The 55095-nt window shown below is 65.1% G+C and carries 60 protein-coding genes and 3 pseudogenes (1 of these 63 only partly in view); 59 read left to right on the top strand and 4 right to left on the bottom strand.

The features are described 5' to 3' along the window. From ACIPR8_RS19645 to ACIPR8_RS19375, 55 genes and pseudogenes are all read left to right on the top strand, one after another. Window positions 1-627, top strand: partial view of a ParA family protein gene (locus tag ACIPR8_RS19645; RefSeq protein WP_446542124.1) — the 3' portion only. It extends 249 nt beyond the left edge of the window; 627 of the gene's 876 nt are visible here — the last part of the coding sequence; the start codon falls outside the window, past its left edge; its stop codon occupies window positions 625-627. Next, window positions 611-871, top strand: a complete 261-nt coding sequence (locus ACIPR8_RS19640) for a hypothetical protein (RefSeq protein ID WP_446542123.1) — start codon at window positions 611-613, stop codon at window positions 869-871. Before ACIPR8_RS19645 ends, ACIPR8_RS19640 begins: the two co-directional genes overlap by 17 nt. Next, a complete protein-coding gene (locus ACIPR8_RS19635) occupies window positions 864-2528 on the top strand; it encodes a ParB family protein (protein ID WP_446542122.1) in 1665 nt (554 codons plus the stop codon). Before ACIPR8_RS19640 ends, ACIPR8_RS19635 begins: the two co-directional genes overlap by 8 nt. 15 nt (window positions 2529-2543) lie before the next feature. Beyond that, complete coding sequence (locus tag ACIPR8_RS19630) at window positions 2544-3104, top strand: DUF2857 domain-containing protein (RefSeq protein ID WP_073664028.1); 561 nt, start codon at window positions 2544-2546, stop codon at window positions 3102-3104. A 3-nt stretch (window positions 3105-3107) separates the two neighbouring features. Then, complete coding sequence (locus tag ACIPR8_RS19625) at window positions 3108-4370, top strand: STY4528 family pathogenicity island replication protein (protein ID WP_446542121.1); 1263 nt, start codon at window positions 3108-3110, stop codon at window positions 4368-4370. A gap of 330 nt (window positions 4371-4700) precedes the next feature. Further along, window positions 4701-5489: a PFL_4669 family integrating conjugative element protein gene (locus ACIPR8_RS19620; RefSeq protein ID WP_446542120.1), complete on the top strand. Its 789-nt coding sequence runs from the start codon at window positions 4701-4703 to the stop codon at window positions 5487-5489. Beyond that, window positions 5486-6013 (top strand): DUF3158 family protein, encoded by a 528-nt coding sequence (locus tag ACIPR8_RS19615; RefSeq protein WP_446542119.1) that lies wholly within the window; start codon window positions 5486-5488, stop codon window positions 6011-6013. The genes ACIPR8_RS19620 and ACIPR8_RS19615 overlap by 4 nt, the downstream gene beginning before the upstream one ends. Window positions 6014-6086: 73 nt before the next feature. Beyond that, window positions 6087-6527 (top strand): single-stranded DNA-binding protein, encoded by a 441-nt coding sequence (locus ACIPR8_RS19610; protein WP_446542118.1) that lies wholly within the window; start codon window positions 6087-6089, stop codon window positions 6525-6527. Window positions 6528-6806: 279 nt separating this feature from the next. Continuing rightward, window positions 6807-8831 carry a DNA topoisomerase III gene (locus ACIPR8_RS19605; RefSeq protein ID WP_446542117.1) on the top strand — a complete coding sequence of 675 codons (2025 nt, stop codon included), beginning with the start codon at window positions 6807-6809 and terminating at the stop codon, window positions 8829-8831. Between the two features lie 520 nt (window positions 8832-9351). Next, entirely contained in the window at window positions 9352-10950 is a 1599-nt protein-coding gene (locus ACIPR8_RS19600) for a DNA cytosine methyltransferase (RefSeq protein WP_446542116.1), read from the top strand. Further along, window positions 10914-11750 carry a hypothetical protein gene (locus tag ACIPR8_RS19595; RefSeq protein ID WP_446542115.1) on the top strand — a complete coding sequence of 279 codons (837 nt, stop codon included), beginning with the start codon at window positions 10914-10916 and terminating at the stop codon, window positions 11748-11750. Before ACIPR8_RS19600 ends, ACIPR8_RS19595 begins: the two co-directional genes overlap by 37 nt. A gap of 333 nt (window positions 11751-12083) precedes the next feature. Continuing rightward, window positions 12084-12296 carry a hypothetical protein gene (locus ACIPR8_RS19590; protein WP_446542114.1) on the top strand — a complete coding sequence of 71 codons (213 nt, stop codon included), beginning with the start codon at window positions 12084-12086 and terminating at the stop codon, window positions 12294-12296. A gap of 21 nt (window positions 12297-12317) precedes the next feature. Further along, window positions 12318-12710: a hypothetical protein gene (locus ACIPR8_RS19585; RefSeq protein WP_446542113.1), complete on the top strand. Its 393-nt coding sequence runs from the start codon at window positions 12318-12320 to the stop codon at window positions 12708-12710. A gap of 175 nt (window positions 12711-12885) precedes the next feature. After that, a complete protein-coding gene (locus ACIPR8_RS19580) occupies window positions 12886-13572 on the top strand; it encodes a hypothetical protein (RefSeq protein ID WP_446542112.1) in 687 nt (228 codons plus the stop codon). A 79-nt stretch (window positions 13573-13651) separates the two neighbouring features. Further along, window positions 13652-14389: a DUF5983 family protein gene (locus ACIPR8_RS19575; protein ID WP_446542111.1), complete on the top strand. Its 738-nt coding sequence runs from the start codon at window positions 13652-13654 to the stop codon at window positions 14387-14389. 94 nt (window positions 14390-14483) lie between these two features. Further along, window positions 14484-14762 (top strand): uridylate kinase, encoded by a 279-nt coding sequence (locus ACIPR8_RS19570; RefSeq protein WP_446542110.1) that lies wholly within the window; start codon window positions 14484-14486, stop codon window positions 14760-14762. A 283-nt stretch (window positions 14763-15045) separates the two neighbouring features. After that, window positions 15046-15776 (top strand): annotated as a pseudogene (locus tag ACIPR8_RS19565) (GTPase). An 11-nt stretch (window positions 15777-15787) separates the two neighbouring features. Further along, window positions 15788-16006 carry a hypothetical protein gene (locus tag ACIPR8_RS19560; protein ID WP_446542109.1) on the top strand — a complete coding sequence of 73 codons (219 nt, stop codon included), beginning with the start codon at window positions 15788-15790 and terminating at the stop codon, window positions 16004-16006. A gap of 92 nt (window positions 16007-16098) precedes the next feature. Continuing rightward, the gene (locus tag ACIPR8_RS19555) at window positions 16099-16452 is read left to right on the top strand and encodes a DUF3085 domain-containing protein (RefSeq protein WP_446542108.1); all 354 of its coding nucleotides are present in this window, start codon (window positions 16099-16101) and stop codon (window positions 16450-16452) included. A 148-nt stretch (window positions 16453-16600) separates the two neighbouring features. Beyond that, window positions 16601-17443, top strand: a complete 843-nt coding sequence (locus ACIPR8_RS19550) for a phosphoadenosine phosphosulfate reductase domain-containing protein (RefSeq protein ID WP_446542107.1) — start codon at window positions 16601-16603, stop codon at window positions 17441-17443. Between the two features lie 4 nt (window positions 17444-17447). Next, the gene (locus tag ACIPR8_RS19545) at window positions 17448-17957 is read left to right on the top strand and encodes an XF1762 family protein (RefSeq protein WP_446542106.1); all 510 of its coding nucleotides are present in this window, start codon (window positions 17448-17450) and stop codon (window positions 17955-17957) included. A gap of 264 nt (window positions 17958-18221) precedes the next feature. Continuing rightward, window positions 18222-19139, top strand: a complete 918-nt coding sequence (locus ACIPR8_RS19540; RefSeq protein ID WP_446542105.1) for a DUF3577 domain-containing protein — start codon at window positions 18222-18224, stop codon at window positions 19137-19139. Between the two features lie 57 nt (window positions 19140-19196). Next, complete coding sequence (locus tag ACIPR8_RS19535) at window positions 19197-19886, top strand: DUF3275 family protein (RefSeq protein ID WP_446542104.1); 690 nt, start codon at window positions 19197-19199, stop codon at window positions 19884-19886. A 95-nt stretch (window positions 19887-19981) separates the two neighbouring features. Further along, complete coding sequence (locus tag ACIPR8_RS19530; RefSeq protein ID WP_446542103.1) at window positions 19982-20305, top strand: hypothetical protein; 324 nt, start codon at window positions 19982-19984, stop codon at window positions 20303-20305. A gap of 79 nt (window positions 20306-20384) precedes the next feature. After that, window positions 20385-20684, top strand: coding sequence for a hypothetical protein (locus ACIPR8_RS19525; RefSeq protein ID WP_446542102.1), 300 nt, complete (start codon window positions 20385-20387; stop codon window positions 20682-20684). 602 nt (window positions 20685-21286) lie between these two features. After that, on the top strand, window positions 21287-23005 hold the full coding sequence (gene ltrA, locus ACIPR8_RS19520; RefSeq protein ID WP_446542101.1) for a group II intron reverse transcriptase/maturase: 1719 nt from the start codon (window positions 21287-21289) through the stop codon (window positions 23003-23005). A 218-nt stretch (window positions 23006-23223) separates the two neighbouring features. After that, a complete protein-coding gene (locus ACIPR8_RS19515) occupies window positions 23224-23484 on the top strand; it encodes a hypothetical protein (RefSeq protein WP_018715755.1) in 261 nt (86 codons plus the stop codon). A 76-nt stretch (window positions 23485-23560) separates the two neighbouring features. Continuing rightward, window positions 23561-24211 (top strand): hypothetical protein, encoded by a 651-nt coding sequence (locus ACIPR8_RS19510; protein WP_446542100.1) that lies wholly within the window; start codon window positions 23561-23563, stop codon window positions 24209-24211. 25 nt (window positions 24212-24236) lie between these two features. Further along, window positions 24237-25385, top strand: coding sequence for a DUF6094 domain-containing protein (locus tag ACIPR8_RS19505; RefSeq protein ID WP_446542099.1), 1149 nt, complete (start codon window positions 24237-24239; stop codon window positions 25383-25385). Between the two features lie 51 nt (window positions 25386-25436). Beyond that, window positions 25437-25757, top strand: a complete 321-nt coding sequence (locus ACIPR8_RS19500; protein WP_446542098.1) for a methyltransferase — start codon at window positions 25437-25439, stop codon at window positions 25755-25757. 89 nt (window positions 25758-25846) lie between these two features. Beyond that, window positions 25847-26152, top strand: coding sequence for a hypothetical protein (locus ACIPR8_RS19495; RefSeq protein WP_446542097.1), 306 nt, complete (start codon window positions 25847-25849; stop codon window positions 26150-26152). 134 nt (window positions 26153-26286) lie between these two features. Further along, window positions 26287-28566: a helicase-related protein gene (locus ACIPR8_RS19490; RefSeq protein WP_446542096.1), complete on the top strand. Its 2280-nt coding sequence runs from the start codon at window positions 26287-26289 to the stop codon at window positions 28564-28566. A gap of 137 nt (window positions 28567-28703) precedes the next feature. Continuing rightward, a complete protein-coding gene (gene pilL2, locus ACIPR8_RS19485) occupies window positions 28704-29303 on the top strand; it encodes a PFGI-1 class ICE element type IV pilus protein PilL2 (protein ID WP_013520773.1) in 600 nt (199 codons plus the stop codon). After that, a complete protein-coding gene (locus ACIPR8_RS19480; RefSeq protein WP_446542095.1) occupies window positions 29300-29944 on the top strand; it encodes a hypothetical protein in 645 nt (214 codons plus the stop codon). Before pilL2 ends, ACIPR8_RS19480 begins: the two co-directional genes overlap by 4 nt. Window positions 29945-29958: 14 nt before the next feature. Further along, window positions 29959-30696, top strand: a complete 738-nt coding sequence (locus tag ACIPR8_RS19475; RefSeq protein ID WP_446542094.1) for a TIGR03759 family integrating conjugative element protein — start codon at window positions 29959-29961, stop codon at window positions 30694-30696. After that, on the top strand, window positions 30678-31280 hold the full coding sequence (locus ACIPR8_RS19470) for a transglycosylase SLT domain-containing protein (protein WP_446542093.1): 603 nt from the start codon (window positions 30678-30680) through the stop codon (window positions 31278-31280). Before ACIPR8_RS19475 ends, ACIPR8_RS19470 begins: the two co-directional genes overlap by 19 nt. Continuing rightward, window positions 31277-31825, top strand: coding sequence for an integrating conjugative element protein (locus ACIPR8_RS19465; RefSeq protein WP_343928788.1), 549 nt, complete (start codon window positions 31277-31279; stop codon window positions 31823-31825). The genes ACIPR8_RS19470 and ACIPR8_RS19465 overlap by 4 nt, the downstream gene beginning before the upstream one ends. 4 nt (window positions 31826-31829) lie before the next feature. Then, window positions 31830-34019, top strand: coding sequence for a type IV conjugative transfer system coupling protein TraD (gene traD, locus ACIPR8_RS19460; protein ID WP_446542092.1), 2190 nt, complete (start codon window positions 31830-31832; stop codon window positions 34017-34019). Further along, window positions 34016-34777 carry a TIGR03747 family integrating conjugative element membrane protein gene (locus ACIPR8_RS19455; protein ID WP_446542091.1) on the top strand — a complete coding sequence of 254 codons (762 nt, stop codon included), beginning with the start codon at window positions 34016-34018 and terminating at the stop codon, window positions 34775-34777. The genes traD and ACIPR8_RS19455 overlap by 4 nt, the downstream gene beginning before the upstream one ends. Before the next feature lie 98 nt (window positions 34778-34875). Further along, complete coding sequence (locus ACIPR8_RS19450; protein ID WP_446542090.1) at window positions 34876-35259, top strand: integrative conjugative element protein, RAQPRD family; 384 nt, start codon at window positions 34876-34878, stop codon at window positions 35257-35259. Continuing rightward, window positions 35256-35489 carry a TIGR03758 family integrating conjugative element protein gene (locus tag ACIPR8_RS19445; protein ID WP_446542089.1) on the top strand — a complete coding sequence of 78 codons (234 nt, stop codon included), beginning with the start codon at window positions 35256-35258 and terminating at the stop codon, window positions 35487-35489. The genes ACIPR8_RS19450 and ACIPR8_RS19445 overlap by 4 nt, the downstream gene beginning before the upstream one ends. Before the next feature lie 16 nt (window positions 35490-35505). Continuing rightward, window positions 35506-35865 carry a TIGR03745 family integrating conjugative element membrane protein gene (locus ACIPR8_RS19440; protein WP_446542088.1) on the top strand — a complete coding sequence of 120 codons (360 nt, stop codon included), beginning with the start codon at window positions 35506-35508 and terminating at the stop codon, window positions 35863-35865. A 12-nt stretch (window positions 35866-35877) separates the two neighbouring features. Then, window positions 35878-36288 (top strand): TIGR03750 family conjugal transfer protein, encoded by a 411-nt coding sequence (locus tag ACIPR8_RS19435; RefSeq protein ID WP_446542087.1) that lies wholly within the window; start codon window positions 35878-35880, stop codon window positions 36286-36288. Further along, window positions 36285-36977: a PFL_4703 family integrating conjugative element protein gene (locus ACIPR8_RS19430; protein ID WP_446542086.1), complete on the top strand. Its 693-nt coding sequence runs from the start codon at window positions 36285-36287 to the stop codon at window positions 36975-36977. Before ACIPR8_RS19435 ends, ACIPR8_RS19430 begins: the two co-directional genes overlap by 4 nt. Beyond that, the gene (locus tag ACIPR8_RS19425) at window positions 36974-37906 is read left to right on the top strand and encodes a TIGR03749 family integrating conjugative element protein (RefSeq protein ID WP_446542085.1); all 933 of its coding nucleotides are present in this window, start codon (window positions 36974-36976) and stop codon (window positions 37904-37906) included. The genes ACIPR8_RS19430 and ACIPR8_RS19425 overlap by 4 nt, the downstream gene beginning before the upstream one ends. Next, window positions 37896-39314 carry a TIGR03752 family integrating conjugative element protein gene (locus ACIPR8_RS19420; RefSeq protein WP_446542084.1) on the top strand — a complete coding sequence of 473 codons (1419 nt, stop codon included), beginning with the start codon at window positions 37896-37898 and terminating at the stop codon, window positions 39312-39314. Before ACIPR8_RS19425 ends, ACIPR8_RS19420 begins: the two co-directional genes overlap by 11 nt. Next, window positions 39295-39735 carry a TIGR03751 family conjugal transfer lipoprotein gene (locus ACIPR8_RS19415; RefSeq protein ID WP_446542083.1) on the top strand — a complete coding sequence of 147 codons (441 nt, stop codon included), beginning with the start codon at window positions 39295-39297 and terminating at the stop codon, window positions 39733-39735. Before ACIPR8_RS19420 ends, ACIPR8_RS19415 begins: the two co-directional genes overlap by 20 nt. Beyond that, complete coding sequence (locus ACIPR8_RS19410) at window positions 39735-42602, top strand: conjugative transfer ATPase (RefSeq protein WP_446542082.1); 2868 nt, start codon at window positions 39735-39737, stop codon at window positions 42600-42602. The genes ACIPR8_RS19415 and ACIPR8_RS19410 overlap by 1 nt, the downstream gene beginning before the upstream one ends. Before the next feature lie 13 nt (window positions 42603-42615). Further along, on the top strand, window positions 42616-43377 hold the full coding sequence (locus ACIPR8_RS19405) for a DsbA family protein (protein ID WP_446542081.1): 762 nt from the start codon (window positions 42616-42618) through the stop codon (window positions 43375-43377). A 184-nt stretch (window positions 43378-43561) separates the two neighbouring features. Next, a complete protein-coding gene (radC, locus tag ACIPR8_RS19400; RefSeq protein WP_446542080.1) occupies window positions 43562-44056 on the top strand; it encodes a RadC family protein in 495 nt (164 codons plus the stop codon). A 159-nt stretch (window positions 44057-44215) separates the two neighbouring features. After that, window positions 44216-44662 carry a TIGR03757 family integrating conjugative element protein gene (locus ACIPR8_RS19395; protein ID WP_446542079.1) on the top strand — a complete coding sequence of 149 codons (447 nt, stop codon included), beginning with the start codon at window positions 44216-44218 and terminating at the stop codon, window positions 44660-44662. 17 nt (window positions 44663-44679) lie between these two features. After that, complete coding sequence (locus ACIPR8_RS19390; protein WP_446542170.1) at window positions 44680-45606, top strand: TIGR03756 family integrating conjugative element protein; 927 nt, start codon at window positions 44680-44682, stop codon at window positions 45604-45606. Window positions 45607-45615: 9 nt separating this feature from the next. Further along, window positions 45616-47010, top strand: coding sequence for an integrating conjugative element protein (locus tag ACIPR8_RS19385; protein ID WP_066126832.1), 1395 nt, complete (start codon window positions 45616-45618; stop codon window positions 47008-47010). Beyond that, window positions 47007-47366: a hypothetical protein gene (locus ACIPR8_RS19380; RefSeq protein ID WP_446542078.1), complete on the top strand. Its 360-nt coding sequence runs from the start codon at window positions 47007-47009 to the stop codon at window positions 47364-47366. Before ACIPR8_RS19385 ends, ACIPR8_RS19380 begins: the two co-directional genes overlap by 4 nt. Window positions 47367-47381: 15 nt before the next feature. Beyond that, window positions 47382-48887 (top strand): conjugal transfer protein TraG N-terminal domain-containing protein, encoded by a 1506-nt coding sequence (locus ACIPR8_RS19375; protein ID WP_446542077.1) that lies wholly within the window; start codon window positions 47382-47384, stop codon window positions 48885-48887. On the opposite strand, the gene ACIPR8_RS19370 is transcribed toward ACIPR8_RS19375, so the two are convergent. From ACIPR8_RS19370 to ACIPR8_RS19360, 3 genes are read right to left on the bottom strand one after another with little or no spacing between them, the layout of a single operon-like run. After that, window positions 48884-49240 carry a DUF3742 family protein gene (locus tag ACIPR8_RS19370; RefSeq protein WP_066126822.1) on the bottom strand — a complete coding sequence of 119 codons (357 nt, stop codon included), beginning with the start codon at window positions 49238-49240 and terminating at the stop codon, window positions 48884-48886. The two genes, ACIPR8_RS19375 and ACIPR8_RS19370, sit on opposite strands and share 4 nt — an antisense overlap. 27 nt (window positions 49241-49267) lie before the next feature. Continuing rightward, entirely contained in the window at window positions 49268-49726 is a 459-nt protein-coding gene (locus ACIPR8_RS19365; RefSeq protein ID WP_446542076.1) for a type II toxin-antitoxin system YhaV family toxin, read from the bottom strand. Further along, window positions 49726-50043 carry a type II toxin-antitoxin system PrlF family antitoxin gene (locus ACIPR8_RS19360; RefSeq protein ID WP_066126818.1) on the bottom strand — a complete coding sequence of 106 codons (318 nt, stop codon included), beginning with the start codon at window positions 50041-50043 and terminating at the stop codon, window positions 49726-49728. The genes ACIPR8_RS19365 and ACIPR8_RS19360 overlap by 1 nt, the downstream gene beginning before the upstream one ends. 305 nt (window positions 50044-50348) lie before the next feature. On the opposite strand from ACIPR8_RS19360, the gene mobH reads away from it, so the two are divergent. From mobH to ACIPR8_RS19340, 4 genes and pseudogenes are all read left to right on the top strand, one after another. Beyond that, a complete protein-coding gene (gene mobH, locus ACIPR8_RS19355; RefSeq protein WP_446542075.1) occupies window positions 50349-52217 on the top strand; it encodes a MobH family relaxase in 1869 nt (622 codons plus the stop codon). Window positions 52218-52451: 234 nt separating this feature from the next. Next, window positions 52452-53534 (top strand): annotated as a pseudogene (locus ACIPR8_RS19350) (IS630 family transposase). Window positions 53535-53619: 85 nt separating this feature from the next. Beyond that, window positions 53620-54129: pseudogene (locus ACIPR8_RS19345) on the top strand (transposase). Between the two features lie 311 nt (window positions 54130-54440). Then, the gene (locus tag ACIPR8_RS19340; protein ID WP_446542074.1) at window positions 54441-54692 is read left to right on the top strand and encodes a hypothetical protein; all 252 of its coding nucleotides are present in this window, start codon (window positions 54441-54443) and stop codon (window positions 54690-54692) included. Window positions 54693-54835: 143 nt separating this feature from the next. Here ACIPR8_RS19340 and ACIPR8_RS19335 read toward each other — a convergent pair. Beyond that, a partial coding sequence (locus ACIPR8_RS19335; RefSeq protein ID WP_446542073.1) for a hypothetical protein occupies window positions 54836-55095 on the bottom strand: 260 nt, incomplete at its 5' end.

The raw sequence follows: 55095 nt of genomic DNA, 5'->3' as shown, positions 1-55095 counted from the left end.
GTGCTGTCCAACGACCACCGGGGTGAACTGAACACCTTGCTGTTGCACGCGCCGGACGGACGCCTGCGGCTGCGCCATCTACTGCCGACGCTGGCGCCGCTATACGACCTGGTGCTGATCGACACTCAGGGCGCGCGCTCGGTGCTGCTGGAGATGGCGGTGCTCGCCTGCGGCCTGGCGCTGTCGCCCGTGACCCCGGAAATCCTCGCGGCCCGCGAGCTACGGCGCGGCACCATGCAGTTGCTGGAGGACATCGCGCCGTACCGGCACCTCGGCATCGAACCGCCATCCCTGCACCTGCTCATCAATCGCGTCCATCCCGTGTCCGCGAATGCACGGATGATCCAGCAGGCGCTGCGCGACCTGTTCCAGGACCATGCCGGCATCCGCGTGCTGGGCACCGACGTGCCGGCCATCGAAGCCTATCCGCGCGCTGCGACCCGCGGCCTGCCGGTGCATCGCGTCGAGCATCGCCAGCCACCGGGCAGAGTTGCGCCCGCTGCGCTCGACACCATGCGCGCGCTTGCTGGCGAATTGTTCCCGCAGTGGCAAGACAGATTCGCCCTCGTGTCCGGCCGTCCTCCACGTTCTATTGAAACCGGGAGGCTCCATGGCGAACGCACATGAACTGGCCCGTGGCCACAAGCGGCTGCGTGCCCTGATCGAGTTCGCGGTGAGCGAAGGCTGGCATGTCAAACGCACGCGGGGCGGACACCTCAAGTTCACCAAGATCGGCTGCGCCGCCATCTACACCAGCTCGACCGCGAGTGATTACCGGGCTGACCTCAACGCCCGTGCGCAGATCCGCCGAGCCGAGCGCGAGGCGCGCATGGCCCGGGGCGCCAACGCCGAGGGATGCGGCCATGGCTGAGATGACCCCCCAGGACATGGCTGGCAAGCTGCTTGCTGCCGGGTTCGAGCGCAGTGGGCCATCGGCCGCGGCTTTGAGCGACCCCATTGCCGACACGCCGATGGTCGTGACGCTGGACCAATTGCGGCCCTACGACCACGATCCCCGCAAAAAACGCAACTCGGCCTACGATGAAATCAAGGCCTCCATCCGCGAGCGCGGCCTGGATGCGGCGCCCGCCATCACGCGCCGTCCTGGCGAGGCGCACTACATCATCCGCAACGGCGGCAACACCAGGCTGGCGATCCTGCGTGAACTCTGGGCAGAGACAAAGGACGAGCGCTTCTTCCGCATATCGTGCCTGTTCCGGCCGTGGCCTGCGCGCGGCGAGATCGTCGCGCTGACCGGGCACCTTGCCGAGAACGAATTGCGCGGCGGCCTGACGTTCATCGAGCGCGCCCTGGGCGTCGAGAAAGCCCGCGAGTTCTATGAAGCGGAAAGCAGCACCACCCTGAGCCAATCCGAGCTGGCCCGCCGCCTGGCCGCCGACGGCTTCCCCGTGCAGCAATCGCACATCAGCCGCATGGCCGATGCGGTGCGCTACCTGCTGCCCGCGATCCCGACCGTCCTGTATGGGGGCCTCGGCCGCCACCAGGTCGAGCGGCTGTCGGTCATGCGCAAGGCCAGCGAGCGCACGTGGGAACACTATGCCAAGGGCCGCTCCCTGCCGCTGGACTTCGACAGCTTCTTTCTGGAGGTGCTGTCGCAGTTCGACGCCCAGGCCGATGAATTTTCCCCGCAGCGTGTGCAGGACGAGTTGATCGGTCAGATGTCCGAGCTGCTGGGCATCGACTACGACGTACTCGCCCTAGACCTGACCGAATCCGAGAGCCGTCACCGCGCCCTGGTCAGCGACCCAACCCCGCCATCGGCGCCGCCGGCATTGCCTGAGGCTGGGGCCATCGCACGGCCGCCGATCGAAGCGTCACCGTCCCCCGCTACGCCGGCACCTGCTGCAGGCCACCCTGCGGCCGCGCCGACAAGGCCCGAGGACGATGCGGCCCCGAGCGAGGCATCCGCGGCCAGCCCTGCGGCAGCGGCTGGCGGTCTGCTTGACGAGCACATCATCTCTCCGGCACCCACGACGGAACGTCTCCAGTCCATCCAACGCATGGTCGCCGACCAGTTGGGCGATGCGCTGCCGCCCGACTTCTCCGTCAACGTGTTGCAGTCGATTCCCGTGCAGGCCGGTGGCCTCTATCCCATCTCGGACATCTGGCATATCGACCCTGGCCTCGACACACCCGACCGCCTGCGCATCCACATCGCGCAGTTCGCGCGCGAGATCGCGGGCGAGGCCGACCTGGACGCGTGTGTCGAGGATCGTTCTGACGGCATCGGGTTCGCGTGTAGTGCGCCGGCCCAGGCTCCGTCGCCACTGGGCCGCGCCGTGCTCGCGCTGCTGGTTTCCCTGGCCGGTCAGCAGCCGGCCGACGTCGGCTTGGACGGCGGCCACTTCGTCACCGACCTGCCAGCGCTGTTGCATGGACGGGGCCAACGTCATGACGACGGGACCCGGCGGTTGAGCGACACCGCGCTGGTCAAACTGTTTCGGCTGCTGCGGCTGGCCCGGCGCCTGCTTGATCTGGAAGCCGGCGCTGCCGGCTCTGGGACCTGAGCGAGGGAGGCCCGCATGTCCGCACCGAACCCACTCAACCAGGCCGTCATCGCGCAGGCACTCTACGACCTGCGCAACGGGCAACTGCGTCGCTGCAAGGCGATGGGGTTCGGTGAGGAAGAACTGGATGCGCTCAAGCATCCGGCGCTGATCAGCGTGCTGGCCAATGCCAACGTCTCGTGGTGCTCTGTCTCGGTGAACCGGGAAGTGCTCCGGCGATTGCTCAAACAGGCACAGGACGTGGAGAAGGAGATCGCCACCGTCGATCGCATGCTGCGCCTGGGCGCCAGTACTGAAATGGTGAGCCGCTTCTACGGGCTGACGCATCAGGAAGTCGCGCTACGGCGCGAAGTTCTCGGCCTGCCCAAACGCAAAGGGCGCCATCCGGTTCTGGACGAGGAGCAGGACACCGAGCTGTGGCGGCGCTGGAAGGCCGTGACCAGCAGCAGGAATGTCGAGCTGGAGGATGAGACCTCGGTTCTTGATGCGGCAATGGACCTCGCCGAAGGCATGGAACTGCCGCTGTCGGTGGTCTGGGCTGCGATCAAGAACTGGATCGATCAGGGATTGGGTTGAATCATGGCCGTGGAAGACGCTGCACCGCGAACACCACGCCAAGGCCCCGTCGCCCTCGCTGATCTGTTCGACAGCGCGCTGAAAGACCTTGCGCCAAAACCTCGCCAGCGCGCGCCCGAGCCGGCTCCCGCATCCGCATCGGCGCCGTCGCCTTCGCCTGTGTCCACAACCGGCGACGGTTTCCTGTTTAGCGGCAATCGCCACGAGAGCGTGCCGCGACGACTGTTCCTCGACCGACGCTTGACGCCGCTGGAACGCAATGCCTGGCAAGTCTTCCGGATCATGCTCAACGAGGATGGCGTCACGGCGTTTCCGACGTATGAGCAACTTCGCCCGTGGCTCGCGTCAATGCCCTGCGCCGGACAGGCCTCCCACGAGACCGTGGCACGGGCGCTGACGCTGTTGCGCCTGACGCGCTGGTTGAGTCTCGTGCGCCGCAGGCGCGACCCCAAGACCGGGCGCATCCTCGGCAACCTCTACGTCCTGCACGATGAGCCCCTGACCCCGTTCGAGGCGATGCAGCTCGACCCGGACTACTTGCAGCTCGTCAGCCAGGCCCTGGGCCATTCGGCCAAGGCCGTCCAGGTCGTGGGCCTGCACACCCTCAAAGAAATCGCCGACGACCCGTTGTTGTCTGGCCGCACGTTGCCCTCGCGGCTGCAGGTCCTTGCCGAACGCCTCGCGAGCCAGGGCATTGGGTCGCAGGAGAGTTATCCACAGGAGGACACGTTTCACGATTCCGAAGAAGGGGCGCCGAGCCTTCTTCGGAATTCTGATGACCCCTCTTCGGATTCCGAAGCAGGGCCGAAACCCGCGTCAGACGGCGCTCTTCGGAATCCGAAGCAGGATCGTACTGTACGTAGTAGTCGTATTAATGAAGTACGTACTACCGCGCGTGAGCGTGGGCAGGTGCGCGCGATGCCGGGAGTTCGTCTGCCTGATCGCTTCCTCGGCCTAAAGGAAGAGCAGCAGGCCGGAGCCATGGTGGCATTGCAGCAGGTCGATGCCCCGCTACGCCAGGCCGTACTGGACGAATGGGCGGATCGCTGTCGTGGCAGCACCATCCGCAACCCGGCAGGCTACCTGTTCGGCATCATCCAACGTGCCATCCGCGGCGAGTTCAACGCCTGGGCCAAGCAAGCTGGGGCAGCACCGCCACCCGCCCCTGCACGACATGCACCGCCTGAGCCACCGCGCAATGTGGTTCCGCCCGAGGTGGCCCGGCAGCACATTGACCGACTGCGCGACCTTCTGCGCAGTAGCTGAGCGCGACGAGCGACAAGGGCGTGAAGCAGACGTCCATGGCCGTCAGTAGAGCTATCCCCAGGGGATAGATGTACTACAAGCTGTAACGCCGACCGGCGCGGCCTGGTACTTCCGTCCACGGGGCCGTAATGGCGTCGGTTTCATGAGCGGCCCGCACCATCTGCGCGAGCAGCGCTCCATGGCGTTCGATGGAGCTATCCCCTGGGGATAGCTCGTGTCACAGGCCACCGCTACCACGACAACCGGGGACTGGTTCATTTCGGTTTGTTGACTGACTGCCTTCCGCTGCGTGCCGATCCTGACTGCTCTTTTCCCAAGCGAGCGGACACCATGGCAACCAACGAACCTCTGCAACTCAATCTCGGCTCTTTGCGCAGCGCGATGTCGCTGACGCTTCACACTCACCACGCCTCGCGCATCTGGCATGGCCGCGCCGCCGCCGAGGGGCGACCCGGCATCGTCGGCCTGAACGGCTACATCGCCGTGATGAACAAGATGAAGCGCGGCTCGGAACAGGACGACCCGTACAGCGACTGGTGGATGTTGCGCATTGAGGAAAAACTCGACCAGACCAAGACCACGCTGCAATCGCTGCGCGAGCAGGTTGACCAGGCACTGGCCGGCGTGCCTGCGGCGTTGAGCCTGGGCGAGAACCTCAACGTGCAACCGGTGAAGCTCCCCTTGTTCGTGAACGCGCAGCTCGGCTTTGCCGCCGTCTATCTGCTGGCCGACTACGACGACATCGCCCGCAAGCTGATCCTCGCCCACCACACCGCGCTGATCGATCGCTCGACATTGGAGCGCTGGCTCAACGAAGGCGCCCACGCGCTGCGCAGCCTGTTCAGCCTGGCGCAGCAGTACCGCTACTCGGGCTGCACCCGCGACGACTTCGCGGCTAAGAACGCCGCAGCGCGGGCGGCGCTGGAGAAGTTCGGTGAGCTGCCGCAGGACGTGCTCGAAGGCACGCGCCGATCGAAGTTTGCGCCGCCCGTCGTGCGCCGTGGCCTGCAACGGCGCGGTGATAGCGCTGCCGCAGCCGCACCTCCCACCGACGAAGGCACTGCCGCCGATCCGGCTGAGGCCAAGTCCACAGCTGCTGGCGAGGACGAACAAGCATGAGCGACCCGAACCGCCAACCGCGCTACTTCCGTCGTCTGGAACAGCCCGCCTTCATGCGGCTGGAACACGCGGCCTCTCTAAAAGGCCTTTTAAAGCCTTTTAAAGGTAAAGGGGACTTCGACGCCTGGGCCAGCCAGTGCTTCGCCATGCGCGACGAGTTGATTGCCCTGGCGCAGCGACAGGTGCTGCCACAAGCGTGTGGGCATCCCTTCCACCTGCTTCCCGTCGAGCTGGCCCAGCAGACCACTGGCGCAGGCACGACCTTTCTTCGCTGGCGCAAGCACGACAGGTCAGCCATGGGCGTGGCTCTGTGGCAGGAGCTGATGGCGAGCACCAGCACGCCGGTCAACCTGCTGCACGACCTGCACGCGATCGAACTGCAGCGCATCACGCTGAACATGCAGATCAGCCTGCTGCACACCCTGGGCAGGCAAGCACAGGAGTGCGCCAGCAAGGCCGCGCAGGCGGACAACACCTACCTACGCCGGATCACATCCATTCCTGCCCCAGTGCGCGATCGGTGATTGCGCCAGGCATCCGAGCACGCGCCCGTGTCCAGCGAGGCACGGGAATTTCAACCACCACGGAGATTGCACCATGAGCACCCATTTCATCGGCGAGGGCAACATCGGCTCGCCGCCCGAGTACCGCGAATTCCCCAACGGCAATGACGATCCTCGCCGGTTGCTCCGGTTGAACGTGTACTTCGACAACCCCGTCCCCACCAAGGGCGGTGAGTTCGAGGACCGCGGCGGCTTCTGGGCGCCGGTGGAACTCTGGCACCACGACGCCGACCGCTGGCAGCAGCTCTACCAGAAGGGCATGCGGGTGCTGGTCATCGGCCGCATGGAGCGCGATCCCTGGACGGACAACGAAGATCAGCCGCGCGAGACCTGGCAGGTCAACGCGCGCAGTGTCGGCATCCTGCCGTACCGCATCGAGTCCGTGGCCCTCAGTCCGAAGCCACAGGAGGCAGAGCCGAAGCCCCAGGCCACCCAGGAATCAACGGTGCCGAAAGAGACCAAGCGCAGGAAGTGATCCGGCATGGAGGGCGGCTGCCACAGTGCTTCGCCGTCCTCCATGCGCTGCGAACTATCCCCAGGGGATAGCTCCACCAACGTCCACCGACTTCCACGCGCTCCCGGAAATCGCGGCTCCCGGCCCGCACACTTCTGGCCACGCGCCGTCCCCGCAAGCGCCATTTCATCGGCGTAAAAGCGGTCGCCACCGCATGCGGCTTGTTTGCTGCTGCCAGGGGCGGCGCTCGGCATCCTCGATTCCAGCAACTCATGAACAACAGGAATCGGATGGACGGACATGCGGCTGTTTCTTTGCGAGAAGCCCTCCCAGGGCAAAGACATCGGCCGGATTCTCGGCGCCACGCAACGCGGTGAAGGTTGCCTCAACGGTTCCGGCGTCACGGTCACCTGGTGCATCGGCCATCTCGTAGAGGCGGCAGCACCGGAAGCCTACGACGAGCAGCTCAAGCGCTGGTCCATCGAGCAGTTGCCCATCATTCCGCAGCATTGGCGGGTCGAGATCAAACCGAAGACCGCCGCGCAATTCAAGGTCGTCAAAACGCTCCTGGCGAAGGCGACCCAGCTTGTCATCGCCACCGATGCCGACCGCGAAGGCGAGTTGATCGCTCGCGAAATCATCGACCTGTGCGGCTACCGCGGGCCCATCGAGCGGCTGTGGTTGTCGGCGCTGAACGATGCGTCGATCCGCGCCGCCCTCGGCAAGCTGCGGTCCTCGGCCGAGACGCTTCCGATGTACCACTCGGCGCTGGCGCGCTCCCGTGCGGATTGGCTCGTGGGTATGAACCTGAGTCGGCTGTTCACGGTGCTGGGGCGACAGGCGGGCTACGACGGCGTGCTGTCGGTCGGCCGCGTACAGACCCCGACGCTCAAGCTCGTTGTGGACCGCGACCGCGAGATCGCGGCTTTCAAGTCGGTGCCGTTTTGGGCCATCGACGTGTCCCTGTCCACAGGCGGCCAGTCCTTCACCGCGCAGTGGGTTGCCCCCGATGCTTGCACCGACGACGCCGGCCGCTGCCTGCAGCAGCCCGTCGCACAGCAGGCCGCGCAGCAGATCCGCACCGCGGGCAGCGTCGAGGTGGTCTCGGTCGAGACCGAGCGCGTGCGCGAAGGCCCGCCGCTACTGTTCGACCTGGGCACCTTGCAGGAGGTGTGCTCCAAGCAGCTTGGGCTGGACGTGCAGGAAACCCTGGAGATTGCCCAGGCCCTGTACGAGACGCACAAGGCCACGACATACCCGCGTTCCGATTCCGGCTACCTGCCCGAAAGCATGTTCGCGGAAGTACCGACTGTTCTGGACAGCCTGCTCAAGACCGATCTCTCGTTGCGCCCGATCATGGGCCAGCTCGACCGCTCTCAGCGCTCGCGCGCCTGGAACGACGGCAAGGTCACGGCGCACCACGGCATCATCCCGACGCTCGAACCGGCGAACCTCTCCGCCATGAGCGAGAAGGAACTGGCGGTGTACCGGCTGATCCGGGCTCACTATCTGGCTCAATTCCTTCCTCACCATGAATTCGACCGCACGGTGGCCGAGCTTTCCTGCGGCCAGCAGAAGCTGACAGCGACAGGCAAGCAGGTCGTCGTCATGGGCTGGCGCCTGGTGCTGGCCGAGCCCGAACGCGAGGCTGGCGCGGGCGAGGACGGCGACGCCGCGGCGCGCAGCCAGGTACTCCCCGCGCTGCGCGAGGGCCTGGCGTGCCAGGTGGCCGAGGTCGAGATCAAGGCGCTCAAGACGATGCCACCCAAGCCCTACACCCAGGGCGAACTGGTCAAGTCGATGAAAGGTGTTGCGCGCTTCGTGACCGACCCGCGCCTGAAGCAGAAGCTGAAGGACACAACCGGCATCGGCACCGAGGCGACGCGGGCCAACATCATCAGCGGGCTGATCGCCCGCGGCTACATCGTGAAGAAGGGACGCTCCATCCGCGCATCCGATGCGGCATTCACGCTGATCGACGCCGTGCCCACCGCGATAGCTGACCCCGGTACGACCGCCGTATGGGAGCAGGCGCTCGACATGATCGAGGCCGGCCAGCTCACCCTGGACGTGTTCATCGGCAAGCAGGCCGCATGGATTTCCCAGTTGACCGCGCAGTACGGCAGCACATCCCTGTCCATCAAGGTTCCCCGAGGGCCGGCTTGTCCGCAGTGCGGCGCACCCACGCGCCAGCGCACCGGCAAGAGCGGCCCGTTCTGGTCGTGCAGTCGCTATCCCGACTGCAAAGGCACGCTGCCGGTCGAATCCGGCACGTCCAAGCGCGGTGCCTCGCGCCCGCGCAGTAGCGGCCGCCAAGGCTCCTGACCGACTCCGTTCCCCGTGAGCCGTGTCCGCCGTCGGCGGCGTGGCCCGTGTCCCGCACGCCCTGCGGGACGCCCAGCGCGCAACGCCTTCTCGATCCGTGTGCGCGTCCCGCCCAGCCGTCCCCGGCCGCGGGACCTGAAGGTAGCTTCTCCGCGAACCGCCTCCCGCGCGTTCTGCTGATCTGCATGTCTCCCGCTTCTGCGAAGGGTCCCCCGATGGCTTGCCAGGCTGCGCGAGCCACCCGGAGACCCTTCGTGGTCAGCGGTATTCGGTGCCGGTGCCCGCCGGCGCAAAAACGGGCTCCCTTTGTGCGCGGATGTGCGCCAGAAGATGCCGGCGCGAACCACGACATGCGCCGGGTGTGATTGCTGATGAGCAGACGGTTCTAGCGACGACCGGGCCTGCACCAGCCCACGGGTGGTTCTGTCCTCCCGAGCCGAAGGCCGCAAGGCCTTCGGCGCCTTTCTCCTGCCAATCAACGTCCCGGCCCGCCCCGGGCCACACGAACAGGAGACCCGACATGAACCCGCAACCTCGCACCCTCCGCGGTGCGCCCCAGGCCGCGCCACTGCTGTACGGCAGCGTGTGCAGCGGCATCGAGGCCGTGAGCCTCGCCTGGCAACCCCTCGGCCTCGAAGCCGCGTGGTTCGCCGAGATCGAACCGTTCCCGAGCGCCGTGCTCGCCCACCGTTACCCCCACGTGCCCAACCTGGGCGACATGACTGCGATCGCCCGCCAGGTGCGCGCCGGCACCGTGCCGGCGCCCGACATCCTGGTCGGCGGCACGCCGTGCCAGTCGTTCAGCGTGGCCGGCGCACGCCAGGGGCTGAACGACCCGCGCGGTGCCTTGACCCTTGCCTATGTGGAGCTTGCCAATGCCATCGACCAAACCCGCCACCAAGACCGCCGCCCGCCGGCAACGCTCGTCTGGGAAAACGTCCCCGGCGTCCTCAACGACCGCAGCAATGCCTTCGGGCATTTCCTGGGCGCACTGGCCGGAGAAGGCCGTGCGCTCGAACCGCCAGGGGAAAAATGGGCGCACGCTGGTTGTGTGTCTGGACCCCACCGCCGCATCGCCTGGCGCGTGCTCGACGCTCAATATTTCGGTGTCGCCCAACGCCGCAAGCGCGTGTTTCTTGTGGCATGTGGTGGTGATGACCTCGATCCCGCCGAAGTACTTTTTGAGCGCGCAGGCCTGCTCGGGGATTCTTCTGCGGGCAGCGCGCCGTGGCAAGAAGCTGCCCGTGCTGCTGGATCGGGTACTGAAGCAGCAAGCGGATATGCAGGTCTGAAGCAGCCTTACGGGAAGGTCACGACGACGTTCGGATTTAGTGGCGGCACCGGCCCCGTCGATGTGGCCGCCTGCCTGATGGCCGCTGGCCCCAAGCACGACATCCGCACCGAGACGTTCATGGTGCAGTCCATCGCCGGCAGCATCGCCCATACCCTCGACACGGCCAACAATGGCAAGGGCAGCAGCGAGGACGGTACGGGCAAGGGCGTGCCGATCATCGCCTTCACCGCCCAGGGCAGCGGCGCGGATGCCACGATCGACCTGACGCCGACGCTGCGTGCCGGCGGGCATCGCAACAGCCGTGCGAACGCCGGTGTTGTGCCCGCCATCGCCTTTGCGCAGAACAACCGCGGTGAAGTGCGCTTCGAGTCGGGCCATGGACAGGTGGCTTGCACCATCCTGTCCAACGGCAAGCCGGGCTACGGGGTGCCGATGGTGGCCTGCGTTGCCCTGAGGGGCCGGCAGCATGGTCTTGCCGCCGAGCTGGGCGGCGGCGTAGCGGCGGTGCTGCGCACCAGAGCTGGTGGCGCGGACAAGCCCCACGTGCTGGCCCCCGACTTTGAGGCGCATTTCCGATACGACTGGAACGACCCCAGCCCCGGAGATTGGTCGCAATGGCGGGTGCGGCGGCTGATGCCTGTGGAATGCGAGCGGCTGCAAGGAATGCCCGACGACTACACGCTGATCCTGTACCGCGGCAAGCCTGCGGCAGACGCCCCGCGCTACAAGGCGATCGGCAACTCCATGGCCGTTCCGTGCATGGCATGGCTGGGCCACCGGCTGGTGCAGTGCCTGCAAAAGACGGACTCGACCGCTTCGGATTGATCGGCGACGCAGCCCGCGGGCCGCGCGATTCTCCCTCCTGCATTGCCGACGTGTCGGCAGCAGCCAGCAGCCAGGGTGTCAAGGCTGCCGTGGGTTCCGCCCCCGCCACCCGCCAGTTCGCCCCGGCTTCTCACCGGCGAACGCTGCCCACCGGGCATCGATGCCACCTTCCTCCAACCCACGGGATGTATGCGCGTCCCGTCAGGGGCGTGTCGTCAACCCGGTCGATATCAGGACTTTCCATGGACACCATCACCCGACAAGACCGCATCACGCTCAAGAACCTCAAGGTCGCGGATTTCGCGAGCGAGGAAACGCTGTGCTTCACCGCCACCGTCGTGTTCAACGGCAGGCCCATCGCCGAAGCCCGCAACGATGGACACGGCGGCTCGACGTTCGTGCGCGCGTTGCAAGGCCAGGCCGCGCTGCTGGCCCAGGCCGAGGAATTCGCCAAGAGCCTGCCGCCGGCATCGCTCGACGTCGAACGCGAGGACGACGAGCCGCTTCTCATCGACATGGCGCTCGACTTCCTCGTGGACGAGCTGGCCGATGCCATGCACGCGGAGCGCAAGCTGCGCACCGCGTTCAACCGCGACATCGGGAACAAGGTGCTGTTCATCAAGGACGGCAGGCTGTTGTTCCTCAAGGGCATCAAGCTCAAGGCCATTGCCGACCGCGCAGCGTATTTCGCAAAGCTGCGCAGCCGACAGGACCAGCCCATCGTCATCCTGGCCGAGTTGCCAGCAGACGAGGCTTTCGCCACCTGGAAGCAGCATGTCCTGGGCGACAAGCCCCGCTGATCCAGCCTCACCGCACCGTCATGACAGTCCCGCACTCGATGCGGGGCTTTTCTTTTCTCCGCGCCCATCAATCGGGGCTGGGCCGAATGCCGTTTTCCAACTGACGCGGCGCAGCCCTCGCACGAAGCTGCCTGCATGTTCGCTGATTCGTCAGCACATGCCAGCAGCCAGGGTTCCAGGCTGCCGCGGGGTTCTCTCCGCGCTACCCACCAGTCCGCATCGCATCAAGTCCGCGGACGCGCGTCCCCGTGACGCCGATGCACTTTCTTCAACCGCGTGCGGGAGCTGCCATCCCGTGAGGGACAAGGCCCCGCTTTTCCAAGGAGCCCGTCCATGTCCCAGCAAGCCTCTTTCGGCCAGCTGGCCCGGACCTACTGCGGCAAGTTCCTGCCGCTCGAAGTCCTGCAAAGCGCCGCCGGCCACTACATCGGCACGCGCGATACCGAAGGTCCCGTTTCGCGGGAATCCCGCGAGTACTTCCGCAGCTATGCCGCGGCTCAACGCGCCCTCGAAAGAGGCAGCTGGTCCCAGCTCGCCATTCCCTGATCCAACTGGAGAAATCACGTCATGAACCAGCTACTGCCGCGGGAAGTCGTCGATCAGATCATGCGGGAAGAGCAGCATTTCGCTGCCGCGCCCCAAGCCTTCTTCGAGGCCTGGAAGCGCGGTGTCGAGATTGCTGGTCCCGAGTGGTTCGGCGACGGCACCCGTGAAGGCCTGAACCAGGCCAACACCAAGTGGGATTTGCGTCCCGACATGCTGCGGCTCAACGATGCCCTCGGCGTCCTGAGCAGCGGGGAACGCATGTTCCTGTCTGCCATGGTCAGCTTCTACAACGCACGCGAGGGCGGTGCCATGCTCAAGCGCTGCCACTTCCACGGGCTGTCGGACTTCGATGGTCTCGATCTGGAACGCCGCAAGGTCATCGCCGACCTGCTGGTGAACTACAACGGCTGGTGAGCCGGTCTCCGGCACGCCACCGTCCTCTCGATCCCCCGTGAGGGACATGCGCCCACAAGGCCACGTCCCTCAATTTTTTTTCCCCATCGCCCGGCGCCAACGGCCTTGGGCTATTCCCTGCGGATGCCATCGTCCGCATGGGCTGGCTCCGCTCACTTCCCCGAAAGGAGCCAGCATGGCAAACAACTACTACGAAGGCACAGGCGTTCTCGTGCTCGACCACGTTACTCCCGTCATCAAGGCACTGTTCGGTGCTTTCAGGCTGGACGAACACCATCCCGGCAATGGGCAGGCCTACATCGCCCAGATCGCCGAGACGAATGATCCGCGATGGACAGATGTGCTGGACGGTCTGGAAAACCTGGCCGCACAACTCGGCATCCCCATGCCCGACGACGAAGAGTTGTCGATTCCGCCTCTGCTTGAACGGCTGGCCGCGCACTTCGGCGCTGACCAGGACGGGGAGCTGGAGAACCTGATCGAGCACCACCAATTCGAGGACAGCGCCGACCTGGAAGCCTTGCTTCTGATCGCTTCCCGCTTCGATGACGGCCACCACCTGACCGCCATCCAGTTCGAGGGCTGCTGGTATTGCAGCAAGCCAAGGCTGTTCGAGTTCGGCGGCAACGGCTGCTACCTGAGCCGCGAGGCCCAGGTCTTCAGAACGTCCTCGCAGGCGCTCCAACTCGGCGACCAACTGCGCAAAAGCATCGTGGCCACCGACATCGAAGAGGCCTCGGCGTTGATCGCGCTGGAGGCCGCCAACCTGCTCGCGGGCATCAGCGACGAGCATTTCCGCCTGAACGTGCGCCATCGCGTCGCCGAACGATTGGCCCAGACGCCGAGGATCAGCGCCGCCTGACGCATTTTCCACTTTCAACCCACCGGGTCCAATTCCCGGTGGCGGGGATTGGCTCCATTATTCAATCTGGAGAGTTCCCATGTCCCAGAAACCCAATCCCTTTCTCCGCGGCTACTGGAATCTGAAAATCGTCCGAACGCTGTGCATCAGCTACGAGGACGGAAGCCCGCATGTCTGGCGAAACATTCACGCGAGCCAAGAACACCTCTCTGACGAGGAGCTGGTTTCATCGTCCTGCATCGTCACCAGCAACTTCGCCGTGGTCAACGATGGTCCCGACCCCGTGAGTGCCGAGGTGCTGGCCGAATGCGATGCCGGTGAAGGCGTCAGCGGCCAAGGCGTGATCGGCGCCGTGGTCTATGCCATCCATGGCGACGACTTCGACGGCCGTCCGGTCCACGTCGGTGACACCTATTCGGCCGAGGCCGCGCGGGAAGTCGTGCAGCGCCTGAGTTTCGAGACCGGGTATTTCAGCCGGGCCTGGGAAATCAGTCGTGAGCACATCACCGTCGATACCTGGCACTACCTCGCCAACCTGGCAGACCTCGCCACGCCGGAGGCTTTCCTGTTCATCGCGTTCCGGGTTCCGTACAGCCCGGCGATCGGCATCAAGCTGATCTCCACGCCCTGGACGGACCAGAACCTGGAGCATGTCGAGGGCATCACCGCCGAGCAGCTTCAGCAGGAGCACCGGAACAAGGGCATGCCGGACGACCTGGCGAACATCCTTGAACTGGCTGGCCAGGCCGACGTGCGCATCCTGATCCTCGACACCGACGCTTCCGTGCTACCGGGCCTGCCGCTGGCCGAGTCCTAGCAGCCGCGCGACGCGCCATCCTTCCTCTTTCTCCCCCATACCAGCCCGTCTCCTGCCCGGAGCCGGGCTGGTTCATTTTCACAGGAGCACCCTCATGTTCCCCGACCTCATCTCGCCCGCGCTCGACTTCGAGCACCAGTTTGGAGCCTGCGTCAATGCCATGAGCCAGGACGACGCCATCGGCCAGATCCTGGTATTCGAGCGCATGCGTGGCACGCTGCACATGCGCCATATCGCCAGCGCCGATCTGGTGGACACCGACGTGGACGACTACGAAATGGTCGTGTTCGACGGTGGCAACACCAGCGGCGATACATGGAAGCATGTCTTCTTCCCGCGTCAGCGCGAGCACTACTTCGTTTACGAAGCCTGACGCCCCCAAGCCCCTTTCGAGGGGCTTTTTCTTGCCCGCAGCGAAGGAAAGCGGATACGGCGCGGTGCGGTTTCCTGCGGGCGGGCCGCTCACTCCAAGGCCATCCTTGCCCCATGTTCGTCGACGCTGCCGACACATGCCCAGGCAGCCAAGACCTTCGAGGCTGCAAGCGCGGGAAACCGTGCTGGTCGTTTCTTCCTACGGACGTACTGCGTCCATCCACCCACAAGGGACCTCTCCCTTGTGGGCGGGGAATCCCTTGTTCTTCCTCAAGGAGATTCCCATGGATCGCTCTCTCATCAAGACCCTGATGCCTTCGCTTGTCGCAGGCCATGTGCCCCGCAACGTGCGGTCGTTCAAGTCGACGGCAAGGTGGTCGCGGCCAACGACGATGCCATCGTCGTCAAGCTCAAGCCTTCCGAGTTTGCGGTGCTCGATCCCAACCTGGTGACCACGATTCCCACCGAGGGCGCCAAGGTGCATGTCCAACCCTATGCCCGTCGTCGTTTCGACGGCCTGCGCGCGGACACCCCGGAGGTCATCACCGAGAAGACTTCGGATGGCACGCCGTACACCATCACGAGGCACATCCTCGGCTCCGCGCCGGCCAAGCTGCCCGTTCCCAAGCCGCAGTGCATGGAGTTGGGCCAGCTCATCGAGCAGTTGGAGGAGATGCCGGCCCCTGATCGCTTCCGGCGCATCACCCACATGCTGGTGGATGCCGGCGCTCGCGACTTCACCTGGGTCGACCCCACGCCCTCCAAGATCATCGAGACGCCGCCGGCGATCAGCTTCACGGTCTCGACCGCGAAGTTCGAGGGCCGGGTGACGATCCTCTACGACCGCGGCGCGGACACCTACGCGGTGGAACTGCACCGCAACGGCGAACTGGTCGATCGGCACGACGAGGTGTATTTCGACATGCTCGGCGAAGTGCTGGAACGGCTCATCGACGACGGGCGCTGGCGCCTGATCGACGTGAGCGTGATCGACGCCAAAGCGGCCCGCCGCTAGGCAGTGCCGGCATGACGTCCAAGGCCGGCGACTGCTGGGTGGTGTATTCGCCCAACGAGTCGGCCATCGGTGACAGCGCCGGCTTCTGGTCCAACGAGTTCGGCTGGGTCCCGTTCGACCAGGCGACGTGCTTCTCGGCGGAAGAGACCGGGAGCTTGCAGCTTCCGATCTCAACTGGCGGTGATGCGCGCTTCGTTCCATGTCAGGAGGCCCAGCGGCACCACGGCTGACGCCGAAGCCTACCGGCCACAAGCCCCACGGGCCTTCCATCCATCCGGGTGGAGGGCCTTTTCTTTTCCATTCCACACAGGAGATTTCAACCATGTCCCTGCGATTCAAAGGCTCCGACCTGCGCCCTGTGCTGGCCGAGGCGATCGCCACCCAGGGCCGCGTGATCCTCGCCAAGGATCAAGGCGTGTACTTCCTCGCCGAGCGCGGGGAACGCCGCCCGGACGGTCGGGTGAAGCTGTTGGCCTATGCCGTCGGCTGCAACCCGGATACCGATCCGTTCGATGACTGGTGGGAACTGGCACGCGCCGAACTGGGCGGCGACGACTTCGGCGAGTTCTTCGATCCGAAGGAAGGCGTCTTCGCACGCATCCTGCACGGCACGGACGACCTGATGCTGTCCGCCACCGCCACGCATCTGTCGCTGGAGGTGGTCCCCCCGGCATAGCGCAGCAACCGCCGCGCGGCCCTCGCAGCCCCCATCCGGGGGCTTTCTTTTCTTCGTACCGCGGCCACCGCCGCGCGTGCGCGTTCGTCTCCGGCCGCCATGGCCTGCCTCGTCGGCCTGCCGCCGACATGCCCACGGAGACGACCGCATGCACGACCCGTTCAAGATCACCCAACCCACCTGCATCAGCTTCTCCGGGGGACGCACCAGCGCGTACATGCTCTGGCGTGTGTTGCAGGCCAATGGCGGCCTGCCTGCTGACACCGTGGTCTGCTTCGCCAACACCGGCAAGGAAGTGGAAGCGACCTTGCGCTTCGTGCGCGACTGCGCCGAACGCTGGCAGATCCCGATTCACTGGCTGGAATACATGCCCATGGAGCCGGGCTTCATGCTGGTCGATTTCGAGCGAGCCAGCCGTCTGGGCGAACCGTTCGAGGCGCTGATACGCAAGCGCCAGTACCTGCCCAATCCCGTTGCGCGCGGCTGCACGACCAGCCTGAAGATCCGCCCGATGCACCGCTACCTGCGGCATCTGGGCTGGACGGACTGGGACCAGATGATCGGCATCAAGGCCGACGAGCAACGGCGCGTCGCCAAGATTCGCGCACGCGGCCACTCCACCGAATCGACCCCCGAAACCATGTGCATGCCGCTGGCGGATGCCGGCGTCACCGTGCGCGACGTGGGCACCTTCTGGCAGGCGCAACCGTTCGACCTCAACCTGCTGACGGTGAATGGCCGCACGCTCGAAGGCAACTGCGATCTGTGTTTCCTGAAGCCGCGCGGGCAGCGCCTGGCCCTCATCAAGGCCCGGCCCGAAGCCGCTGTGTGGTGGATTCGCATGGAATCCCTGAACCTGGCGAGCAAGCCCAGCGGGGCTCGGTTTCGCGCCGATGGTCCCAGCTACGCCGACCTGGCGCGCTTCGCTGCCGACCAGGGCGACCTGTTCGATGCCGCCGAGGAACCGCTCGCCTGCTTCTGCGGCGATTGATGCTGTGCGCACGGCATTGGCCTCGCCACGGCTGCAACTGATGCCCGTGTCGCTGCGCACCGCCAATGCCTTCGTGCAGGAGCACCATCGGCACCACCGTCCGGTTCAAGGGGCGAAGTTCGCCCTGGCCGTCACGCTGTCCGGCAGCGACGGCATCTGCGGCGTGGCCATCGTCGGTCGCCCGGTCGCGCGTCACCTGGACGACGGCTGGACCCTCGAAGTCACCAGGCTCTGCACCGATGGCGCACCGAACGCCTGCAGCAAGCTCTACGGAGCCGCCTGGAAGGCGGCCAAGGCCCTGGGCTACACGCGGCTGATCACCTACACCTTGCCCGAGGAAGGCGGTACCAGCCTGCGCGCTGCCGGCTGGCGGCTGGTCGGTACGCGCGGCGGCGGCACCTGGAGCCGCCCCAGCCGTCCGCGCGCCGACACCCCCGACCACCTGCGCGGCCCCAAGTGCCTGTGGCGCGCGCCCGGCGGCGCGGACAAAGGGAAACGCCCGGATGCCGATTGATTGCTGCCGCGCGCGCGAGGCCCGGCCATGCTGGCCCCATGCCTGCTGACGTTGTCAGCGACATGCCAGGCAACCATCGGTCTTCGAGGTTGCGGCGCAGTTCCCACTGCGTGACCGACCCAGCTCGCACCGCATCCATCCGCGAGCGGCCACCAGTCTCTGGTGGCGGATGCTTTCGCCTTATCAACCCACCGCGGGGTTACGCACCTTTCCCCGCATGCGTGGGGCTGGTGTGTCTCCGCTTCTTCCCTATGGAGATTCACCATGAACACCACGTCCAACGAGAAATCGTATTTCGACCTCCACACCTCGGGCATCGGCTACATCCAGCGTGTCCGTGAAGTGCCTGTCCGGGGCGGCCGCCGTGCGCAGCCTTTCCTGGCATGCACCGTTGCCGCGCTGGTCGGCCCCGCCAGGGACCCCAGCTACCGCTACTTCGACGTCAAGGTCTCGGGTGCCGAGGCCAAGAACCTCGTCCAGCGCTACATCGGCGTTGACGATCCCAAGCAGCGCCCGCTGGTGCGCTTCCGCCTCGGCGACCTGTGGGGCGATGCGTACATCCGCGACAAGGGCGAGCGCAAGGGTGAAGCCGCCGCGTCCCTCAAGGCGCGACTGCTCAAGGCCGAGCCGCTTGACCGGGCCGAACTGGCTTCCATCAAGCAGCACGAGCTGATCACCCGCGGCATCGGCTACCTCAGCCGTCCGAAGGACGTCACCCCCAAGGATGGCGATCCGTTCCTGTCGTGCTGCGTCGCGGCTCTGGCCGGGCCTGTCGGTGAACCGGACTATCGGTACTTCGACACCATCGTCGCCACCCCTGAAGCCGAGCACCTGGTTCGCCGGTGCGTGCAGGCCATCGAAGGGGACCGCAAGGTACTGATCGCCTTCAAGTTGAACGACATGAAGATCGATCCGTACATCCGCACCAAGGGTGAGCGCGCCGGGGAGCCGGGAGCGAGTCTGGAATCGACGCTGATCCACATCGGTCTGATCAAGATCGACGGCACCCAGGTCTATCCGACGAGCCAGGCGCAAGCCGAGGCGCCGCAGGCCGAGGACGCACCCGCGCCCGAAGCCGAGGACGCCGCCGACACCGCTGCCGACCAGCCTATCGAGCCCGCCGAGCGCGAGCCCGCCGGTGAAGTCGAAGAGCGGGAGCCGGCATTGGCTGCTTCGTTCTGATCCGGCATGGCCCCTCACGGGGCCTTGCCTTTTTCCTATTCCTCAAGGAGAAGCATCATGGCAGTCACATCGGCACCCGAGAAATCGGCCACGCCCATCACCGTCCCGGGCCAGCTCGCGCTGCGCACCATTCACGGCCGCAACGGAAAGTTCAATGTTGGCAAGCTCGAATGCCAACTCGGCAAGTTCACGATTAAAGACGCGGAGTTGGAGCAATACCCCGAGGGCAAGTATCAAGGGGAGTTCGTCCTTCGCTACATCTTCCTCAAAGGCTATCCGATCAGCGACGGCAGCATGCGTTTCGAGATGCGCGCCAACCTGGACGGCATGACACTTTTCGGCATCGACAAGCTGAGCAAGGCCGAAGCACATAGCTTCGCCCCGCAGGAAGTCGATCCGCTCGATGAAGAGCAAGGGACACAGCCTGCGGCAACGCCGGCCAAGCCCGCCAAGGCATCCAGGGCCGCCAAACCTGCACCCGTGCAGACGTCCGCGGACCCGCTGGTCGATACCACGCCCTTCGGCGTGGACGCGCCGCCTGCTGCGGCTGCTGCCCCCGGCAGCACCGAGGATGGCGACGCCGCGCTGTTCGGCCTGTTGTGGCCGCTGGGCGAGTCCGTGAAGCTGGATTCGACCATCGACCGCCGCGCCCTGCGCGCGCAGATCGCCCGCCTGGGCGAACTGGGCTACGCGCTGGACTTCAAGACGCAGGAGTGGAGCCGCAAGGCCGAACTGCAACCTGCGTGATTGCAGACGCCGCATCCGCGGTGTTCTTCATCCACCCGCCGGGGTTCCTTCCCCATGCGGGGTGAGGCCCCGGCATTTCCTCGGAGGTCTCCATCATGTCCACCATCGCTTGCGATACACCCTGTTCCACGCTGGATGAATCCGCGTGGTGGGCTCTTTGCACGGCGGCTGCCGAACGCGCCCAGCGCGGTTGCGGCCTGTCCTACGACCACTACGTGACGCTCTTCAGCTCGGAGATCGACACGCAAGCCAATCGCTTGCCGGATGACCAGCGCGTTCAGGCGCTGGAAATCGCGACCCGGGAATGGGACTACGCAACACCTGCCGAGCGGCAGGAAACCCAGGACTGGCTCGCCGACAACGGCTGCTGTTCGCATGGGATCACGCTGGGTTGCTGCCCGGCCGGTTGCGGTTCCTAGCCCGCACTGCATTCCATCACCCGCTGGGGGTTCTTCCCCACGGGGAGGCCTCTGGCTCTACTTCTTCAGGAGGCCTCTCATGGGCTGGTATTTCTCTCCCAAATCGCGGTCTGAACTGATCGCGGAACTGATCGCACCGCAGGAGACCGAGCGCGCCAGCGTGAAGGTCATCGCCCACACGCTGCGCGGCAACGTCCTCTGGTCCGTCGCGGAAGTGACGGCCAGGGCCGAAGGCGTGCATCGTGATCTCGCACCGGGCCAGTCCCTGCGCTACATCCGCTGCGATCTTCTGGAGCGCAGCGGCAACCAGTGGGGCTACAAGCCGCTGGACGAGTCCATGCACCCCTACTACTACTCGTGCCCGCTGTGTGCGACCTGAAAGTCGCTTCGTTGATTGTTCCAGCTACGCAAGTAGCGAGGGAACCTGGTGTTCCGTCATCAGTAGCCTACCGACACATGCAGGACTGGCAACGGTCTTGTGTGAAGCTGTCGGGACAATGCACTCAGGCCATTTGGCCGCGCAGAGCCGTGAGGCAAAGCGTCCACTGCAAGCATCAATGCGGGGTGAGGCTAGGCTGGGAGACATGATCAGTAGATGCAAACTGTCGATAAACGTCGTGACACGTAACGAGCCAAAGATGCTGTCAGGCTCGAACCAAAAAGGTATGCGGCTGGATGCTTCCTTACAGTGTGGGAGCACACGGACACAAGGCCGCCGGCGAAGAGACAGGATCTAAATCTTCCTTGTCAACGTAGTGAAACAGGATAAGCCCGTATCGCTGCCCTCTGGGCAGATAGACCGTAAGGAATGTTGTTGGCGGTGCGGGTATGAGAGTGTGGAGAAAGCGAATGTCGCCCTGTAATGGGGCGGATAGGGGTTGAGCCGCAAGGCAACATCACCCCGCGCGAAAGCGAGCAGACTTCCACTTGGTCTTTCTCTACGAGAAAACTTGTCCAACCTTCTTCAAGAGGGAAATGCAGATGGCTACGCAAGAAATTGCTTGCGCGGGTGCGCCCTCACGCGAATCGGTCACATGGCACAGCATCGACTGGGCTAAATGTCATCGTGAAGTGCGAAGGCTCCAAGCGCGTATCGTAAAGGCAACACGGGAAGGGAAACATGGCAGGGTGAAAGCCTTGCAGTGGATTCTGACCCACTCGTTCAGCGGCAAAGCTTTGGCCGTCAGACGAGTCACCGAGAACCAAGGCAAAAGAACTCCGGGCGTGGATGGCATCACGTGGTCCACCCCGGAAGCCAAATCTCAAGCCATGTTGTCAATCAAGCGGCGCGGGTATCGTCCCCAGCCGCTGAAGCGTGTCTACATTCCCAAAGCCAATGGGAAAATGCGGCCGCTGGGTATCCCGACCATGAAGGACAGGGCGATGCAGGCGCTATACCTGCTGGCTCTCGAACCCGTGGCCGAGACCACAGCGGATCGAAGCTCGTTTGGGTTTCGACCAGAACGATCTACAGCGGATGCGATAGGGCTGTGTTTTACACAGTTAGCTCTGAAACGCTCCCCGAAGTGGATTCTTGAAGGCGACGTCAAAGGCTGTTTCGACAACATCAGCCATGACTGGCTCATGGGTCACGTACCGACGGATCGTGAGATTTTGAGGAAATGGCTCAAGGCTGGGTACATGGAAGATCGGCAACTTTTCCCAACCGAAGCCGGTACCCCGCAAGGGGGCATCATCTCGCCAACCCTGGCGAATCTCGTCTTGGACGGGCTGGAAGCCAAACTAGAAGCCGTGTTCGGTAGAGCACGGTATATCAATGGCAAACAGACCCGGCTGGCTGTTAACTATGTGCGCTACGCGGACGACTTCATTGTGACGGGACGCTCGAAAGAGCTACTGGAGCAAGAGGTCATGCCGCTTGTCGAGGAATTCATGCGGGAACGAGGGCTCACGCTCTCACCCGAGAAGACCAAGATCACGCATATAGACGAGGGCTTCGATTTCCTAGGCCAGAACATCCGCAAGTACAACGGAAAGCTGTTAATCAAGCCGTCGAAAGCGAGTGTGGCAACCTTCCTCGGGAAAGTTCGCGCCGCGATCAAAGGAAACAAGGCGGTGAATCAGCAAAAGTTGATTCGACTTCTCAATCCAATGATTCGGGGCTGGGCAAACTATCATCAGCACGTCGTGTCTTCCGCGACGTTTGCCTATGTCGATCATGAGATTTGGAAAGCGTTGTGGCGATGGGCCGTTAGGCGGCACTCACAGAAGGGAGCAAGGTGGATTAAACGCCGTTACTTCCATGCCGTGGGTGACCGTAGCTGGGTATTCGCAGAGGCAACGGGGGAACGATTCCCTGATGGGAAGCCAATCCTGAAGTCTTTGCGGTATGCAGTTGATACGCCCATTCGGCGACACCGACCGATCAAGTTGGCAGCCAATCCATTCGACCCCGTGTGGGAGACGTATTTCGAGGAGCGTGTAAGCCTCAAGATGCAGAACTCACTAAAGGGAAAGAAGAAGCTCATCAACCTCTGGTTGGATCAGGATCGTCGTTGTCCAATCTGCGGCGAATTGATCACGCAGGAGTCGGGGTGGCATGTCCATCACATCATCCGGCGGGTCGATGGCGGAAAGGACGGGAGCACCAATCTCATCATGGTGCATCCGAACTGCCATAACCAAATACACGCCAATGGTCTCAAGGTGGTGAAGCCGGTTCGCGAAAGCGGGCTTTGAAAGGCTTGAGCCGTATGAGGGGAAACTCTCACGTACGGTTCTTAGGGGGGGATGGTGCCAGCAATGGCCTGTCCCTACCCGATCCTATCTGGACCTCGCACCGGAGCAGTCCGCCGACTGGCGTGCAGGCGTTCGCGCCTACCACGCGCGGCGTCGTACATCCACGGTTGCCCCGGCACCCGCCGCGGCGCTGTTGGCCTGAGTCAGGAGGAACCGACATGGACCCGATCCTGGCTGCGCTCCCCGCCTCGCTGTTAAAGCTCGTTGAAGGCAGTTTGTCCAACGACGAAGTTTCCTCCGACGAGGAAATGCTGGGGTACTTCATCGACAACGGCCTCACCGAGGAGCAGGCACGGCAGGCACTGACCTACCGCGACCAGTACCTCAACAACATCTACCTGGACGGCTTCACGCCGATCACCGCGGTGGACGAGGCGCTTCACTTCAATCCGCACACCCGGCAGTTCGAGCCGGACTGAGCGATTCTCTCCCACCCCCTGGGGCAGTACCTGCCCCGGCGGGCGGTGCTGTTCCCGTTCATCCGAGGACACCACCATGCCCGCGAACACTTCTTCCACCACGCTGTACCGCATCGACGAATGCCCGGACGTGATGGCCGACGCCTGCGTCGGCGATGACCAGGGCAACCTGATCTTCCTGTCCATCTGGGCACGCGACACCGCCGTCCAGCAGTTCCTCGCTCGCCTGACCCTCGGGCGCGACGAGCAAGGACTGGACCAGTTCCACGTCATCACCAACCAGGGCGGCAGCGTCCCGGTGCTCATCGGCAACGTCGATCGACTGGAAAAGCGCATCACGCGCGCCTACCGGCGAACGCTGTTCGGATCGCTCTCCAACGTGTGGCTGTTCGACCGGCGCTGCGTCAAGCCCGACAAGGCCAACGCCAGCGCGCTGGCATTGCTGCCACAGGGCAGCGCCCACCGGCTTGACCGCCTGTGGATGCTGGTGCGGGACACCTGCCCGTTGCCGCTGCTCGACCACTGGCGCGAGACCGTGCTGGAACTGCTGCAAACCCGCGAGATGCTGGCCCGCCTTCCGTTCGCCCTCGGGCCACTGGAAGGCCATCGGCTCGCCATCGACGTGCCGGCGCTGACCCTGGCGCTGGGTTCCCTGATCCGCAGTGACGTGCTCACCGCCTATCCCTATCCGGCCAAGATCTGGACGCCGGAAGCGGTAGCGGCTTGACCCACCCGCGGAGGCACGCCTTGGCGTGCTTCCGCCATTCCTTCCCGCCAACCAGGAGACTTCCATGGCCCTCATGTTCCCACGGCTCGCCCGCAATTTCGCCAAGAACGGTTACTACCCGACCGACGAACCCACGCTCGAAAGAGCCCTCAACGCACTGATGCCCAGCGACGGGCCAATGTGCATCCTTGATCCCTGCGCCGGCGAAGGCGTGGCGATCGCCGAAGCCGCCCACGCTCTCGGGCGCGAGCATGCCAAGGCGTTTGCCGTCGAGTTCGACGCGGAGCGGGCACGCCATGCCCGCGGCCTGGTCGATCACTGCCTGCACGCGGACCTGATGGACACGATGATCTCCAAGCAGTCCTTCGGACTGCTCTGGCTCAACCCACCGTATGGCGACCTGTCCAAGGACGTCAACGGCAACATCGGCTATCAGGGCCAGGGCCGTGCCCGCCTCGAAAAGCTGTTCTATCAGCGCAGTTTGTCGTTGCTGCAATACGGCGGCGTGCTGGTCTTCATCGTCCCCAGCTACGTGCTCGACGCGGAGCTGGTCGGCTGGCTGACGCGCCACTACACGGACCTGCGGATCTACCGAGCGGTGGAGACGCAGTTCAAGCAGGTGGTGATCTTCGGCCGCCGGGTCCGCCAGCGCGAGCAGGCCTCGGATGGCGTCAAGGCCGTGCGCAATCTGCTGCTGCAGGTTGGTCAAGGCGAGGTCGAAGCCGAGGAGCTGCCGAGCGATTGGCCGTTCCTGCCGTACATCGTCCCCGCCAGTCCGGCCGAGCCGGAGCATTTCTTCCGCGTGACGATGGAGCCGGAGCAGTTCGCCGACGAGGTTGGCAGGCTGCAAGGCCTCTGGCCGTCGCTGGATACGCACCTGGGGGCCGCGCAGCAATCGCTGCGTCCACCGGCGCGGGCCTTGTCCCACTGGCATCTCGCCCTGGCTCTGGCCGCGGGCGCGATCTCGGGGGTTGTGCGCTCCAAGACCGGGCGCCTACTCGTCGTCAAAGGTGACACCCACAAGGACAAGACGCTCCAGCGGGAATTCACCGAACGCGAAGACGGCTCCATCGCCGAGACGCGCATCCTCACCGACAAGTTTGTGCCCGTCATCCGTGCGTGGGACATGACGCCTGGCTCACCTACACGGGGCGAGGTGTTGACCATCCGCTGATCCACCGGACGCGCTGTCGTCCTGCTGTACTACCTCGAAGGAGAAAACACCATGCTCTCAAATCCGTTCAAGCGGCCGGCGCCGCACAAACCACCGTTGTTCGCACCCAGTACGCTGAAGTTGAGCGAGAAGGTGCATTGGCTGGCCCGCAAAGGCCTGATCGACCCACTCGCCTTTGTCCAGCGCCATGTGCGCGGGGACTGGGGCGAGATCGATGAGGCCACACGCCAAGCCAACGACGTGGCGATCCAACAGGACAACCTGATGATCTCGCAGTTCAGGATCACGCCGGACCTGGCGCTGATCGTCAAGACCAGCGAGGACCACCAGACCACGGTGGTCCAGCTTCCCGAAGAGCGGGACCTGATCTGAGGTCCCACATCGTCATCTTCATCCACCTGACGGAGCCACTTCACTCCGCCAGGGGTGTCGTGGCTCAATGACCCATCAAGGAGGAGCCCATGGCATCGCATCGGATCGAAACCTACTGCCAGCGGCTGGCATTCCCCATCGGCGCGCTCATCTTCAGCAGAGGCATCAACTTCCTTGTCACCGCGGGTCGCCTGGACCCGATTCCGTACTTCAGACGGCACACCCGTGGCGACTGGGGCGACGTGACCGCCCAGCAATGGGAGGCCAACAGCTCCGCGCTTCAATCAGGCGCGCCGCTGGAATCGCACTACGTGATCCACCCGGGACTCGCCATTCGCATCATCACCGATGCGGGGCGCAGCGTCACCGCCATCGTGCTGCCGTCCGAAGACTGAGCACGTTCACCCGCGGGCCACCCAGGCCAGCATCTTCAACCACCTTCGGCCAAGCGCCGATTCTCTTCCCACCACGGGGCATGCCACTGCCCCGCCGGGGGTGGTGCATGCCCCATTTTCTTTGGAGCATCACCATGTCCCTCGATCTCGAAACCACTGCCGCTGAAGCCACGCCCGTCCAGGGCGAACTGCTCGACGCGGAATCATCCCCTCTGACCCTGAGCCTTCAGGATTTCGTCGGCGAGTTCGGCGACGAACTGCTCGACGCCCTCAACAGCGCCAATCCGCCGGTCTATACCGGCCAGCCCCAGGCGCACCGGCAACTCATCGTCGCCAGCCTCAAACGCAAGCTGTTCCAGGCCCAGGCCGAAGTCGTTCATGCCGCCGCCGAACTGCTTGTCGACCGGGGCGAACGCGCCGCGATCGTCAATGGCGAAATGGGTTGCGGCAAGACGACCGTCGGCATCGCCACGGCCGCCGTGCTCAACGCCGAAGGCTACCGCCGCACCCTGGTGCTGTCGCCACCGCACCTTGTTTACAAGTGGCGGCGCGAGATCCAGGAGACGGTAGCGGGCGCCAAAGTGTGGGTGCTCAACGGGCCGGATACGCTCGTCAAGCTCATCAAGCTGCGTGAGCAGTTGGGTGTCCAGCCCACGGGCCAGGAGTTCTTTGTCCTGGGCCGCGTCAGGATGCGGATGGGGTTCCATTGGAAGCCTGTCTTCACCCAGCGGCGCACCCGCCACGGCGACGTGGCAGCGTGCCCTGACTGCGGCACGGTCATCACCGACCTCGACGGCGAGCCGGTCAACCCGGTCGCGCTCGAAGCCGAGGAGTACCGCAGGAAGTGCAGCCACTGCGCCGCGCCCCTGTGGACGCTGATCCGCCCGCGCAGCCTGTCCGGCAGCGATCAGTCCTCGGCCGTCCTCAAAGCCTTGAAGCGCATCCCGACCATCGGAGAAGTCACTGCGCAGAAGCTGATGCAGAAGTTCGGCGACGGCTTCCTGGCCTCGATGCTCGGCGACAACATCCATGAGTTCATCAACCTCATGGACGGCAACGGCGAACTGGTGTTTTCCGACCGTCAGGCCACGCGCATGGAACGCGCGATGGCCAACATGGAGTTTGGATTCGGTGAGGGTGGCTACCAACCCAGCGAATTCATCAAGAGGTACTTGCCGCAAGGCACGTTCGACCTGCTCATCGCCGACGAGGCGCACGAGTACAAGAACGGTGGCAGTGCCCAAGGCCAGGCGATGGGCGTGCTGGCGGCGAAGGCTCGCAAGACCTTGCTGCTGACCGGCACGCTGATGGGCGGCTATGGCGACGACTTGTTCTATCTACTGTTCCGAGCCCTGCCTGGGCGGATGATCGAAGACGGCTACCGCCCGACCACGAGCGGCAACATGACCTCGGCCGCGATGGCGTTCATGCGCGATCACGGAGTCTTGAAGGACATCTACTCCGAGAGCACCGGCACGGCGCACAAGACGGCCAAGGGCACCAAGGTATCGGTGCGCACGGTCAAGGCCCCGGGCTTCGGCCCCAAGGGTGTCTTGCGCTGCATCCTGCCGTTCACGATCTTCCTCAAGCTCAAGGACATCGGCGGCAACGTCCTGCCGCCGTATGACGAGGAGTTCCGTGAAGTCGCGATGGACACGGCGCAAGCCGCGGCCTACCGCGATCTGGCGGGTCGGCTGACCGCGGAGCTGAAACAGGCTCTGGCGCGACGCGATACGACCTTGCTGGGCGTGGTCCTCAACGTGCTGCTGGCCTGGCCGGATTGCTGCTTCCGGTCGGAGACCGTGGTGCATCCGCGCACGCGCAACACCCTGGCGTTTGTCCCGGCTCAGTTCAACGAGTTCGAGATCAGCCCCAAGGAGCGTGAGCTGATCGACATCTGCAAAGAGGAGAAGGCACAGGGCCGCAAGGTCCTGGCCTACACGGTCTATACCGGCACGCGCGACACCACGTCGCGCCTGAAAGTGCTGCTGGAGCAGGAAGGTTTTCGGGTGGCAGTGCTGCGCGCAAGCGTGGATGCCAGCCGTCGCGAGGACTGGATCGCCGAGCAACTGGACCGTGGCATCGACGTGCTCATCACCAATCCCGAATTGGTCAAGACGGGATTGGACCTGTTGGACTTCCCGACGATTGTGTTTATGCAGTCTGGCTACAACGTCTATAGCCTTCAACAGGCGGCACGCCGCTCCTGGCGCATCGGGCAGAAACAGCACGTGCGCGTGATCTACCTCGGCTACGCTGCCACTTCGCAGATGACCTGCCTGGAGCTGATGGCCAAGAAGATCATGGTCTCGCAGTCCACCTCGGGCGACGTGCCCGAATCGGGGCTCGATGTCCTGAACCAGGACGGCGATTCCGTCGAGGTCGCACTGGCCCGGCAGCTTGTCGCCGCATGACACGTTCCACTTACGGCCCTTCGGGGCCGTTTTTTTTCCGCTCCCGGTAAATCGGGCGCTGCATGGTTCGCATTGTTTGCTGCCGCTCGTGGCCCGAGCGGCGATGGTGAGGGCTCGATGTTTCAGGACGCCGAGCTATGTGCCCCTCTCCACCCTGGTTTCACCATCCCGAACGCCGCCTGCTGGCGGGATTTCTCGGCCTACTGTGGTCGGTGCTGGCCGGTGGCTGCGCGACGACGACTGCGCCGGTCGCGCTCGACACCATCGAGGAAGTCTCGGCCGCGCCCGAACCCGAAGCGCCCGAGTACATCCCGGTCGTGCGCTACGCTCGCTACACACTGGTCGAACTGGCACCCATGGCAGCGCAGCGCGACCTGCTGTTGCAGACCATCGACGTGTCCATGCCCGAGGATGCCCGCGCCACGGTCGGGGATGGGCTGCGGCACGTACTCAAACGCAGCGGCTACGGCCTGTGCCAGACCGCGCATGCCGTGATCGAACTGTACGCACTGCCGCTGCCGGCGGCGCACCTGCATCTCGGTCCCATGACCTTGCGCGATGCACTGCTCACCCTGGCTGGGCCGGCCTGGGAACTGCACGCGGATGACCGCGCACGACAGATTTGCTTCGACCGGCCCGGCGACCGCGTGGCCGTCGAACCCACGCCCGAGCCGAGCGCCGCCGATGCAGTGCAGACCTTCCCGCTGATGCCTTCCATTCCAGGAGGCCAGCCATGAATGCTCCGCAACCTTCGCGGCGCCCGACCGCCGCCGTGGTGGCGCAAAGCCTGCTCTGGCTCTGGCTGATCGGCCTCAGCGTCATCGTGGCGCTCGGCTACCTGGCGATGCGCGACCAAACCGACCAGGACCGGCTGGATTCACGCCTGCAACGCCTGGAAGCGCAGGCGACTGGCCTGGCCGAGACGATCGAGGCTATCCAGCAGCGTCCTGCCGTCGCAACGGCCGCTGACCTCAAAGATACCCGCCAAATCCTGGAAGCACGCGCCGCCCAGGTGGAGAAGTCGCTGAACGGCTATGCCGCCGCCGACGATCTTCAGGCACTGCGCGCGGAGATCGAGCAGATCAAGACACGCCAGACCGCCGCGCGTGCCGCAGCGCCCGTCCAAGCACGCGCACCAAGCAAGCCCGCCGCCTCCAAGGCCGAACCGCCGCCATTGCCGTTCCGCGTCGTCGGCGCCGAACTGCGCGCCGGCCAGCGCAGCGTGTCCGTCGCGCTGACAGCCGGGGACCTCACACCCGACCAGCTTCAGGTGCTGCTGCCCGGTGATGCGGTCGGCCCATGGCGTTTGCAGGCGGTCGAGGGCAACACCGCGGTGTTCCAGGCCGGCGACCAGACGCGCCGCGTGGCGATACCCTGACCGGAGCACACCCCATGAAGCCGTCGATCCTCCTTTCTGCGTTCGTGCTGGCGTCGGTGCAGTGGCCCGCCTGGGCGCAGCAGCCCCCCACAGCCCCCGCGCGCACTGCACAGAGCCAGGAGCGCCCGCTGGCCGCCCGCGTGCTGGACGACCGGGTGGCAAGCGAATGGGGCCTGCAACCGCAGGAATGGGCACGCTACCGCGAGTTGATGGACGGGCCGCTGGGCATCTACTCGCCCAATCTGGACCCGCTGTCTGCCCTGGGCATCGAGGCGCGCACCGACGAAGAAAGGCGGCACTACGCGGAGCTGCAGGTGCAGGTCGAGGCGCGCCGCGTCGAGAAGCTGCTCGCCTACCAGCGCGCCTACGACGAGGCCTGGCAGCGCCTGAACCCCGGCATGCAGCGCGTGAACCTGCCCGACGACAAGCCGGGCGCCGGCACACCCACCAATCCTTTGCGCGGCAGCGGCCGCATGGCGGTGTTCGTCAAGGACGGCTGCGCGTCCTGCGGGCAGCTCGTGCAGCGCCTGCAATCCTCGGGTGCCGAGTTCGACCTGTACATGGTCGGCAGCCGCCAGGATGACGCACGCATCCGCGACTGGGCCAAGCGCGCACAGATCGACCCGGCGCGCGTGCGCAGCGGCAGCATCACGCTCAACCACGATGGCGGCCGCTGGCTATCGCTGGGCCTGCCCGGTGATCTGCCCGCGGCCGTGCGCGAGGTGAACGGCCAATGGCAGCGCCAGCCGTAGCCGCCTCCGTATCGCAGTTCTTGCGCGCACTGGTGCTCGCCGCTGGCCTGTGCGCCTTCGCTGCCCATGCCCAAGAGGTTCCGCCACCGGCCTACCAGCTTGCCGCCCAGCGCGCAGGCATCCCCTCGACGGTGCTCTACGCCGTGGCCTTGCAGGAGAGCGGCATCCGGCGCAACGGGCGCATCGTCGCGTGGCCGTGGTCCCTCAACGTCGCCGGCCAGTCGCGCCGCTTCGCCACGCGTGCCGATGCCTGCGCCGGCCTGCAGCAGGCGATGCGAACCACGACGCACACGCGCATCGACACGGGCCTGGGCCAGATCAATCTCGGCTACCACAAGCACCGCTTCACCAGCGCGTGCGACCTGCTGGACCCGTACCGCAACCTCGCCATCGCCGCCGAGATCCTGAAGGAACAGCACACCCCCGGCGAGGACTGGCTGCTGGCGATCGGCCGCTACCACCGTCCCGCAGGCGGCGAGCCCGCCGCCCGCTATCGGCGCAGCGTGTCCCGCCACCTTGCCCGCGTGCAGGGCACGCGCCCAACCGCCGCGGTCCTCGCCGCGCGCCAGGAGACCTCCCGATGACGAAACCCCATCCGGCCCATCTCGCCTTAAAGGGCCTGCTCGTGCTGCTGGCAGGCCTGCCGCTGGCCGCGCGTGCCGGCGAGCCGCTGATCGTCGTCGAAGATCGCGGCGGCACGTCGGCGCTGCCGTACTACGAGGCCCTGAACCTCCAGCCGCGCGCCAACGCGCCGGCCCGGCCACCCATCCCGAAGCCCCAGGTTCCTGCCACACCAGCGGACGAAGCCGCGATGCTGCCGGTGCGCAGCGCCAAGCTCACGCCCGGCACCGTCGCACGCCGCGTGATCGAAGCGCCCGGCCTGCGGCCGTTCGTGGTCATCGGCGACGACGAGGCTTCCCGGGCCTGGTTGCAGCGCCGCGCCGCCGCTTTGCGTGACCGCGGCGCGGTCGGCCTGGTGGTCAACGTCGAGACCGTGCAGGGCCTGGCGCGGCTGCGCGCCCTGGTGCCGGGCGTGCCGCTCGCCCCCGTGGCCGGCGACGACCTGGCCGATCGCCTGGGCTTGCGGCACTACCCGGCGCTGATCACGGCCACCGGCATCGAGCAATGAAGCCATGTCGGGGAAACAGCCGGTCGAGGTGTTGCTACGCCCAGCGGTGGAGCTATACACCGTCGCGGCGTGTGCAGGCGCCGCGTTTCTGTGCCTGGTGGCCCCATGGTCGCTTGCGCTGAGCCCGTCGATGGGCGTCGGCAGCGCGCTGGCGTTCGGTGCCTACGGCGCGATCCGCTATCGCGATGCCCGCGTCATCCTGCGCTACCGGCGCAACATCCGCCGCCTGCCGCGGTACGTGATGACGAGCAAGGATGTGCCGGTCAGTCAACAGCGGCTGTTCGTGGGGCGCGGGTTTCTCTGGGAGCAGAAGCACACCCACAGGCTCACGCAGACCTATAGGCCCGAGTTTCGCCGCTACGTCGAGCCGACACCAGCCTACCGGCTGGCGCGGCGCCTGGAAGAGCAACTGGAGTTCGCACCGTTCCCGCTCTCGCGCCTGGCGAAACTCACGGGCTGGGACGTGCCTTTCAACCCGGTGCGGCCGCTGCCGCCGGTGGGCGGGCTGCCGCGGCTGCATGGCATCGAACCCGACGAGGTGGACGTCAGCCTGCCGCTGGGCGAGCGCGTCGGGCACTCGCTGGTGCTGGGCACCACGCGCGTGGGCAAGACGCGGCTGGCCGAGTTGTTCGTCACGCAGGACATCCGCCGCAGGAACGCCGCGGGCGAGCACGAGGTCGTCATCGTCATCGACCCCAAAGGGGACGCCGACCTGCTCAAGCGGATGTACGTCGAGGCCCTGCGCGCGGGCCGTGAGGGCGAGTTTTATGTCTTCCACCTGGGCTGGCCGGACATTTCCGCGCGCTACAACGCCGTGGGCCGCTTTGGACGCATCAGCGAAGTGGCGACCCGCGTTGCAGGACAGCTCTCAGGTGAAGGCAACTCAGCCGCCTTCCGGGAGTTCGCGTGGCGGTTCGTGAACATCATCGCGCGCGCCCTGGTGGAACTGGGGCAGCGACCGGACTACATGCTGATCCAGCGGCACGTTATCAACATCGACGCGCTGTTCATTGAATACGCCCAGCATTACTTCGCCAAGACGGAGCCCAAAGCCTGGGAGGTGATCGTCCAGATCGAGGCCAAGCTCAACGAGAAAAACATTCCCAGGAACATGATCGGCCGCGAGAAGCGCGTGGTCGCGCTGGAGCAGTACCTCTCCCAGGCGCGCAACTACGACCCGGTGCTCGACGGCCTGCGCTCGGCGGTGCGCTATGACAAGACCTATTTCGACAAGATCGTCGCATCGCTGCTGCCGCTGCTGGAGAAGCTCACCAGCGGCAAGATCGCTCAGTTGTTGGCCCCGAACTATTCGGATCTCAACGATCCCAGGCCGATCTTCGATTGGATGCAGGTCATCCGGAAGCGCGCCGTGGTCTATGTGGGCCTGGATGCGCTGTCCGATGCCGAGGTCGCCGCGGCGGTCGGCAATTCGATGTTCAGCGATCTCGTTTCGGTCGCGGGGCACATCTACAAGCACGGAATCGACGATGGCCTGCCGGGCGCATCGGCTGGCGCGCGCGTGCCGATCAACGTCCATGCGGATGAATTCAACGAACTCATGGGCGACGAGTTCATTCCGCTCATCAACAAAGGCGGCGGTGCCGGCCTGCAAGTCACGGCGTACACGCAGACGCTCTCGGACATCGAGGCCCGCATCGGCAACCGGGCCAAGGCCGGCCAGGTGATCGGAAATTTCAACAACCTGTTCATGCTCAGGGTCAGGGAGACCGCCACGGCCGAACTGCTGACGAGGCAGTTGCCGAAGGTCGAGGTCTATACGACGACCATCGTCTCGGGCGCCACCGACAGCTCGGACATTCGCGGCGCGACAGATTTCACGTCGAACACGCAGGACCGGATCAGCAGCACCAGCGTACCGATGATCGAGCCGTCGCATGTCGTTGGCCTGCCCAAAGGCCAATGCTTCGCGCTGCTGCAGGGCGGCCAGCTTTGGAAGGTGCGCATGCCGCTGCCGGCGCCGGACCCGGACGAAGTGATGCCGCAGGATCTGCAGCAACTGGCGGGGTACATGCGCCAGAGCTACAGCGAGGCCACGCAGTGGTGGGAGTTCACCAGTTTCGCGGCCTTGCAGGATGCGTCCTTGCCCGACGATCTGCTGGACGATGCCACCCCGGTCGAACCTGACGCAATGGCCACCGGCGGCGGCGACAGCACCGACGAGGCCGCGCCATGAAGGACGCCGCCTCGACTGCGCAGCGGGAGCAGAACCAGCGCCAGGGGCTGATCGTCGGCACCATCACCTTACCGTTCCGGCTGCTCGGGGTGCTGATCGGCTCGCTGCTGTTCTCGATCGTGGTGGAGTGCGTCGGCATGCACCTGTTCTGGAAGGACCAGGGCTGGCGGCACTCCCAGCAGATGTTGCAGTACGAATTGGGGCACCTGTCGAACCACTTCACGCGCAGCGTGGTCGTGCAGGAGCCAGGGCGTACAGCACACCAACTGGTGGATACCGGCTACGAATGGGTGTTCGTGCGCTCAGGCTTGCTGGAGCGCATGAGCCAGACCGCAGAGCGCGCCCGTGCGCCCAGCCAGGGCAAGAGCCAGGACGGCGTGCGCAACTTCCGCTACTACATCAGCCAGGTCTATGTCTGGGCCGAGAGCTACCTGATCGCCGCAGCCTTCACGACGCTCACGTTCCTGGTGCGCCTGCTCGTCCTGGTGCTCACGCTGCCGCTGATCCTCACCGCGGCCTTCGTCGGCCTGATCGACGGACTGGTGCGGCGCGACGTGCGCCGGTTCGGCGCAGGCCGCGAATCCGGCTTCATCTACCACCGTGCGAAAGCCTCGTTGATGCCGCTGGTCGTGCTGCCGTGGGTCACCTACCTCGCGCTGCCGATTTCGGTGCATCCGCTGGTGATTCTGCTGCCCAGCGCGGCCTTGCTGGGACTCGCGGTGAGCCTGACCGCAGGCAGCTTCAAGAAGTACCTCTAGGCCATCAATCCGGTCGTGTGCGGGTTCCTATTGTTTGCGGCCTAAAACAGCCCTGATCTCCACGATCAACCCATTGCTGATCACACAGGAATGGCGCGATGGTGGCTTCGATCTGGCTGCGCGCCGCGCATCGCGGCGTGCCCACTTTTCTCGTGACGGCCCTCGTGCTGGGGCAGTCCCCGATGGCGTTGGCCGAGTCCCCGGCGCAGCGCCAGGAACTGATCGCCGCGGTGCGCCAGCTCGACGCGCTGGAGCGCACCGTCGCGGACAGCGCCGCGCATACCCCCATCACGCCGGGCGAGCGCTACCACTTCGACTACCCGAGGCTGTTGGCTGACCTGGCGCGCGTGCGCGCTGGCATCCGAGCCCATCTCACACCGTCGCGCGCCCAGCCGCGCGACCCCTCCGAACTGGCCGGCGACTACCGCACCGAGCGGGCGTCCGAGCCGCTGCCGGCGACGACTGCGGAGGGCAAGCCATGAACGGCGCACAGGTTTCGGCATTTCAAGCCAACAGCGGCATCGCGCCTTCCGCGATGGCGGTCGTGCTGGTCGGCGCCGTCTTCGCCGTGCTGCTCGTGTGGGGCGTGTGGGCCATCCGAACGGCCTACGTGGGGTGGTCCGAGAGCCGCCTCAACCAGCGCCAGTTCCTCGGCGTCTGCATCCGCTTCGTCGCGATGTACCTCGTCCTGACCTTCTTCCTCCTCTCCTGACCTGAAAGGCCTGACCATGCCAAACCGCATCCTCACTTCCCGTCTTGCCCAGCGCGCCGCCGTGGCCCTGAGCGCCGCCGCGCTGCCCGCGCTGTCGTTCGCGCAGGGTCTGCCGCAGTTGGAGAACCCGACCCGCGGAACCGGCAACGGCATCCTGGAGACGATCCGCAACTACGGCTACGACATCATCATGCTCGTGGCCCTGCTGGTGGTGGCGTCGATGTTTATCGGCGTCTGCTACCACGCCTACGGCACCTACGCGGAAATCCACACGGGCCGCAAGACGTGGGGCCAGTTCGGCCTCACCGTCGCCATCGGTGCCGTCCTGCTCGTGATCGGCATCTGGCTGCTCACCGAAGCCACCGGCATCCTGTAAGGCGAGGCCGGTATGTCCGAGCAGCAGCACGTCCGTGCGGACGGGACCGTGACGTTCCTTCCGCACCGGCTCAACCGCCACCCCGTTGTCGTGCGCGGCCTCACCGCCGACGAGCTGTGGATCTGCTGCGGCCTGTCCGGCGCCGCCGGCCTGCTGGTCGGCACGCCGCTGTCGTGGGTCTTCCGCACGATCGCCATCGCGCCGACCTTCGTCGTCCTGGGCGTGGCCTTGGGCGTGTTCATCGGCGGCGGCATCCTGCGCCGCCTCAAGCGCGGGCGCCCCGACACCTGGCTGTATCGGCAACTGCAATGGCGCATCGCCACGCGCCATCCGCTGATGGCGGGCTGGGTGGGCGGCCACGTGCTGATCTCGCGCTCCGGCTTCTGGACCACCCGACGGTCTGCTTCAAGGGGGGCACGATGAGCCGGTTCAAGAACGAGATCACCCACCTGCAGGCGCACATCAAGACGCTTCGCCTGGGTGCCTGTGCCCTGGTCGTCGTCGCCCTGGTCATGGGCGGCGGCTGGTGGAGCGCGCCGCGCGATCTGACCATCCATGTCCCGCCCGACCTGCGCTCCGGAAGCACCCGGAAATGGTGGGAGGTGCCGCCCGAATCGGTCTATGCGTTCACGTTCTACGTGTTCCAGGCCCTCAACCGCTGGCCCACGAATGGCGAGGAGGACTATGCCCGCAACCTCCACACGCTCTCGCCCTACCTCACGCCGTCCTGCCAGGCCTTCCTGCGCGCGGACTACGACTACCGCCGCAGCACGGGCGAACTGCGCCAGCGCGTGCGCGGCATCTACGAGATCCCCGGCCGAGGGTATGGAGACGACCCCACGGCGCGCGTGCGCACCGTGTCCGATCGCGACTGGGTGGTGACGCTGGACATCACCGCCGACGAGTACTACGGCGCCGAGCAGGTCAAGCGGGCCCTCGTGCGCTACCCCGTGAAGGTCACGCGGGTGGACGTCGATCCGACGCGCAACCCGTTCGGCCTGGCGCTCGACTGCTTCGACGGCACGCCCCAGCGCATCAGTACGCCGGAGCCAACGCGCCCGGCGCCAAGCGGCCTGTCTCCACAAGCGCCCCAAGGAGGAAGCACCCCATGAAGCACCCTGTATTCAAGCTGCCGGGGCTGTTGGCCGTGGCCGCCGCAGTGGTCATGTCCTCTGCTGCCCAGGCGGTGGAAATCCTGCGCTGGGAACGCATGCCGCTGGCGGTGCCCTTGAAGGTCGGCCAGGAGCGCATCGTGTTCATCGACAAGAACGTCCGCGTCGGCGTGCCCGCTGGCGTCAGCGAACGCCTGCGGGTGCAGAGCGCGGGCGGCGCGGTGTACCTGCGCGCCAGCGAGCCGATCGAGCCCACACGGCTGCAATTGCAGGACGCCGACACGGGCGCGCTGATCCTGCTGGACATTGCGGCCGAGCCGCCCAAGGACGGGGAAGCCGAGCTGGAGCCGGTGCGCATCGTCGAGGGCAACAGCACCCCGGCACGCTATGGCGATCAGCCCGGCGATGCCGACGATGCCCCGGCACGCGCCCAGGACCCGACAGGCACGCGGGCAACGCGCCGCGAAACCCCGGTTCCGGTCGTGCTGACGCGCTATGCCGCGCAGAACCTCTACGCACCGCTGCGCACTGTGGAGCCGCTGCCGGGCGTCATGCGGGTGAACCTGCGCCGCGACTTCGACCTCGGCACGCTGATGCCGACGCAGCCCGTGCGCGCGGTCGCGCTCGCCTCGTGGCGTCTGGAAGACCAGTGGGTCACGGCCGTGCGCCTGACCAATAGCAGCGGCGGCTGGATCACTCTCGACCCCCGCGTGCTGCAAGGCGACTTCCTCACCGCCACCTTCCAGCACGAAGCACTCGGCCCGCGCGGAACGCCCGAGGACACGACCGTGTTGTACCTGGTGACGCGCGGGCACGGCCTTGCCCAGTCGCTGCTGCCGGCGATCAACCGCTTCGACCCAGCCGCGCATCTGCCGCAACCCGAAGCCGAGGCCACCACCGCCAGCAAGGAGTCCCGCCATGCGCAGTAACGGACTCCTGAAGTGGTTGATGATCCCCGTGGCCCTGCTGGTGCTGTTCATCGCCATCCGGATGTTTTCGGGTGGAAGCTCGTCTGCGCCTCCCGCCGCGGATGCCGGCGCCAAGCTCACGCCGGAGGAAATGAAGGCGCTGGGCATCGAGGGCGATACCCCCCGCGATACCGTAGCGACGCTCGTGGCGCAGGTGAAGCAGTTGCGCACCGAGCTTCAGACCGCCCTGTCCGACAACAAGTCCCAGCGCGAGGAGAACCAGCGCCTGCGCCAGCGCGAGAACTCCATCGATCAGCGCATCAATTCGGCCCTCGAATCCGAGCGCTCCAACCTGCGCCGCGATCAGGAACAAGCTGCCAGTGCGCGACAGCAGACCGAAGGGCTGCTCGCCGACCTGCAGCGGCGTCTGGATAGCATCGGTGGGCGCGGCGGCGGCCATGCCGATCTGCCCGTCGGCCTGGGGCTGCGCGATGGCGACGAGGCCGGCATGGAAGGCGGCTTGCGCTGGGTCGAGCCGGACGACGCGAAGAAGACCGAGGGACGCAACGGCAGTCGTGGCACGGGCAGTGGCATGAGCTTCCCGACGAGCTTCGGCCCAGCGCAAAGCACGCTGGAAACGACAGCGGAAACCGTGGCGAACGCCGGCGCCCGCGCTGCCGGGGTCAAGACGGCGAAGCCTGTCTATACGGTGCCGACCAATTCGACGCTCATGGGCTCTGTGGCGATGACGGCGCTGATCGGCCGCGTGCCGATTGACGGCACGGTCAACGATCCGTATCCGTTCAAAGTCCTGGTTGGCCCCGACAACCTCACGGCAAACGGCATCGACATTCCCGATGTGGCCGGCGCCGTGTTTTCCGGCACTGCCTCGGGCGACTGGACGCTCTCTTGTGCGCGCGGCCAGGTGCGCAGCATCACCTTTGTGTTCCATGACGGAACCATTCGGACGATTCCCGAAGACCGCGACGGCAACCAGCAGAACAACCAGCAGCGCGACGGCTTGGGCTGGATCAGCGACCCGTATGGCATTCCTTGTGTCAGTGGAGAGCGGCGCAGCAACGCCCAGCAATACCTCGGTTCGCAGGCGCTGATCACCGCGGCGGGTGCGGGCGTGGCGTCGCTTATCGACAGCGACAGCGGCCAGATGTCCTACGTGGGCGCAGACGGTTCCATCGGCAGCGTCGGCATTTCCAGCAACGAAGCCGTAGGTCGCATCCTGGCCGGTGGCGTGCGGGACATGGCCGATTGGGTGAACAAGTTGTACGGCCAGGCCTTCGCCGCCGTCTATGTCCAACCCGGCGCGAAGGTCGCCGTCCATCTCGAAAAGCCGCTCGCCATCGATTTCGATCCCGAAGGCCGCAAGGTCGATCACCGCGCAGGAGAAAGCCATGCTCTCGAACTTGAATAAGGGCCTGGCGCTGGCTCTTGCCGTCGCGGTGCTCGGCGGCTGCGCCACCAGTAAGGAAAAGCTGCTGCCGCACGGCGACAGCACAATGATGGACATCTGGGAGACCAACGCCGGCGACGGCGGCGGTGGCGCCGGCCAAGTGGCGCGCAGGCAATTGCTCGATGCACGCCAGAGCCTGCGCCGGCCGCTGACCGACGCCGACGTGCAGGCCGCGCCCGCCGAGCAGATGCGCTACACGCGCACGGCGCGCAACGAGGTCTATCGCCAGTTCCAGCGTCTGCCCAATCCCGACCTGGTGACGTACGTGTACCCGCATCTGGCGGGCACGGACCCCGTGCCGGTTCCGGGCTACACGACGGTCTTCCCCCTCTACCAGCGCGTGCAGTACGCCATGCCGGGCGAGCGCGTGGAGGACTACTGATGCGCTGGAAACTCCCCTGGCCGAAGCTGGCCGCATCCGGCGCTGGCGAGGACGAGCAGCCGGACGGCTGGCAGCGCCACGTCGAGACCTTGCGACAGGCCGGCATCCCTGAACCCGGCGCGGCGGTCCAGGACCGCAGGCCAGCGACCTTGGCAGACGAGCAGGCGCTGTACGACGTCGCGCCGTCCTTCACGGAACTGCTGCCTTGGGTGGAATTTCTGCCCCAATCGAAGTCCATGCTGCTGGAGGACGGGCAATCGGTCGCGGCCTTCTACGAGCTGGTGCCGCTGGGCACCGAAGGTCGGGAACCCGGCTGGCTCGCGCATGCCCGGGATGCGCTCGAGAACGCGCTGCAAGACTCGTTCGACGAACTGGACGAGAACCCCTGGGTGCTCCAGCTCTACGCGCAGGACGAGCCCAGCTTCGACCAGTACATGCAGACCCTGCGCGACTACGTGCAGCCGCGCGCCCGCGGCACGGCGTTCACGGAGTTCTATTTGCGCTTCTTCGGCCACCACCTGCGGGCGGTGGCCAAGCCGGGCGGGCTGTTTGAGGACACGGTGGTAACGCGGCTGCGCTGGCGGGGCCAGACGCGGCGCGTGCGCATGGTTGTCTATCGCCGGGCCACCGGCCAGGCGAGCCGCCGCGGCCAGACGCCCGAACAAATGCTCAATATCGTCTGCGACCGCCTGTGCGGCGGGCTGGCGAACGCTGGCATCCAGGCTCGGCGCATGGATGCGGCCGGGGTTCACGATTGGCTTTTGCGCTGGTTCAACCCGCGCCCAACTCTGCTGGGGCCGGGCGTGGAAGACCGCGAGCGGTTCTACGCGCTCGCGCGCTACCCTGACGAGACCGAGGAAGGCGAGATCGAGCTTGCGAGCGGGCGTGATTTCAGCCAGCGGCTGTTCTTCGGCCAGCCGCGATCCGACGTGGCGCACGGCACCTGGCACTTCGACGGCATGCCGCATCGCGTGCTAATCACCGACCGCCTGCGCATGCCGCCCGGCACGGGGCACTTGACCGGCGAAACCCGCAAGGGCGATGCGATCAACACCCTGTTCGACCAGATGCCGGAAGACACGCTGATGTGTCTCACGATGGTTGCCACACCGCAGGATGTCCTGGAAGCGGACCTCAACCACCTGGCAAAGAAGGCCGTGGGAGAGACGCTGGCGTCGGAGCAGACGCTCAAGGACGCGCAGGAGGCCCGCTCGCTGATCGGCAGCGCGCATAAGCTCTACCAGGGAACTCTGGCGTTCTACCTGCGCGGGCGCGACGAGGCGGAACTGGACCGGCGCGGGCTGGACTTGGCGAACGTCATGCTCAATGCCGGCTTGCAGCCGGTGCGCGAGGACGACGAGGTGGCGCCGCTCAACAGCTACTTGCGCTGGCTACCGTGCTGCTACAACCCCGGCCAGGACCGGCGCAAGTGGTACATCCAACTGATGTTCGCCCAGCACGCGGCGAACCTGTCGCCGGTGTGGGGCCGCGCCCAGGGTACGGGGCACCCCGGCATCACGATGTTCAACCGCGGTGGTGGGCCGATCACCTTCGACCCGCTCAACCGCCTGGACCGGCAGATGAACGCGCATCTGTTCCTGTTCGGTCCCACCGGCTCCGGTAAGAGCGCTACGCTCAACAACCTCTTGAACCAGGTCACGGCCATCTACCGGCCGCGCCTCTTCATCGTGGAAGCCGGCAACAGCTTCGGCCTGTTCAGCGATTTCGCCAAGCGCCTGAGCCTCACCGTAAACCGGGTCAAGCTGTCACCTGGCTCGGGCATCAGCCTCGCGCCATTCGCCGATGCGCGCCGGCTGATCGAGACGCCAAGCGACGTGCAGACGCTCGATGCCGATGCGCTGGATGAAGACCTACCACCGGATGCCTCGGCCATGGAGGCCGACGAACAGCGTGACGTGCTGGGCGAACTGGAGATCACGGCGCGTTTGATGATCACGGGCGGCGAAGACAAGGAAGAAGCCCGGATGACGCGGGCCGATCGCTCGCTCATCCGCCAGTGCATCCTCGACGCCGCCGAGCACTGCGTGGCCGAGAAGCGCACGGTCCTCACGCGCGACGTGCGCAATGCGCTGCGCGCCCGGGGCCAGGACCCGACACTGCCCGAGATGCGCCGCGTGCGGCTGCTGGAGATGGCAGACGCGATGGACATGTTCTGCCAAGGCACGGACGGCGAAATGTTCGACCGCGACGGCACGCCGTGGCCCGAAGCCGACATCACGCTGGTGGATCTGGCGACCTACGCTCGTGAGGGCTACAACGCCCAGCTCTCCATCGCTTACATCAGCCTGATCAGCACGGTGAACAACATCGCCGAGCGCGACCAGTATCTGGGCCGCCCGATCATCAACGTGACCGACGAAGGGCACATCATCACGAAGAACCCGCTGCTCGCGCCCTACGTGGTCAAGATCACGAAGATGTGGCGCAAGTTGGGGGCCTGGTTCTGGCTCGCGACGCAGAACATCGACGACCTGCCGCGTGCCGCGGAGCCCATGCTCAACATGATCGAGTGGTGGATCTGCCTGTCGATGCCGCCGGACGAGGTGGAGAAGATCGCCCGGTTCCGCGAACTCTCGCCCGCGCAGAAGGCGCTGATGCTTTCGGCGCGCAAAGAGGCGGGGAAATTCACCGAGGGCGTCATCCTCTCCAAGAGCTTGGAAGTGCTGTTCCGCGCCGTGCCGCCGAGCCTGTACCTCACGCTCGCGCAAACCGAACCCGAAGAGAAGGCAGAGCGTTACCAGCTCATGCAGCAATACGGCTGCACTGAACTGGAAGCAGCTTTCAAAGTGGCCGAGAAGATCGACCAGGCACGCGGCATAGAGTCGCCAGCCCTGGAACTGTCGTAAGCCGGAGAACGCCATGGAACAGAAACGTCCTGCCATTCCGATGCAGGTGCAGGCGTTCCGTTGTCGCCGCTGGCCCCGCTGGCCTTGGGCATTGGCTGCTGCGCTGATCGCGCTGCTGCTGATCTGGCTCGTGTTCCGGTCGCCCGGTGAATCCTCACCGCAATCGCCCAGGCCGGTCAGCACGGCGCAGGTGGCCGGCCCGCCCTGGCAGATGGGCAACCCCGAGGGCCGTTTCACGCTGACGCTCTATGCCGACCTGGAATGTCCGTTCTGCCGGGAGTACTTTCCGCTGCTCAAACGCTGGGTTGGCAGCAACGCCGACGTGGCCCTGCAATGGCACCACCAGCCTCTGGCCACACACGAGCCGGCCGCGTCGACTGAGGCGCGTCTTGTCGAGTGCGTCGCCGAAGCCGGCGGGCATGCTGCCTTCTGGCAGGCCGTCGAGTGGGTCTATGCTCACACGCGCAGCGACGGCCAGGGATTGCCCGATGGCCTGCGCTACCCGGAATCGACGCCGGCCGTCGAACAGTGCATGGCGAGCGGACGGGCCGATACCGTCATCCGCGCCCAGGCCACGGAGGCCACCAAAAGCGGCGTGACAGCCACGCCGTCGCTGCGCCTGCTTGATCGCCAGACGGGCCAGGCCATCCTGCTGCAGGGGCCGATCGAAGGCGATGCCTTGCTGTCGGCCATGGACATGCTTTCCGCTGACGAAACTGCCGCCACAACCACCACCGAAATGCCTGCCGACGTTGTCGGCGACATGCCCAGGTAGCCCTCGGTCTTCGAGGCTATGGCGCGGTTGTCCGTGCTGACCGATACCCGTTCGCTCCGCATCCTGGCCGCGAACAACCACCGCTGCGCGGTGGTGGATGCACCTTGTTCCATTGTTCCTATCCCCAGGAGGGCTTGCCCTCCCAGGGCGGGCGCCCTTCGATTTCACCCTCCGGAGGTTCGCCATGTCTTTCGTCGTCAATGACTCCTGCGTGGAGTCGCTTTCCGCCGTCGCAGCCCAGCATGAGGACTGGATCATCCAGCAGGCTATCGCGTTGCTGGAGAGACGGATCTTCAAAGTCGGACCGTGCCTCAGCCGCCCGGCTGCCGTGCGGGACTACCTGCGTCTGAAACTGGTCGCTGAGCCCAACGAGGTATTCGCAGCCGTGTTCCTGGACAGCATGCACCAGGTGTTGGCCTACGAACCGCTGTTCAGGGGCACGATCAACTCGACTGCGGTCTATCCCCGTGTCGTCGTGCAGCGTGTATTGGAGCTGAAAGCCGCCGCTGTGATCTTCGCGCACCAGCACCCCTCAGGTGTCACTGAGCCGTCGAGCGCCGATCAAGCGCTGACCCAGCGATTGCAGGCTGCGCTGGCGCTCATCGATGTTCGGGTACTGGACCACATCGTCGTCGGTCTGGGAAATCCGTACTCCTTCGCTGAGCACGGCCTGCTGTAGCGCATCGTTTCATTGATCACTGCGGGGGCTTCGGCCTCCGCTTTTCTTTGCGGCGAGACAAGCAGGAATGCGGGGTGCCCGCGATGCGCATTGTTTGTGGGGCCCGCATTGGGTTCGGCGTTTGACTATGACCCTGATCAACTTTCAGGAGCACGCGACATGCCAGCTTCTTTTTCCAGGTTCGCGCCGGGCTGGCGGACCCTTGGTCTGGCCGTTGCGCTGCCGGCCGCTCTCGCGGTTTTCAGCCCGGCCACCTTCGCCGCCGACGTGGTGGTCGTCACCGACAGCCGCCACCCGGTCAAGACCATGGGCGGCGAGCGGCTGATCGAGCTGGACGAAGCACATCGGATTGAAGCGGAGCTTTCTGCCGAACTCCCCGCCGATCCTGAAGAGGCCGCCGCCATCGTCAAGCGTCGGCTGAACAGTAGCGGTGCCGACCTTCAGCGCCGCATTGCATCCGCGTACCAGGGCGTCACCGACGCATGGAGCTTGGGCATCACCAGCATCCCCGCCGTCGTGGTGGATCAGCGCTACGTGGTCTATGGCGAGCCCGACGTGGCCCGCGCCGTCACGCGCATCCAGCAGCACCGGAGGGCCCAACCGTGACCCGCCCATTCAACCTGATGCGCCGCCTGCGGGCTGGCGTTGCATCCGTGCTGCTGCTCAGCGCCACGGGCAGCTATGCGCTCAACACCGCAACCATCGTCGGCTCGGTGGCATCGCCAGACTGCCTCGAATACCGCGTCGTCGGGATCTGCTACTGGCTCTACTGCACCTGGACGGGCTGTACGGTACGCACGTCCATCAAGGTTCGCCACTACATTCCCGATGCGGTCGTCTCCAGCTACAGCAACACCGGCGAGAGCCCCTGGATCGAAGTCCGGCCGATGAGCACGCCCAACCCATCCGCCCAAGCCGGCGGGGACGGAACCACGAACGAAGGCCACGAAAACAACCTCGCGAAATTCAAGAACGCCGACGTGATCGGCCACCCTGGCGTCGAGGTGTTCAACCAGTTCGTCTCATCGTCGGGCTACTTCTGCGAGGGTGCGGGCACGGCGTTCATGCCGTATCTGCTCAGCACCTTGGACACGCTGGCCTGGCGTTACAACGTGCCCGAGATGGCCTACCCGGAAGCGCTGATTCCGGGCATGCGCGAGGTCGGCGCGCGCTCGACGTTGAACCTCTGGGGCAACGTGTATCCGCGCGGCGGCTTCCTGCACCAGACGGACGATCACAAGGCCGGTGCCCTGGTGGCTCAGCGTGCCGGCGACGTCGTTACTCGGCGCGGGCAGTTGCACGTGTACCAGCCGCTGCTCGCCAATTCCCGCGATGGCTACTGGCCGGCTGGCGCGCTGATGGAGGGCAACGCCTCGACTGGCAAGTGGCAGGTACTCACGCCCGTCCTGTCCTCGTCTTGCACGGTCTTCCCGCGCGGCGGCTCCCTGACGCAAGCCCAGCAAGGCGACTACGCCTGGGCGCTGTGGCGGCCGTATGCCTGCTGCGAACGCCGCGGGCAGGTGTTCCTTGGCAGCGTTGATTTCCTCTGAGGTGCCGCGATGAAGCGTCCTGAACCGACGAATCTCTCCACCAGAGCGTGCCGCCTGCTGCGTCCGACGGCACTGGCCGGCGCGCTCGCCCTGGGCTGCGGCCTGGCATGGGCACAGGCCGGATACCAGAACAGCGGCCCCGTCATCGGTGATGACGTCATGTATTCGATTGGCGGCGGCAGCGCGGTATCCATGGGACGCGCCGCCGGCATGCGTTCGATCGGCGTCGGCGTGGGTTGGAACAGCAACCTGATCTGCGGAGACATGAGCATTCAGACCACGCTGCGCAACCAGCTCAACGGCGTCACGAATGGCTTTCAGCAGATCATGAGTAACGTGATCCAGAGCGCGACCAGCGCGGTGGCGTCCCTGCCTGCGCTGATCATCCAGCGCGCCGATCCGGGCCTGTACAACCTGCTGACCAACGGCGTGCTGCAGGCACGCCTGGATTTCGACCGTTCGAAGCTCACTTGCAGGGCGATGGCCGAGAAGATGGCCGAGACGGCTGGCGGCCAGCTTGGCTGGAACCAGATGGCCGAAGGCATGGCGCTACGCGATGCGGTGTCGAGCACGGATGCCGTGTCGGCGATCGAGCAGGCCGAGACGCGCCGCGGCAATGACGGTGTACCCTGGGTTGGCGGCAGCAATGCCGGCGGTGCAGGCCAGCCCGCTATTCGGGTGGTCGGCGATGTCACCCGCGCAGGCTACAACCTGGTCAACGGTCGTGGCGTGACCGATACATCGTCCATCGCAGCAGCCAGTTGCGCCAGTCTGTCATGCCAGACCTGGTCCTCGCCGCAGCAGGCGATCGAATGGGCCACACGGGTCCTCGGGGAGCAGGAGCAGCGCACATGCGATTCCTGCACCAAGACCGAGACGGTGCCCGGCGTCGGACTGACGCCGCTGATCCAGGAGGAGTACGAGGCGAAGCTGGAAACCTTGCACGAGCTGATCTCGGGGACGCGCAACACGACGTTCGAGAACCTGCGCGAGGCTGGTAGCAACTCACTCCCCATCACCCGCAGCGTCATCGAGGCGCTACGCGACGAGCCGGATCAAGACCTGTTAGCGCGACGCTTAGCGTCTGAGGTCGCTCTCTCGTCGGTGCTAGAGAAGGCATTGCTGCTCCAGCGGACCCTGCTGACGGGCAAGAAGGAACCCAACGTGGCGGCCAACCAGTTGGCCGTCGAGGCGGTGAACAACGAGAGCAACACGCTCGATCAGGAGATCCGCAACCTCAAGACCGAACTGGAGTTGCGCCGCGAGTTGGCCAACAACTCGCCGATGGCCATCATCCAGCGCCATGGTACGCGCGCGGCGGGTTCGCGCGGCGTCTATGAGGGCGACCCGGTGCCCGACCGCCTCGACCAGTTGCAAAAGGGCAATCCGGGAGGTCGGCCATGAGTGCGACCTGGCTGCGGCCGCGCTGGCTGTTCAGCCGGCGCGCGGCGAAGACGCTGGTGTGGACGGTGGCAATCATCGCCACTGCCGTGGGAGCCAACGTCGCCGGCATCTACCTGGTCGGCAGCGTCGCCGGCTGGGAGCGGTGGCTGGCTGCCGCCGCAGGCTATTTCCTGGTGTGGCGGCTGTGCCTGTACGTGGCGACGGCCTACGGATGGGTCTGGATGCGCCGCCGGCTGCTGGCGCGTGAAGCCCAGAACGGCACAGATAGGCAGGCACGGCGCCGCCTAGTGCGCAGCGAGATCGCCGGTGTCATCGCTATCGTGGCGCTGGAAGCCAGCTTGCTGGTGCAGGGCTGAGGGGAGATTCAGGCAATGACGCTTTTTACGACCGACTACCTGGAGTACTACCTCACCCTTGTGTCCTGGATCGTCCATAACGGGATCTGGGCCGTGCTGGTATCCAGCGGGGTGTTTGCGCTGCCCTTTGTGGCAATCATCGTGCAGGAATGGCTGAAGGCCCGCGCGGAAGGCGCGGACGAAGGCAACAAGGGTGTGCTTTCGGCTGCGCGCATCGAGAACCGGGTGTTCGTGGCCATCGTGGTGGTGATGTTCGCGGGCATCCCATTCATCGACGTTGATCTCAACACCATCCAATACGACAGCTCGCGCTCGGCCCAGTGCCAGGTCAGCGTGCCGCAGCCCACGGATACCGGCTGGTCGCAGTCCTTTAGCACACTGAACAACCAGTCGGCGAAGGTGCCGGTCTGGTGGGGCTTCATGCACGCGCTCTCGCGCGCCGTCACGGGTGCCTCGGTGGCGGCGATCCCGTGCGGGACGGACCTGCGGCAGATGAGGATGGAGATCGACGCCACGCGCATCGACGATCCGGTACTGGCTCAGGAGGTGGCGGACTTCACGCACGACTGCTACGGGCCGGCCCGAGCGAAATTGTTCATGCAGCGCCCACAGCTTGACGAAGAGCAGATGCACGATGTCACTTGGATCGGCTCGCGCTTTTTTACGGACACGGCTGGCTACTACGATAACTATCGATCCAGCACGCCACGCAACGACTGGCCCTACGACAGCACCCGCGATGCGGGGCTGGCGCAGGTGGCCAGCAGCGGCGGCTACCCGACCTGCAGGCAATGGTGGGTCGACGGCAGCAACGGCCTGCGCGCACGGCTACTGGGCCAGGTGGATCCGAGCCTGCTGAATCGCTTGGCGGGCTGGGCCGGGTTCCTGAGCCGGGCCCAGGTGGACGATTCGGTGATTCGCACGATCGCCTCACCGCGGCAGCAAAAGCTCAACCAGGGTTCGGTCTATACCGACTACGGCGGCCAGATCGACAAGACCTTGCCGAACATCGTGACGCGGGCCACCGGCGACGTAGGCCTGGCGGTTGGAGCGATTGCCGCGTTCCCTGCCATGGATGTAGTGCGCCAGGCGCTGCCCATGGTGCTGGCCTTGCTCAAGCTGGCGCTGGTCATCTGCATCCCGCTGGTGCTGGTCGTGGGCACCTATGACCTGAAGACGGTCATCACCGTCAGCGTCGTGCAGTTCGCGCTGTTCTTCGTGGATTTCTGGTTCCAGCTCGCACGCTGGATCGACAGCACCATCCTCGATGCGCTCTACGGGTGGGGTTGGGGGTGGAATCGGCCGCACAACAATTTCGATCCGCTGGTCGGCTTGAACAATGCGTTCGGCGACCTGCTCTTGAACTTCGTCATGGGGGCAATGTTCATCGTGCTACCCGCATTCTGGGTTGGAGCGCTTGCCTGGGCCGGCATTCGGGCAGGCAACATTGCACAGATGATGGCGACGTCGACCGATGGGGCCAAAGCCGCAGGAAGCAAGGCTGTTAACAAAGTGGTCTAGTCATCCTCATCTTGTCCAGGATCGACGCGCGTTTCGCCACGATATAGACCATAGCCTGACCAGCCCATCCGCCATTCCGCTTTCTCGTCGTCTTCAATGGACACATTCCCGGCAGCTCGGGCAACCATTGCGGTGAACACCAGCAGCAGAGCCAGCCAGAAGGTGGTGTATAGCAGCACACCGAGCACGACCAACTTGACCAACCACAGCAGCGCGGTGGCGCCAGCCGCCGGTACCCCCCTGGAGGCCAGCCAGTTCGACACTCGCCCTTCGCCGCGGGCATAGGCGCGCCATCCGCGGCCGAAGCTGTGGCCAAGCCGTTCTGCGGTGCTGGTGCGGGTTGTCCTACTCATGGTCGTCTCCTGCTACATGCGGAATGCCTATTCCAGTTTGCTCCAATCCTGCTTGCTTGCCAGTACCAATGCGTTCCAGTCGTCTGGCGGATTTCCCCGTCCCAACATCTTCTCAAAAACGGCATAGGGGTCTGACTTGCTCCCCGATGATCGCAAGGTCTGCTCATCATTGACCCAGGCGTACACGATGACCTTCGCCTTCGAGTCGTACCGGAAGAACAGCCGGAACCGCCTTCCGATCTTGGCCCGTCGCCAGTGCCGGTGGGCGGGCCCCAGGGTGTTGCCCTGGCGATACTCGTCGCGCGCCGGATCACCCGGCACCACATCCAGCATCAACTGACTCAAAGCCCGGAAGAGCTTGACGTTGGCGTTGGACTCGAAGCCCTCCGGGTCGTTCTCCTGCGCGCGCCGCGCCGCTGCATCCAACTTCTGCAACTGCTCGATTACGCAGTCATGGAATAGCAGCGTCCAGCCATGCCGTTGCATCAGAGCGCCACTTCCCCGTCGATTTCCTCGTCCAGCTTCACGCCGTGACCCGCTTGCTCCAGCATGGCGCGAGCCAGGTCCTCGGGCAGGCCATGGACGTTCCGGCCCGCCTCGATGTCGCGGGCCAGCAGACTCAGGAACGCACCGATGGCGGGGTCCTCATGCTCGGCGTTGGCACGGGTCACGACGACTTCTCCGTCACGCAGGTCGAACGCAACCTTGCCGCCGGCATCGACGCCGAGCGCCTGCCGGATGGGCTTGGGCAGCGTGATCTGGCCTTTTGAGGTCAGGGTGGCAATTTCATGAATGGCAGGCATGGCCGTTCTCCTAATAGCGATGCCTCGATGGTAAGGAATATTCCTTACCATGTCAATATGGGGTCGCATGGCGTCCTCCCGAGTCCAAGAATCGGCCCATCGTAGTGCGGGAACACCAAGCCTTCACGCATCAATCCGGCCCGCCGAACCCCGCATTGGCCGTGGACGGTCAATGCCCCACGCCCTATACCCAAATGGTTAAAGGCCAAAGGGCAGAAAGGGCAAGGGAATGGGGTGCAAGGGGAAAGGCCCTACCTCGAAAAGGCGAAAAGGCCTCCCGGTCGGCCCGCCACCAGGACACTTACATGCTCTCACTGTTCCAGCGAAAACGGCCCCCGGTCGCTGCCGCTCCGTCGCCAGCGCCCGCCACCGATCTTCCGAAAGGGTTGTTGCGGCCCGAGTCGGCGGCATCGCTGCTGGCGACGCCGCGCCGGCAGAAGCTGCTGGAGCACATCTGGCATCGCACATCGCTCTCGCGCAAACAGTTCGCCACCCTGTACCGCACGCCGCTAGAACGCTACGCCGAATTGGTCCAGGGGTTCCCGGCTTCCGAAGCGCATCACCACGCATACCCGGGCGGCATGCTCGATCACGGCCTCGAAATCGTCGCTTACAGCCTGAAGCTACGGCAGTCCCATCTGCTGCCCATCGGCGCCAATCCCGAAGACCAAGCGGCGCAGTCCGAGGCCTGGACAGCCGCCGTTGCCTATGCTGCGCTACTGCACGACATTGGCAAGATCGCTGTCGATCTGCACGTCGAGCTGGCCGATGGCAGCACCTGGCACCCGTGGCACGGCCCGCTGCACCAGTCGTACCGCTTCCGCTACCGCGAGGACCGCGAGTACCGCCTGCACAGTGCCGCGACGGGATTGCTCTACCGACAACTGCTGGATGCCCATATCCTGGATTGGCTCAGTGGCTACCCCGATCTGTGGGGGCCGCTGCTCTACGTCCTGGCCGGCCAGTACGAATGCGCGGGCGTGCTGGGCGAACTCGTCGTGCAGGCAGACCGGGCTTCGGTGGCCCAGGAACTGGGGGGCGATCCCGCTCGCGCCATGGCCGCGCCTAAGCACGCGCTGCAACGCAAGCTACTCGACGGGCTGCGTTATCTGCTCAAGGAAGAGTTGAAGCTGAACCAGCCCGAGGCCTCTGATGGCTGGCTCACCGAGGACGCACTATGGCTGGTGAGCAAGACGGTTTCCGACAAGCTGCGCGCGCATCTGCTGTCCCAAGGCATTGACGGCATTCCCTCGAACAACACCGCCGTGTTCAACGTGCTGCAGGACCACGGCATGTTGCAGCCGACGCCGGAGGACAAGGCAGTCTGGCGCGCGACCGTGACCAGCGCGAGCGGCTGGTCCCATTCATTCACCCTGTTGCGCCTCGCTCCCCCGCTGATCTGGGAATTTGGCGAGCGACCGGCGCCTTTTGCCGGCACGGTGGCGATCGACGCGACGCCTGCTGCAGATAGCGACGCCGGTGCGCCGGATACTCTGCTGGCGACCGTAGCGCAGCCAGCCCCGGAAGGCCAGCAGACGCCGCCATGGGAGGGTGACAGTACCATCGTCACCGCGTCACCGCCCGCAGGCCAGCCCATGCCTGACGTGATGGAGGACATGCTGGCCATGGTTGGCATGAGCGGCACACTCAGCACCGGGCCGGAAGCAACGGCTACCGCGGACGCGGTGCATCCGACACGCACCGAACCATCCGTACCCGCGACGGGCGTCGCGCTTCACCAATCAACGGTGCCTCAGGCCGAGCCATCTTCCAAGAGAGCGCAGCTGTCGGGCGAGCATTTCACGGCATGGCTCAAGCAGGGGGTCACCTCTCGTCGGCTCATCATCAACGACGCGAAAGCCCTGGTGCATACGGTGAGCGACACAGCCTATCTCGTCAGCCCGGGCGTGTTCCAACGCTATGCGCAGGAACACCCAGAGGTCGGCACGCTCGCCAAGCAGGAGAACCAGCAGGATTGGCAGTGGGTGCAAAAACGCTTCGAGCGGCTGCAACTGCATCGGAAGCAGCCGAGCGGCCTGAACATCTGGACTTGCGATGTCACCGGCCCCAGGAAATCTCGCCGCCTGCATGGCTACCTGCTGGAAGACGCGACCGCGCTGTTCCAGGGCATACCCCCCAACAATCCATACCTTTCACTGATCCAAGACCTGTGACGCCACCGGGCTCTGAATCATCTTCTCACAGCACTTGCATATCCACGCTCCATTGCAGGCAACTTGCTGGCGCAATCAATAGATGCACTCTGGGGACCAATTCCTTTTCGGGGCATCACCCCACTTCCTTTCTGCACATTGCGCACACCATCGACGGCCTTTCCGTGCAGGCTATGTGCTCGACAAGCTGCTGCTTGGGAATGCAGCGTAGTAGCTATTATGGCGAGAAGGCAGATGGGGCGTCCGCAACTGGAACTGGGAGTGAGCGCGCAAGAGCGTGCCGAGCTTGAAGCGATTGCCGGCTCCCGCAGCCTTCCGCATGCTCTGGTGCGGCGGGCACAGATGATCTTGTGGAGTGACGATGGCTTGACGGTCCGTGAGATTGCACGCCGAACCAAGGTAACGCCGGCGGCGGTGTCGAACTGGCGCAAGCGTTTCCGGGAAGCGCGTGTCCGGGGACTTCATGACGCGTTCAAGCCGGGACGCCCCCGGTCGCACGACGATGATCGCATCGCCGAGTTGCTCAACGCGGCGTTGCTGCGCAAGCCGGAAGCGGGAACGCACTGGACGATCCGTGGGCTGGCTGGTGAGACGGGTGTTTCCAAGAGTTCGGTGCAGCGGTACCTGAAACTGTTCGGCGTGCAGCCACACAGAAGCCGGACGTTCAAGTTATCCAATGATCCGTTCTTCATCGAGAAGGCTCGCGACATCGTGGGCTTGTATCTGAACCCTCCGGACCATGCGCTGGTGCTGTGCGTGGATGAAAAGAGCCAGGTGTAGGCGCTGGAGCGAACACAGCCCTTGCTGCCGATGGGACTGGGTTACGTGGAACGCGTGACCCACGATTACGTTCGCCATGGCACGACAACCCTATTCGCTGCCTTGGACGTGGCCAATGGCACGGTCTTGACGCAATGCAAGCCCAAGCATCGACACCAGGAGTTCCTGTCCTTCCTGCGGCATATCGAGGCCAATGTGCCGGAAGCTCTGGACGTGCATCTGATCGTGGACGACTACGCTACGCACAAGCATCCGAAGGTGCGGGCATGGCTGGCCCGCAGGCCAAGATTCCATCTGCACTTCACGCCGACCTATAGCTCATGGCTCAATCAGGTCGAGCGTTGGTTCGGCATCATCACACAGCGTGCCATCCGCCGGGGATCTTTCACTTCGGTCTCGGATCTACGACAACGCATCCAGAAGTTCGTCGATCATTGGAATCAGCATCCGAAGCCATTCTCATGGTCGGCAACGGCCGACTCGATCCTGGAAAAGCTCGCCCGTCTTGGCAAAGTTATCTCTGGGACACGACACTAGGGATGCTCTGAACAACTACTTCGGTAGTGCCGGCCGCTGGCCAGCAGCCTGAGAGACAATGGCGGCACACGTTGAGAAGCTATCCATGCAGCTGACATTTGGTGATGCTGAGGGCCTGGGCAAGCGCAAGCAAACCCGGCGCGAGATCTTCCTTGCCGAGATGGAGCAGATAGTGCCGTTGAACGCGCTGCTGGCTCAGATCGAGCCGCACTACCCGCGCTCAGGCCGCGTGGGTCGGCCGCCGTATTCGATGGAGACGATGCTGCGCATCCACCCGCTGCAGCAGTGGTACGCGGCTATACCGGTGCAGACAAGCGCGCTGAGCTGTCCGACTGCAAGGCGATGTTCTTCCGCCGCCAAGCGCTCGCAGGCCAAGGCCATTGGCAACGCGCGGGAGCGCAAGCAGGTTGAACGCTGGGAGAGCTGCAAGGCAAGCATGCGTGCCAAGGTCGAGCACCCGTTCCGGGTGATCAAACGTCAGTTCGGTTACACCAAGGTGCGCTACCGCGGCCTGGCTAAGAACACTGCACAGGTGCTGACATTGTTTGCGCTGTCCAATCTGTGGATGGTGCGCCGGCAGTTGCTGTCGGCATAGGGATAAATCCGCCCTGAGGGGCCAGTGCGGCGCCGCCAGAGCGATGAGAAACAACAATCCTCTGCCTCTGGCGGCTCCGGACCACTTCGGCGCCTGAAATCCAGCACTCAGCGACGATTGTTCAGGGCATCCCTAGCGCACCATCGCCTGCCCCGGCTGCTACCTGATTGCCCCTTTCGCATTGGCAGATGCAGCACGCCGAGTGCATGTTGCCGCAAAAGCTCGTGAGAGGGCGCATCAGCCAGTCATCCAGGAACAGGTATCATGGTAGCCAGAGCAACCATTCCGAGCTAGCGCCAGGAGAAGATGGCATGCCCAATACCGGTCAGTTCTACTTGCATGAAGTAATCGGCCAAACGGACGAAAGAGATCGGCTGCTACAGATTACGCGGGTCGAATGCCGGTGCCTTGCTTGCTGTCACAATCTCAGCGCGCGGCTCAACGATGGCCTCATCGATCTGCAACGTGGTGCGGTTTTGATCTGCCCTACCTGCGGCAACCGCCAAGCCATCAGCATCGCTCGCTTTGATTGCTTCCTCGAACGCATCAGGAAAAGGCTTTAGCCCCCCCCCTTAAGCGGCCCCTACGGCACTCAAAGATCCGGCAGACCCAACGCCCTACGCACCATTGTCGGCAGCAGAGTCGTTGACCGCGTCAGTGCTCACGAGTCAGCTGGTCGTATATCTGCAGTAGCTCTATGCAGCGATCACATCGCCGGTGCAATGCGATTGATTGCGATCTGATCCAGCGCGACGCCGACGAACTTTCGAAGGCTACCACAAACGATACCCATGCCATCATCATGGGTTTGCACCAGCTTTGACCCGCCATCCACCATCGACTTGAACTCCTTCATGCGGAGCGCGTCTCCACCGTGAGAGCTTAGCCGAACTGAACGAATGCTCCCGCCGAAGCAGGAGCGCCACTCCCCAATGCGGCTCTCCTTGTTGACCGTCTCCACAATGT

This window comes from Stenotrophomonas sp. LARHCG68, assembly GCF_052871705.1.
The sequence above is the reverse complement of the archived record's forward strand: the minus strand, read 5'-3'. Positions and strand labels throughout refer to the sequence as shown.

Bases quoted from the DNA above. Each gene is read 5' to 3' on its own strand.
- ACIPR8_RS19640 (WP_446542123.1), top strand. From the start codon at position 611: ATGGCGAACGCACATGAACTGGCCCGTGGCCACAAGCGGCTGCGTGCC.
- ACIPR8_RS19635 (WP_446542122.1), top strand. From the start codon at position 864: ATGGCTGAGATGACCCCCCAGGACATGGCTGGCAAGCTGCTTGCTGCC.
- ACIPR8_RS19630 (WP_073664028.1), top strand. From the start codon at position 2,544: ATGTCCGCACCGAACCCACTCAACCAGGCCGTCATCGCGCAGGCACTC.
- ACIPR8_RS19625 (WP_446542121.1), top strand. From the start codon at position 3,108: ATGGCCGTGGAAGACGCTGCACCGCGAACACCACGCCAAGGCCCCGTC.
- ACIPR8_RS19620 (WP_446542120.1), top strand. From the start codon at position 4,701: ATGGCAACCAACGAACCTCTGCAACTCAATCTCGGCTCTTTGCGCAGC.
- ACIPR8_RS19615 (WP_446542119.1), top strand. From the start codon at position 5,486: ATGAGCGACCCGAACCGCCAACCGCGCTACTTCCGTCGTCTGGAACAG.
- ACIPR8_RS19610 (WP_446542118.1), top strand. From the start codon at position 6,087: ATGAGCACCCATTTCATCGGCGAGGGCAACATCGGCTCGCCGCCCGAG.
- ACIPR8_RS19605 (WP_446542117.1), top strand. From the start codon at position 6,807: ATGCGGCTGTTTCTTTGCGAGAAGCCCTCCCAGGGCAAAGACATCGGC.
- ACIPR8_RS19600 (WP_446542116.1), top strand. From the start codon at position 9,352: ATGAACCCGCAACCTCGCACCCTCCGCGGTGCGCCCCAGGCCGCGCCA.
- ACIPR8_RS19590 (WP_446542114.1), top strand. From the start codon at position 12,084: ATGTCCCAGCAAGCCTCTTTCGGCCAGCTGGCCCGGACCTACTGCGGC.
- ACIPR8_RS19585 (WP_446542113.1), top strand. From the start codon at position 12,318: ATGAACCAGCTACTGCCGCGGGAAGTCGTCGATCAGATCATGCGGGAA.
- ACIPR8_RS19580 (WP_446542112.1), top strand. From the start codon at position 12,886: ATGGCAAACAACTACTACGAAGGCACAGGCGTTCTCGTGCTCGACCAC.
- ACIPR8_RS19575 (WP_446542111.1), top strand. From the start codon at position 13,652: ATGTCCCAGAAACCCAATCCCTTTCTCCGCGGCTACTGGAATCTGAAA.
- ACIPR8_RS19570 (WP_446542110.1), top strand. From the start codon at position 14,484: ATGTTCCCCGACCTCATCTCGCCCGCGCTCGACTTCGAGCACCAGTTT.
- ACIPR8_RS19560 (WP_446542109.1), top strand. From the start codon at position 15,788: ATGACGTCCAAGGCCGGCGACTGCTGGGTGGTGTATTCGCCCAACGAG.
- ACIPR8_RS19555 (WP_446542108.1), top strand. From the start codon at position 16,099: ATGTCCCTGCGATTCAAAGGCTCCGACCTGCGCCCTGTGCTGGCCGAG.
- ACIPR8_RS19550 (WP_446542107.1), top strand. From the start codon at position 16,601: ATGCACGACCCGTTCAAGATCACCCAACCCACCTGCATCAGCTTCTCC.
- ACIPR8_RS19540 (WP_446542105.1), top strand. From the start codon at position 18,222: ATGAACACCACGTCCAACGAGAAATCGTATTTCGACCTCCACACCTCG.
- ACIPR8_RS19535 (WP_446542104.1), top strand. From the start codon at position 19,197: ATGGCAGTCACATCGGCACCCGAGAAATCGGCCACGCCCATCACCGTC.
- ACIPR8_RS19530 (WP_446542103.1), top strand. From the start codon at position 19,982: ATGTCCACCATCGCTTGCGATACACCCTGTTCCACGCTGGATGAATCC.
- ACIPR8_RS19525 (WP_446542102.1), top strand. From the start codon at position 20,385: ATGGGCTGGTATTTCTCTCCCAAATCGCGGTCTGAACTGATCGCGGAA.
- ltrA (WP_446542101.1), top strand. From the start codon at position 21,287: ATGGCTACGCAAGAAATTGCTTGCGCGGGTGCGCCCTCACGCGAATCG.
- ACIPR8_RS19515 (WP_018715755.1), top strand. From the start codon at position 23,224: ATGGACCCGATCCTGGCTGCGCTCCCCGCCTCGCTGTTAAAGCTCGTT.
- ACIPR8_RS19510 (WP_446542100.1), top strand. From the start codon at position 23,561: ATGCCCGCGAACACTTCTTCCACCACGCTGTACCGCATCGACGAATGC.
- ACIPR8_RS19500 (WP_446542098.1), top strand. From the start codon at position 25,437: ATGCTCTCAAATCCGTTCAAGCGGCCGGCGCCGCACAAACCACCGTTG.
- ACIPR8_RS19495 (WP_446542097.1), top strand. From the start codon at position 25,847: ATGGCATCGCATCGGATCGAAACCTACTGCCAGCGGCTGGCATTCCCC.
- ACIPR8_RS19490 (WP_446542096.1), top strand. From the start codon at position 26,287: ATGTCCCTCGATCTCGAAACCACTGCCGCTGAAGCCACGCCCGTCCAG.
- pilL2 (WP_013520773.1), top strand. From the start codon at position 28,704: ATGTGCCCCTCTCCACCCTGGTTTCACCATCCCGAACGCCGCCTGCTG.
- ACIPR8_RS19480 (WP_446542095.1), top strand. From the start codon at position 29,300: ATGAATGCTCCGCAACCTTCGCGGCGCCCGACCGCCGCCGTGGTGGCG.
- ACIPR8_RS19475 (WP_446542094.1), top strand. From the start codon at position 29,959: ATGAAGCCGTCGATCCTCCTTTCTGCGTTCGTGCTGGCGTCGGTGCAG.
- ACIPR8_RS19470 (WP_446542093.1), top strand. From the start codon at position 30,678: ATGGCAGCGCCAGCCGTAGCCGCCTCCGTATCGCAGTTCTTGCGCGCA.
- ACIPR8_RS19465 (WP_343928788.1), top strand. From the start codon at position 31,277: ATGACGAAACCCCATCCGGCCCATCTCGCCTTAAAGGGCCTGCTCGTG.
- traD (WP_446542092.1), top strand. From the start codon at position 31,830: ATGTCGGGGAAACAGCCGGTCGAGGTGTTGCTACGCCCAGCGGTGGAG.
- ACIPR8_RS19455 (WP_446542091.1), top strand. From the start codon at position 34,016: ATGAAGGACGCCGCCTCGACTGCGCAGCGGGAGCAGAACCAGCGCCAG.
- ACIPR8_RS19450 (WP_446542090.1), top strand. From the start codon at position 34,876: ATGGTGGCTTCGATCTGGCTGCGCGCCGCGCATCGCGGCGTGCCCACT.
- ACIPR8_RS19445 (WP_446542089.1), top strand. From the start codon at position 35,256: ATGAACGGCGCACAGGTTTCGGCATTTCAAGCCAACAGCGGCATCGCG.
- ACIPR8_RS19440 (WP_446542088.1), top strand. From the start codon at position 35,506: ATGCCAAACCGCATCCTCACTTCCCGTCTTGCCCAGCGCGCCGCCGTG.
- ACIPR8_RS19435 (WP_446542087.1), top strand. From the start codon at position 35,878: ATGTCCGAGCAGCAGCACGTCCGTGCGGACGGGACCGTGACGTTCCTT.
- ACIPR8_RS19430 (WP_446542086.1), top strand. From the start codon at position 36,285: ATGAGCCGGTTCAAGAACGAGATCACCCACCTGCAGGCGCACATCAAG.
- ACIPR8_RS19425 (WP_446542085.1), top strand. From the start codon at position 36,974: ATGAAGCACCCTGTATTCAAGCTGCCGGGGCTGTTGGCCGTGGCCGCC.
- ACIPR8_RS19420 (WP_446542084.1), top strand. From the start codon at position 37,896: ATGCGCAGTAACGGACTCCTGAAGTGGTTGATGATCCCCGTGGCCCTG.
- ACIPR8_RS19415 (WP_446542083.1), top strand. From the start codon at position 39,295: ATGCTCTCGAACTTGAATAAGGGCCTGGCGCTGGCTCTTGCCGTCGCG.
- ACIPR8_RS19410 (WP_446542082.1), top strand. From the start codon at position 39,735: ATGCGCTGGAAACTCCCCTGGCCGAAGCTGGCCGCATCCGGCGCTGGC.
- ACIPR8_RS19405 (WP_446542081.1), top strand. From the start codon at position 42,616: ATGGAACAGAAACGTCCTGCCATTCCGATGCAGGTGCAGGCGTTCCGT.
- radC (WP_446542080.1), top strand. From the start codon at position 43,562: ATGTCTTTCGTCGTCAATGACTCCTGCGTGGAGTCGCTTTCCGCCGTC.
- ACIPR8_RS19395 (WP_446542079.1), top strand. From the start codon at position 44,216: ATGCCAGCTTCTTTTTCCAGGTTCGCGCCGGGCTGGCGGACCCTTGGT.
- ACIPR8_RS19390 (WP_446542170.1), top strand. From the start codon at position 44,680: ATGCGCCGCCTGCGGGCTGGCGTTGCATCCGTGCTGCTGCTCAGCGCC.
- ACIPR8_RS19385 (WP_066126832.1), top strand. From the start codon at position 45,616: ATGAAGCGTCCTGAACCGACGAATCTCTCCACCAGAGCGTGCCGCCTG.
- ACIPR8_RS19380 (WP_446542078.1), top strand. From the start codon at position 47,007: ATGAGTGCGACCTGGCTGCGGCCGCGCTGGCTGTTCAGCCGGCGCGCG.
- ACIPR8_RS19375 (WP_446542077.1), top strand. From the start codon at position 47,382: ATGACGCTTTTTACGACCGACTACCTGGAGTACTACCTCACCCTTGTG.
- ACIPR8_RS19370 (WP_066126822.1), bottom strand. From the start codon at position 49,240: ATGAGTAGGACAACCCGCACCAGCACCGCAGAACGGCTTGGCCACAGC.
- ACIPR8_RS19365 (WP_446542076.1), bottom strand. From the start codon at position 49,726: ATGCAACGGCATGGCTGGACGCTGCTATTCCATGACTGCGTAATCGAG.
- ACIPR8_RS19360 (WP_066126818.1), bottom strand. From the start codon at position 50,043: ATGCCTGCCATTCATGAAATTGCCACCCTGACCTCAAAAGGCCAGATC.
- mobH (WP_446542075.1), top strand. From the start codon at position 50,349: ATGCTCTCACTGTTCCAGCGAAAACGGCCCCCGGTCGCTGCCGCTCCG.
- ACIPR8_RS19340 (WP_446542074.1), top strand. From the start codon at position 54,441: ATGCCCAATACCGGTCAGTTCTACTTGCATGAAGTAATCGGCCAAACG.